Genomic DNA, 57,671 nt, shown 5'->3' with positions numbered 1-57,671 from the left:
ATACTTTGGTGTTACGGCACTGTCCCCCAGCTTCTTGCGCAAGCTCTTAATGTGAACGTCCACTACGTTGCTGCCGCCATAAAATTGCAGACCCCATATCGTATCGAGAAGGTTCTCGCGCGTAAGAACGGCGCCATCCGACGAAACAAAATGAAGGAGCAGGTCATATTCCGTCTTCGTCAGCTCGATTCGTCTCCCGCTCTGGGTGACGCTCATCTTGCGAAGATCAATCCGAATATCTTTAAAGTTACGAATATCCTCGTCAGGTACGACATTCGCACTTGGTGTTCCGCTGTCGTTAGCTGGAAGCCCTTGTCCGAGCTGGGCCAGCGGGGTTGCTGGGCGCTGTTCCAATATGCCATTAATCCGCACCAGTGCTTCACCCGGGTCGGACGGCCACACAAGCATCTCCGCTCCCGCTAGCTCATCTGCTTCACTTGCCGCATACGTCTCGCTGTTCAGCAGCACCAGCACTGGAACCCCATGTGCTCGTGCAGCCTGGAGAAGCTCTGCACCGCCTTGCAGCGTATGCGAGGCCGCGTTGACCGTTCTCTCGATTGGCAACGCATCATAGACAAGCAATTCCGGCTGCAAGGCCGGCAGCAGACCAACCGTGAACTCATGGAGGGAAAATACATCAAAACATTCACCAGACAACTTCACCAGCAGACTTCTTACTCGATCCGGGAGCGGGCTAATGAGCATGACACGTTTCGTGAGCGAACATAATACGCCTTCGGTGAAATCAGTGATCGTCAATTCTTCACGCATGTCTCGCACACTCCTTCCAGCACGACCTGCACGTGATCGATGACATATTTGGTTTCCTTGGCGACAGACTCCGCCCAGCTCGCCGGCAATTCCGTCAGCACCTCATCCACTTTGCCGCACTTCGTACAAACGATATGCTGATGATCTTCGGTTCTTGCATCATAGCGGCTAACGGCCTCTCCAAGCTTCAATTCTCGTATGAGTCCTGCGTCGGTCAAATACCGAAGAGAGTTATAGACGGTACCGTAAGCAAAATTGTAGCCGCCGCCCCGCAATCTCTCGATAACATCGGCTGCCGTTGGATGATCGACCGCTTCTTGGACGACATCGAAGACAGCTTTACGCTGTATCGTTAAGTTTATTTTCGCCATGGTGTATGTTTGCCGCCTTTATCATGATTTTAGACTAAGTATAAATTCAAATCATATTTAATGCAACGGCTTTGCAAATCTTGGCTCGTGGCGACCCTATAAAAATAAAATATTCTGAATATTTACAATATTAAAATAATAGGCTATAATGGAGCTATCTTATACGAGAGGGGATAGTCCATTGAAGCACGTTAGCGATGCATGCCCCAGTATTTGTGGAAGGAGCTAATCAGCTTTCGGGCATGCGGGTAGCAGAGTCCTACGGATGAGAATGAGACGGGATGAGAATGAGACGTCAGCCTTACCATTAGGAATTGGATCACAATACTTACCGAAAGGATGGCGTACAAGATAAACCATGGAATGGAGCGTTAGAATAAATTGAATAGTTGCTCGATCAGAAAGTAAAGGGATTCCGGTTACCACACTTGGCTAAGCGGAATCCCTTTTATGTTGTCTTCTTAACCTCACTCGTCCTCGCTCCTGCAAGCCGCGCTACAAGATCGGACTTAACAAACGAGAGATCGATTCTCTAAACCGGTTAAACAGCGGCCTATCGTTGTAAGCCTCCAGCGTCAGCTCTCGGGAATTTTCTACATCATCGCCAAAGATACCTGCCAGCTCTGCCGCCGTCTCCGCATCGTAGATAAACGCGTTCATCTCAAAGTTCAGCTTGAAGCTCCTGATATCCAAATTCGCCGTTCCGACAGAAGCAACCTTGCCGTCCACCACCAGCGTCTTGGCATGCAGGAAACCATGTTCGTACAGGTACACCTTCGTACCGCTGGCGAGCAGTTCGCCCAGGTAGGAGTGCGTCGCCCAATAAACAAAGAAGTGGTCAGGTTTGCTCGGCAGCATAATACTGACCTTGACGCCCGACAATGCCGCGATGCGCAGAGCAGTCATCAAACTTTCGTCCGGTACAAAATATGGCGTCTGCAAACAAATCGTTTCCTTTGCTGCATAGATCATCTTGATATAGGCGTTCTTGATTTCCTGATATTCGGTATCCGGACCGCTCGCCACGAGCTGCATCCCGATCATCCCCTTCAAGTTATGAGGAAACGGAAAGTATCCTGCGTCTAACGGGATCTTGGTGACCGCGGCCAGATTCCAATCCATCAGAAATTGTGCCTGCATCTGCAGCACCGCGCCCCCTTGCACCTTCAGATGGGTGTCCCTCCATGCGCCGAAATGTGCATTTAGCCCCAAGTATTCGTTCCCGATATTAAAACCACCGATATAGCCGACCTTACCGTCGATAATCGCCAGTTTTCGATGGTTGCGATAATTGATTTTGAGATTCAAGAATGGAATCCGGGAAGGGAAAAACGCCGCCTCCTTGCCGCCAGCTGCTCTCAGCTCACGGAAATATCGACTTGGCAGAGCAAGGCTGCCAATATGATCATAGAGGAAACGCACCTCCACGCCTGCTGTTGCTTTCTTGACCAACGCATCCATCAGGCGACGCCCCAGCTCGTCGTTCCGGACGATGTAATAGACGAGGTGGATATGATGCTCCGCTTGCTCAATGTCTGCAAGCAACTCATTAAATTTATGGTTGCCATCCGTAAAGATATCGATATGATTGTTGTTCGTATACAGCGCATAGCTCGTAGTCAGATTCATATACATCATGTCCTGATACATGGCCATCTCACTATCTGGCGGAAGCAGCTCGCGACGCCCCAGCATATCGCTTTGTTTCTCCAGCGCTTCTTCGATAATACGCCTATTCTCGCCTAAGAGCTTGTTCAGCTGCCGCTTGCGCATCTTCTGGCCAAGTATCAAATACATCACGAATCCGAGGATGGGAATGAAGAACAATACCATCAACCACGCCCAAGTCGAGCTGGCGTTGCGACGTTCCAGGAAGATGACCGTAATCGCGAGGAATATATTCAAAATAATGACAAGCAAAGACAAGTTCTGCAACAGGTTCATGCGTTCACCACCATTTCAGTCACGCCATCTTCTCCTCATGCAAGCCCCGGAACCTGCCACGTATAAAAAGAATGTGCCTTTGACCATCCTAATGATAGGCGGGAAACCCGCAGTGAAAAGCGATTGCGCTTCCGCCTACATCAACGTCAACCGGGAGGTGAAGTATCAGTGGCAAAGGATGTTCTATGCGAAGTCAATTCCTGCAGACATTGGGCCGCAGGCAACAACTGCTCCGCTTCTTCTATTTATGTAGTCAGCAACCGCGGCAAGCAGGCCAGTCAGTCTGAAGAAACCGATTGCAAGACGTTTGAAGCAAAGATATAATCGCAACACCTTACAGAAGGATGGCGCATCATCCGAATGGTTATTTGGCGTCAGGCAGAGCATGTATGACCCTGTCGCAGCCTTCGAGATGCGCCTACTCCTTATTGGATCTTATTTTGCAACAGGCACCGCATTATAATACTCCTCCAGCGTCAAGGCCGAAGAAGCAAGCTCCACTGCAAGCTCCGCGCCTACATAACGCAGATGCCACGGTTCGTATTGATAACCCGTAATCTTGTCCTTACCCTCCGGGTACCTGACAATAAAGCCGAATTCCGCCGCATTAGCCGCGAGCCATGCCGCCTCCTCCGTGTCACCGAAACAATCCGCTGCAGCACAGGATCCATCACTGCTTGTCACATCAATGGCAAGACCAGTCTCATGCTCGCTCGTACCTGGGAGAGCACTGTACGTTCTGGCTTTCTCGTAGCCATCCCGTTTCACGTACCGGTCAAACAGCTTAGTTTGCGTCGCATGGGATCGATATGCCGATACCCCTGCTAGATAGATGCGATCCGCCTCCGCCTGCTCAAACAGCTTCTCGAGCGCTTCAGCCGCTTCCTTCCTCATCATTCGTTTCTCAACCTTTTCGGAGAATATGAACAGTACATCCGGATAAATCAAATCATCCGGATTGTATGCGTCCGGCAACTGGTTGTACGGATTCACTAGCGCTGTAACAGACGATGGCTCCGCGATAACGGCAATCGCACCATCCTCGCCCCGAGATATGCCCTCTTGTTGCCCGTCTTCTCCCGATGCAGGATCCGGGCTTGGAGCAGGCTCGTCCGTCTCCGATGGCTTGTCCGTCGCACCTTCAGACGGTTCGCCGTCCGGATCGTCAGGGACGCTGATGGATCCGCCGGAATTACCAGAGCCCGGCACATCTCCTTCCAGCTCTCCACCGCCGTTTCCAGCTCCATCCTCGGCACCTTCTGCCAGCTTGGGCGGTTGCTCTAATTGACTTGAAGGATGGATAATGCCCGTTTCTCTTGCGATATAATAACCGCCTAATATCAGCACAGCTGTCAAAACAATAGCCAAAAATGGCTTTTTCTTCCTCATTTTCGTTCCTCCTGCAGTTTAAGGGCTGTTTTGCCTTTTGACTTTTGGTGTATGAAAGGAGCATAATGATAATGGCTTTACAATAAGTATACTATTATTCTGTTAACACACAGAAAAAAAGCAGAACGGCTTCCTCACCAAAGAGATAGAGATAAGCCTGTTTGTGCTGTGAAAGGTAGGGGTTCCATACTTATGTCCATTCTTACATCCAAACGACTTCTGAGCACTCGTCCGATACTGTTCTTCTCATTTATCCTGTTGTTAAAGAGTTACCTGGCCTGGACGGTAGTGTTTGAGGGCGGTCCATCATGGACAACCCTTCTGAAGGAAGTGCCATTCGTCCTCATTGTGTTCTGTCTCATCGAATGGTTCGCGAGCAAACGCAAGTTCATGTATTATTTGATTTCCAACCTTGCCATAACTTCTATTCTATTTGCTGTCATTATGTATTACAAGTATTACGGCGTTATCGTAGATTATTCAGCCCTGCAACAAGTCAATCAGGTTACAGCAGTAAGCAATAGCGTATTCTCCCTGATGGACCCGCAATACCTTCTGATCTATATCGATGTCGTGATGATGATCGGTCTGCTGTTCTTCCGCAAGAAAGCGAAGGAAGTCAAACAAGCGTTCACTCGCAAAGAGAATAAGAGAGTCGTGATCGCCGTTCTGTCCGTATCGGTTGCGCTGTGTTTGTTTAATGTGCTGCCGAACAGCGCCAGCATGAACGAAATCGTGAAGGCCGAGCAAATGGGCATTCTCAATTATGAAGCTTACCGCATTCTCGCAAGCAAAGAAATCGACTATGTGGATTCCGACCAAATTACACAAGATAAAATCCAGTCCGTCAAAAATATTCAGCAGCCTGCCAATGCCAAGCTATTCGGCTCTGCTGAAGGCAAAAATCTGATCGTGCTTCAGATGGAGTCCATGCAGAACTTCCTGGTGAACTTGTCGATCGAAGGGCAAGAGATTACACCAAACCTAAATAAATTAGTGAAAGAAAACAGCTACTTCAAGCACTTCTACCAACAAGTTGGTCAAGGCAATACGTCTGATGCCGAGTTCGTCATCAATACTTCCATGTACATTCCACCAAGAGGCGCGGCAACGCAAGTCTACGCAGGCAAAGAGCTTCCAAGCTTGCCTAAGCTTGTGAAATCGGCGGGTTACACGTCGGCGACGTTCCATACCAATGTAGTGGAGTTCTGGAACCGCGGCGAGCTTTATAAGGCGCTTGGATTCGACCAATACTACGATGCCAAGTTCTTTGGCGGAGAAGATACTGTATTCTTCGGCGCATCCGACGAAGTGTTATACAAAAGGTCGATCGAGGAATTGGCGCGTATGCACGAAAGCGGTACGCCGTTCTACACACAGATTATCTCGATGACCGCGCATCACCCTTACACGATTCCGCAAGACAAACGTTTAATCGATCTGCCTGAACGCTTTGATGACACGCTGGTAGGCGACTATATCGAATCCCAGAACTACGCCGATCATGCCTTAGGCGAGTTTATCGCAGACCTTAAGGCTCGCGGCATCTGGGACGACAGCTTGATCGTATTATACGGCGACCATCTCGGATTGCCGATTTATTCGCTCGACAGCCACGAGAAAGACCTGATGGCCGAAATTTACGGACGTGAATACACGTATACCGACATGATCAACATTCCGCTCGTTGTCGTTAATCCGGGCGATGATGCTCCAACTACGCACGAACAGCTTGGCGGACAGGTCGACGTATTGCCGACAGTCGCGAATTTGCTGGGATTGCCGCTGGATAACCAAATGCATTTCGGCCAAGACCTGTTTAATCAAACGTACAACATTCTGCCTCAACGTTATTATTTGCCGACAGGCTCGTTCTTAAGCAGCGAAGAGCTGTTTATGTCTGGCAGCGGCTTTAATGACGGCAAACATTTCCCGATCGCAGGCGATGGCGCCAGCGAGCAACAAACAACGGAAGCTGAGTATGACCGTGCGCTTGAGCTTCTGAATTTATCCGACAGCTACGTACAGTCGTTGCCTAGCTGGAAGAAGGAATAAACCAAACAGCCGTATCCCTCGTGGGATACGGCTGTTTGTTACCCTGACTATGTTTACTGAGCGTCCCCGCTTGCAGCTTGAAGCACTTCCTGCACATGTCCGTCCACGCTGACGCTGCGCCATTCGCGAACAAGCTTGCCAGACTCATCGATGAGGAAGGTCGAGCGTTCGACACCAATGTATGTTTTGCCGCCCCAGCTAAGTTCCTTCCACACGCCGAACATCTCCGCAACCGTATGCTCCGTATCCGACAACAACAAGAATGGCAGCTGATACTCCGAAACAAATTGTTGATGCGAAGTCAGATCATCCGGGCTAATGCCGATGACTTCTGCTTGATGGTCAGCGAACTGACCGCTGAAATCTCGGAAGTCGCAGGATTCTGCCGTACAGCCCGGTGTCATGTCTTTGGGATAAAAGTAGATGACCAACTTCTTGCCGCGATAATCCTCAAGCGACACTTCTTGCCCGTTTGATGCGAGCAGCTTAAAATTTGGAACTTGATCCCCTACTTGCACAACTGCGTTACTCATTTGCCTGCCTCCCAATGAATTCAATTTCAAAATCCTTTTCGATTACCAACCCCTGCTCGTCTTCCGTTAGACGCAACCCGCCGATTCCATCCACCACAACGGTAAAGGGATATATTTCGGCAGTGAGATTGGTGAAGTGCCATCTCCTGCCCGGCTGGACGACTATAAACATACCTTCCTCGTCTCCGACAGGATTAAAGCTGTCGCTTCGCCCCTGATAACTTCTGATACCGACCGCTTCCAGTTGATCCACCGCAGCCGGTACATCTTTCGTCGGAAGCCCGATCTCGCTCAGCCCCTCAATATCCCGCTCGGGATCAAATGGGCGATCAATGGCATTGTCCATCGTATGCCGCGCAATCAGCTCCAAGATATTGCCTCCAGGGTCCATGAAGTAGACGGAGTCTGAATTCCACGCATCACTATGGGAAATATCGTTCCCTGCCTCACGCCCAAGCTCCACAAAGGATTCGGCCCAACGCTTAGCCTCCGCGAGCTTATTCTCCGGAATATTGAAAGCAAAGTGATAATAAGGCTTGTCTGATTCACGCGCAGAATCCGATGAACCCGGCTCCCGACGTATGAAGCATATCCTCGTTGCGCCTGCGTCGACAACCAGTTTCTCGTCGCTTGCTGATACGACTGGGAATCGAAGACCGTCCCGGTAGAACGGCAAGAGTTCGAGCGGATCGATTGCTAAGAAAGTAACTTCTGTAATTTTCATTATGCGCCTCCTTTGGGGGATGCCGCAACCTGCTCATATGCGAACGTCACTTCCGTCATCCACGCCTTCGCCTGCTCCCGGTCGCTTGCAGCGCCATAGACGGCAATCAACTTGGTCAATGCCGCTTCCATTCCGATGCCCTCCAGGAAGACGCCCCCTGCCTCAATCAATGCATGCGAGGATGCATATAGAGCATCCGATGCATGGAGGAGTGGACTGAGGTAGACGTCTATCCCTTGGGACATGCAGCCGGCAATGAAGGCTGGCAGCGAATGAGGACCGCTTGTCAACGCACATGCTGTTCCAGAATGATGCAGATCATGCAGAATTGCGCTAGGTTTGTGATCGCCCCACTGATAGAACGAATAATTGAGGCCCGGATAAGGTCGTATATACAACACCGAATCGTCAAGCTTTAGCGTATTCGCCGTCCACTTCAGCTCGGCGCGCGCCTTCCTCTCATCCATCTCAGTGATAGGAGCTGCAGATGACCGCAAGGCATCCGGTCGTGGGTTTCTCGGGTCGTCCTTCCAAACAAACAAGGCCCCTATCATCTCGCCATACGGCAGCTCGTACGGACTTCCGAATTGATCCGTGAATGATTCGCATTGCGATATTCTCGTTCCCAGATACACGAGCCGCTCTCCGCGATTATTCTCGTATACGACGAACACCCCCGGCAGAGCGGAGTCCGTCACGAAGTCGATAGCTCCCGCTAAATTACGTAGTCCATTCGCCCTCTGGTCCAAGATGGGATAGTTGCTGGCTGTCAGCACGATCGGAACAGTGGTTCCTGCGAACAAATACCCGATTACCGACGCTGTATAAGCCAGCGTGTCGGAGCCATGCGTCACAATGACACCGTCGTACGAGGAGGGATCCGCCTCTCGAATGGCAACAGCGAGTGTTCTCCAATCATCCGTCGTCATGTTCTCGCTGAGCAGATTCAGCGGTTCCAGCGTATGCAGCTCGATATCCGTTCGAGCCTCGCCCATGCTGCGATATGCCTCCAGCAGCGCATAGGAGCCTGACTCGTGCACGTCGATGGACTTGCCCTCTGCCTTGCTCCCGATTGTGCCGCCCGTAAAAATAATCAATAGCCGCTTCATCAAGCAGCCCTCCTTCCGATGATTCCACTCTCATGAGCATACCCTGATCCTCTCGACCGATATACCCCTATTATTCTTTATGCTGATATACAAACACTTCGGGTTCACGGATCCTTGATCCGCTTGTTCCTTCGTTACGCATGAACGGCCAGTAGTTCGCCTCGCCGAAGACACGCACCATTACCGGAATAAAGAGCGGAAGCATAACAAGTGCATACAGGAACAATCCGCATAACACCATTGTCGCGATCTGCAGCAGCGACATGACGCCCGATGGCAGCATCGCGGCGAACGTGCCGCCGAGAATGACGGCAGCCGACATGATGACGGCCCCCATGTTTTTCATCGCTTTGAGGATCGCTTCCCTTGGATCCAGATGGCGATACTCGCGGAAACGGTCCATCAGGAAGATACTGTAGTCCACGCCCAGCGCAACCAGCAAGACGAAGCCGAAGAACGGCACCGACCAGCTCACGCCTGACAAGTCGAACACACGAACGAAAATCAGCTCCGTGATCGCAAGCGATGTGTAATACGTAACGATAAGCGAGATTACAATGTAAGCTGGAATAATAATCGACCGGAACAAGATGATCAAGATCAACGTGATGCCTACCAGCATGAGCACGACCGTCCGCGAATAATCCGCGCTCGAGATCGTATCCAGATCGTGATTCATACTCGTTACGCCTCCGATCGCGAACCCCGTATCCGCTTCGTAAGGCGTGCCTCGCAGCGCGCGCTCAACCGCTGATTCCAGCGAGGCGATCTCGGCCATCGTCTCTTCCGAGTATGGATTGCTATCAAAGATAACTTCAAACTTCGCAGTCTGTCGCTCCGGCGACATGTAGATGTCGAGCGACGTCTGGAACTGTTCGTCTTCGATCGCTTCCTGCGGAATGTGCCAGCCCGTCAATTCTTTGTCCGGCGCATCGGCCAAATTCTGCAGATAACCTCCCGCAGATGCCAGACCTTCCGTCACCTGAGCCAAGCCGTCGACGCTTTGATCCAGGCCGCTCGTCAGCTCTCCAAGCTGATCACTCAGCGATGCAAAGCCCGATTGCAATTCTTGCTGACCTGCAGCGAGCTCGCCAAGTCCACGCTCAACGCCAGGCAGCTTATCGACGATAACGCCTTGGCCGGCTGCCGCTTGAGCAATACCGCCTTGCAGTTCCTTGATGCCTGCCGCAAGCTTGCCAAGACCTGCTGACAGCGCAGACTGTCCATCTACGGCTTGTTTGTAGCCTGCATTGGCCTGGCCCATGCCTGCCGCCACGCCGGCCAGCTGCCCATTCAGCTCCGATAGCCCCGCACCGAGCTGCGCCGCGCCTTGCTGCAAGCCTGCAACGGCAAGCAACGTTTCTTGAAACTGCTCATCCTCCTGCAGCTCCGGATACTTCTCTCCAAGACCGCTAAGACTTGTCGATACGCCTGTTAGCCCTTCTGCGAGCTTGTCGCTCTCTTCAGAAACCTTCTCATACCCATCGTTCAAGCCCGTTAATCCGCTTCCCATGGTCTCATAACTTGCAAGCAACTGAGCATTTGCCGCAGCTAGCTGCTCGGCACTCGCTTGCGCTTGCTCCAGCCCCGCCGTCAATTCAACCGCGCCGGCCGAACCGTCAAGAAGTCCCTTCTCGATAGCCCGAAGACCTGCAGCCAACTGATCGACACCGGAACGAAGCCCCTGCGTTCCTTCAACCAGCTGTCCCGCTCCATCGGCTGCTTCGGCAAGCTTGGGCGCATTGTCGCTCAGTGCGCTGCTGGCTTCCGCCAGTCCGCTGCTGATTTCGCTCAAGCCATCGCCGCTTTTGCCAATGCCATCATCCAGCGTTAACAGCTGATCAGAGACAAGAAAATCCTCCAGCACCTGTCCCGTCGGTCTTGTCGCGCTTCGAACCGCCTGCACGCCCTCAACTTTGGACAGCTCGCGGCTGACCTGCTCCAGAGCGGCGAGCCCTTCCGGCGTATCCATCGGCTGCTTCGCCTTCACCACGATATTCGTCGGCAGCGTTTCACCTGGACTGAAACCGTCGGCGATGACATTAAACCCTTTGACCGAATCGTATTTGTCGCCGATTTCCTCTAATGAATTAAATGAAATCGAACCTTTATACGCCGCAAGGAACGGCACAATAACAACCATCAGAATAACCAAAGCCCAGATCGGCTTGCGCAGCGAGAAGCTGCCTACCGCCCCCCAAAGTCTGCTCGGCTTATGCTCAAGTCCGCCTTTGGATGGCCAGAACAATGCATGGCCAAGCGTCGAAAGGAAAAATGGCACGAGTGTGAACAATGCGAGCAGTAGAATGACGATACCTACTGCCACCGCTACAGCCGAACGATACAAGACAAAGGTCGAGAAGCCAATCGATGCGAAGCCGACTAAAACGGCAAGACCGGAGAATAATACCGTTTTGCCCGCCGTCTTGTACGTATGGACAATCGCCTCCGTCCTGTCGCCTCGATGAGCCAGCTCCTCCTTGTATCTGCTAATAAGCAGGATACAATAGTCCGTGCCGATACCGAATAAGACGGCCACTAAGAAGATCTGAGTGAAATTCGATAGTGGAAAATCCAGATATTCCACTAGATACGCGACGATCGACTGAGATGCCAAATAGCTGAAGCCGACTGCCAATAGGGGCACAAGAGGCGCCGCAGCAGAACGAAACACGATGAACAGAATGACAAGGATGAAGCCTACCGTAATAAATTCCGTTTTCTTAAGTCCTTCTTGCGAGCTCTGTATCACATCCTCATTAATGAGCCAGTTGCCTGTATAGTAATGGTCTAGCGAAACTTGGTCCAGTACCGCATATAACTCCTCGCGAACAGTCGATAGCTCACGCTCTCCCGAGCTCACATCGAGCAGCGCAAGTACGGTGCTCCCGTCCTCCGATACCATCTGTTCTTCTACTTCCGGTATATCGAAGTGGGTGGTTACTCCGGTGATTCCGAGCGCCTTTCCTTCTTCACCGCCGAGCTTCTCGATGACTGCTTTGGCTTCAGCCAGCCCGCTCTCGCCGAGTCCTCCTTCCTTATGCAGCACCAACACCGTCGACAAACTGCCGCCTTCACCAGCTTCTTCAGAGCCGCTTGCACCGATTTCCTTCACCAGCTCACTTGCAAGTGTCGACGAATAGCCGTCCGGTACAGATATTTGCCCTTTCGTCCGTACAAGCTCGGCCATATTGGGAGCCGTAACCATCAATCCAACCGTCCCCAGCAACCATAGCGCTAACACCAACCATTTGAATCTCAAAATGATACGCATGTACTCACTCCCTCTCCACTCTCTCTATTCCACCTCACGCAACATGCAGCCCGCACCCGCTTCATCTGTCGCGCCCGGCTGTTCATACTTACCTGACATGACGTCTGCAAGCTTCTCGAATGTACGGATGAACAACAACGCTTCTTGCTCTTCAAACCTGTTCATGAAGCCCGCCAGCATGGCCTCTACCTTCGCCTCCATCGTGTCGCATAACTGCTTCCCTTCCTCCGACAGCACGAGGATGACGATACGCCGATCATTCTCTTCGGCCAGGCGCTGGATGTATCCCTTCTCGGACAAACGAGAAATAATGGCCGTGATCGAGCTTTTGCCCACACAAAAAACTTCGGATAGCTCCGATGGCGTGCTTCGTTCGTTGCTTCGCAAGAAACGAAGCATCTTGAACTGATCGACGGTCAGCTTCTCTGGCATCATATCCTTTATAGCACCGTTCAGCCTGCGCTCTACCATGAAGTTGGCGCGTTCGTAACGTTGTATTAACTCTTTCAGTATGTCGCAGCCTACTTCCACTACATGACCCCCTGAGATATAGTTCTATTATCGAATAGTTCGACAATAGAACTATATCAAAAAAAGAGGTTGCTCTGCAACTCTCCCCCTTCTACTTTGCACTTATAGCAGGATTACCGTTAAAATTGTCGAATTATAGGTAAAAATAGCGAATTCCCATTTTATCCACCTGCATCGGAGGCCGTTAGTGAATAGTTCACCTTTTGCGAAAAAAAATCATTGGCTTGCCGCCCTTATACTCATCGTATTAACGGCAATCGCCATTCTATGCGAATCCACCTCACTGCAATTTTTATATGGCATTACGTTTTCATTGACCAGCTTGTTCACCCTGCTTGCATTGCGTATGTTAGGCTTCTGGCGAGGCATGCTCGTCTCCGTTATCGCTTATGGGCTCGGAACACTTATGTTCGGCCAACCGCTTATTCATCTACTAGGCGTGCTGGAGGCTGTTATCGTCGGTTTACTGCTCAGACGTTACAACGGGCGGTTATTTGCCATCGATACCTTCTATTGGCTGCTGGTCGGGATCCCATTAACTTATTTATTCTACTCTCAACATTATGTCGGCGGCTTGATCAATATCCGATTATTCGTTTGCATCCTTGCAATCAACGGCTTGTTCAACGCCTTGTTCGCTGAGATTATCCATCAATATTCACCGAAACGACTACAGCTAAGCTTGCCCGGAAGCGGACGTTTGCCTAGCACCTTTAGCCAAATCCTTTTTCACCTCGCACTTGGCATCGTCATGTTTTCGTTTCTATTGAACATGATTGTCAACAGCATCAGTTCCTTTAAGGAAGCCAGCCTATATGTACAGGATCGTGCCAAACAAACCGTCTATGCAATCTCGAAGGAATGGACCTATCCCTATGGCGTATCCGTCCTCCCCCCTAATCAAGTAGAAAAGCTCCAAAAGGTGGTGAGACGTTACGCTCCAGAATCGTATATTGTGAGTTTCGTCGACAATAACGGGATCATTACCGCATCGAGTTTTCATGATCTTATTCTTACAAAGGATTCGCCAAGGACGGATAAAACGTATAGCTCCGTCACCGATATGCTTAAAGTTTCAAAACAACGCAATGAATTCTATAGTTTGCTGGCTACGACTTGGCAGAACGAGCACTTCATCTACGAAGAAGAACTCCCGAACGGGTATGGACGGTTCATCATCCAAGTTCCGCTGAGCTTATACAAGAACTATCTGTACAACAAATACGAAGTTCATCTCATGTTCCTAGTTTTGTCGAGCATACTCGCTGCCCTATTCTCGCTTTATATCCATCGCTCGGTCTCAAGAACGCTGCATCGTCTGGCCGTCTCAACGACCAATCTGCCGCTTAAGCTTAAACATCATCATGAGCCGGATTGGCCTCGAAGCCATATGCTGGAGATTCATTCTCTGATCTCGAACTTTAAGCATATGGCCAACCATTTGAGCTTGTTATTCAATGAATCGCAGATGAGCAATGAGCGGCTTTCCGCTCAGGCGCAGCTGCTCCAGCAATCTGAGGAACGTCTGCATCAGCTAGCCTACTACGACAGCTTGACGGGACTGCCGAACAGGCTTCATTTCACCCGCCACTTCCAAGAGTTGATCGAGCTTGGCAAATCTGCGGGCAACGAACCGCGTATTGCGGTTTTCTTTGCGGACATCAACCGGTTCAAGCATATCAACGATACACTGGGCCACTCTGCCGGGGATCAGTTCCTGCGGCTTGTTGCGGAGCGTTTCCTCCATGACCCGGATAAAAGCTATGATGTTTTCCGCCTCGGCGGCGATGAATTCGTATTTTTGCACCAGTACCAGGAGGAACAAGACATTGTTCGCAGCGCTGCGGCGATAAACAATAGCTTCAAAGAGCCTTTCCTCATCGATGATATGCCGCTGTTTGTCTCGATTAGTATCGGAATCGCGCTATATCCTCAAGACGGATCGGATATAGACACCGTTATTCGTCATGCCGACATCGCCATGTATCATGCCAAAGAAGAAGGAACCGGATGTTACCGCTTCTTCAAGCCCAATCTTGCGCCGCTCGTTCAGGAGAAGATGCAGCTGGAAAACGGTTTGTACAAGGCGCTTCAGGAACGACAATTCGCGCTCCATTATCAGCCTAAGATTAATGCCCAGACTGGAGAGTTATGCGGGATCGAGGCGCTGATTCGCTGGACGCATCCTACGATCGGTCTAATCCCTCCGGACAAGTTCATTCCGCTTGCGGAGGAATCCGGCTTCATCTTGGAAATCGACAACTGGGTATTCCACGAGGCTTGCCGTCAGAACAAGGCATGGCAGGATGCCGGTCTTAAGAAAATCAGCGTATCCGTCAATATCTCGGCACGTCACTTCTATCAGGGCAACCTTAAGGAGATGGTGGTGAACGCACTTGCGGAGACAGGACTGGAAGCCAGATACGTCAGTCTAGAGATTACGGAAGGTGTCTTCATCCGAAATATGGATCAGGTCATCGAGACGATTCTGTACTTGCGTGGTCTAGGCATTCAGATCTCCATCGACGACTTCGGTACGGGCTACTCTTCTCTAAACCAGCTTCAGCGCCTGCCAATCTCGGACGTTAAGCTGGATAGGTCCTTTATCCAGGGAATTACGCACGATGAGAAGAAGTCATCGATCGTCAAAGCGATCATCGACCTCGTTCATAGCATGAACATGAAGGTTGTAGCCGAAGGCGTCGAAACCGTCGATGAGTCGCAATTCTGCAAGGATCTGCGCTGCGACGAGCTCCAGGGCTACTTATTCAGCCGTCCGCTGCCGCCGGATCAATTGGAGAACATGCTGAAGTAGATTATGGCACAAAAAAGCGATCTTATCAGTCCATTACCGACTGGTATGATCGCTTCTTTTGTATATGGACAACCACTCTCTACACTATGCAGGCTGGACAGAGCCACCCTGCTGCAGCTGGTACATCGCATAATATTTGCCGCGATGCAGCATGAGTGTATCGTGGTTGCCGCGCTCCACGATAACGCCGCGATCGAGCACCAGAATTTGATCCGCTTGGCGGATTGTCGATAGGCGATGCGCGATTACGAATGTCGTACGCCCCTTCTTAAGGACATCAAGCGCCGCTTGTATAATCGCTTCCGTCTCCGTATCGATGCTGGCTGTCGCTTCGTCAAGGATGAGGATAGCCGGATCGTAAGCAAGCGCCCTTGCGAAGGAGATCAGCTGCCGCTGACCTGCGGAGAGCGTAGCGCCTTTCTCGATAACCGGCGCATCGATCCCGCCGGGCAGATTCATAAACATATCGTACGCTCCGACATCCTTAAGCGCCTGCTCGACTCGTTCCCTGCTGATCTCGGGATTATCTAGGCTGACATTGGAAGCAATCGTCCCCGTGAACAGGAACGGATCCTGCAGCACGATCCCCATATGCTGGCGAAGCAGCTGCTTTGGAATGTCGCGAACGTCTTTGCCGTCGACGGCTATCGTTCCCTTGTTGGTGTCGTAGAACCGGAAGAGCAGATTCAAGATTGAGCTTTTGCCCGAGCCCGTATGACCGACAAGCGCTACTGTTTCTCCTTGGCGAGCATGGAAGGAGACACCCTTCAGCACATACTCTTCTTTCTTGTAGGCGAAGGTTACGTTATTGAACTCCACATCGCCCTTGTATCTCTCCATCTTGCCCGGTACAACATCTACGCCATCCTCGTCCATCAGCTTGAATACGCGCTCTGCGGATACGCGGGCCGTCTCCAGATTGGATAGCTGGTTAACGATGCCGACGATTGGCGCGAACATCCGGTTCATATAATCGACGTAGGCATACAGCACGCCAACCGTCACTAGCGCGCCCAATGTTCCACCCCAGAACATCCAGATGACCACCAGGAATAACACGTTACGCATGACGTTAACCAGGTTGTGGGAGGTGATGGAATTGAGGCTTAACAGCTTATTCTGGTATTTGAAATAATAATCGTTCAGCTCGTTGAATTCCTTGGTCGTCTCTTTCTGGCGGCGGAACGCTTGAATGATCGTCATCCCTTGGATCGACTCGTTAATCATCGCGTTGATTTCACTCAGCTTGGTCCGGATAATCCGATTATAGTTGGCCGCGAACTTGCGGTATATGATAATCCAGACGATCAGAATCGGAACGAGCGGCAGCGTGATGAACGCAAGTCGCGTATCTAGCAAGAATAAAGCGCCAAAGATCCCGACAATATAGATCGTACCCGTGAAGAAGTTCGCTAATACGCCTACGTACAGCTCCCTTATCGCTTCGGTATCATTGGTCACTCTGGATACAACCTGGCCGGCAGCCAGATTATCGTAATATTGTACCGGCAGCCTCTGCGTATGAGCGAACACGTCGCCGCGCATCTTCTGTACGATGCGGTTCGCCGAGGTTTGAAGCAGCAGCCTCTGCCCATAAGCAAATGCCGCTACCAGCAGGAGCAAGCCAAAATACATCGCCGCAAGACGGAGCAAGCCCGGAATCTCCGGCTTATAGAACGCATATAGCTCGCCCTTCGTGAGCTTGTTAACAGGATACGTAGAAACGGCTCCTGAGTCTTTGTCTGATACAGTCATGACATCTCCGCTTACGGTCTTCGCCCCATTGTGGCTCAGGGTTCCATCCAGGAAGTAGTAGTCGCGGCCAACCTGCAGCACGCGTACTTCCTTGCCGATTGCACCTTCCGACACCGAGTCTCCCTCTTGTAATCGATCTTCCCGTTTGTACCACTTATCTTGATACGGCACCGCATAAGACTGCTCACCTTGCACTTCATACCAAGGCTTCTCGATGCCTAGAATGTTCTGGTCAATCATCCGCTTCGCGATAAGCGGACCTGTCAGCTCCGCGCAGACCGCCAGCACTAGCAGAAGCATGGCCAGTAGAATGGGTTTCTTATATAACATGGCGTATTGAAACAACCGTTTGCCCGTTGGTGTGCTCACTGTTCTTCACGCCTCCTATCTCTTCGCTTAATTTAGTTCTCGATCGTCGCTTCAAGCTGCTGACGATCATATTGCTCGCGATACCAGCCGCCTCGCTCCAGCAGCGTTTCGTGCGTGCCTTCCTCCACGATGCGGCCTTCGTCCATAACTACGATCCAGTCTGCATGTTGAACGGCCGACAGCCTGTGCGTTGTAATCAAAGTCGTCTTGCCCGCTCGCTCTGTCCGGATTCCGTCAATAATCTCTGCTTCCGTCTTGGCATCCACCGCGGATAATGCGTCGTCGAGCATTAGAATCTCGGGATCCGCTATTAACGCGCGCGCAATGCTGACCCGCTGCTTCTGTCCGCCGGAGAGCGCGACGCCCTTCTCGCCAACCATCGTATCGAGGCCATCAGGCAAGAACGCGATATCCTTCGCGAACGAAGCGCGCTCCAGCGCCCGCTGCAGCTCCGCTTCGCTTCCGTCTATGCGCCCGAAGAAGATATTGTCGCGGATCGTCTTCGAGAAGAGAATTGGCTGCTGCGGCACATAACCGATCCATCCGAGCACCTTATCGGTCGCCAACCGTTCGATCGGCTCACCCGACAATCGGATGGCGCCGCGTCCGACCGGATATTCGCGGAGAAGCTGCTTCAGCAGTGTCGTCTTGCCGCTGCCGGTACGTCCAACGATACCAAGTGTTTCGCCTTGGCGCAGCTTGAGCGTCACATCCGACAGATTATCAGTGTTCGAGGACGGATATTTGAAGGTTACGCGGTCGAATTCGATCATCGTCGGTACGTGTACGGATGCCGGTTCAGCCGCTTCCTTAATATCCGGCTTGTAGCCCAGTGTTTCGTTAACGCGGTCGAGCGAAGCATTGCCACGCTGCATAATGTTGATCAGCTCGCCGATTGCGAACATCGGCCAGATCAGCATCCCGAGGAAGATATTGAAGGAAACCAGCTCGCCGAGCGTAATCTCGTTCTGGAATACGAGGAAGCCGCCGTAGCAGAGGCCAATCAGGTAACTCGTGCCGACCAGTACCTTCATCGTAGGCTCAAAGAGCGCATCGATGCGGGCTACCGCGATATTCTTGCCGAGCACTTCCTTCGTCTTGGCTGCGAAGCTGGCTTCGCTCGCCTCCTCTTGTACAAACGCTCTAATCACGCGAACGCCAGAGACTGATTCCAGCACGCTGTCGTTGAGCTCGCCGAACGCATCCTGTGCGTCCGTGAACCGCTGATGGATCTTCTTGCCATAGTAGGACATCGCAATCGCCATGAGCGGCAACGGCAATAATGCGGCCAGCGTCAGCTTGAAGCTGATGCCTACAGCCATCACGATTAATATCGTGATCATAAATAATGTAGAGTCGACAAGGGTTAGAATACCGAACCCCGCCGTCATTGCTACCGCTCCAAGATCGTTAGTCGCGCGAGCCATCAAGTCACCCGTCCGGTTGCGCTCATAGAACGACGGCTTCATCTTGAGGAAATGCCCGATCAGACTGGATCGCAGCAGCCGCTCCAGTACGAACGCTCCGCCGAATAGCTTGTAATGCCACACATACGTGATGCCGTATCCGACGACCGTAAGCCCGATCCACAGATACATAATTCGGTTAAACTCCGCTGTCCCTAACGTGCTCTGATTAATACCATCCACCAAATAGCCGAGCATCCATGGCGGGATAATGTCGATGATACCGGTAAGCACAAGCAAGGTGATGGCAAGCGTGTACCGCTTCCAGCTCTGCTTGAAAAACCAGCTTAGTTTCTTTAATACGCTGAACATCGTGTCCTTCACACCTTTCGTTCGAACCCACACGTTCTTGTAGAACACGCGCAAGGATCCTGTTGCAAACTCTGGCAAGGCGAAACAGCTGCGCCGTCCTTGGGCGGCGGGGCGCGTTTCGTCCCGGAAATGAAAAAAAGCATGCCGCCATTAGCGACACGCTTCCTTGGCCCCCGAAGAAATGCGCCCCTAAGCAGGTCGCAAAGCTCCTAACGGCATAAAGAAGGCGCATGGCTACGGCTACGTAACCATGCGCCTTCGATCAAAGGGTTTCCCCTATGTATCAAATGAATAACTCGCGCAACAGGATTACGTTTCTGAGATTTGGTTGATGCAATGACCCGTGATGGATCGAAGTAACGTGTCCTTGTTTATCCATATCCCGTAATCCCCTTCCCAATATCATTTTCATTTCGTCTCTGCTTGAATCTACTTTGTCACTTTAACACCGCATGAAAAAGCTGTCAATTGTAATCTTCATTAAACTTATTCTTTCCCACCGAGACTCGCAAGCCAGTCTTCGGGCAACAATCTGCGGTACGAACCCTGCAAATACCGGTCATCCACAAGCGTGATGGTTCCGCTGTCCGTCTCCGTGCGGATGAGTCGACCGCCTGCTTGCAGCACCTTATTCATGCCCGGAATAACGTAGGCGTAATCATAACCGCTCTTTCCTTCACGCTGGAAGAAGTCCCGGAGCAGATTACGCTCTAAGCCAAGCTGCGGCAATCCTACACCAACGACGATAACGCCGATCAGCCGATCTCCAGGCAAGTCAACGCCTTCGGAGAACACACCGCCTAGCACGGCAAACCCCACAAGCGTCCGCTCGCCGCCCGGCTGGAAGTCTGCGAGGAACGTATCCCGTTCCTCTTCACTCATGTCATTGCGCTGAAGTTTGACGACGGACCCGGACACTGTCCCCTCTTGCTTGATATATGCGTCGTAGACGTCTTTCATGTAGGCGTAGGAGGGGAAGAACACAAAATAATTGCCCGTTCGCTTGGCGATCGTATCCGCGATAAGCCTTGCAATCGGTCCATATGACTCGCCCCGATCCTGATAACGCGTCGAGATCGGACGGATATTCACCTGGAGACGCTCGCTATCGAAGGGTGAAGGGAGTCCGAGCGTATAATCCCGCTCGGAGGCGCCCAGCATGTCCATGTAATAGCGGACCGGCGTTAATGTCGCAGAGAAATATATAAACGAGCGATACCCCTTCGCCTGTTCCTTAAGCAGCTCCGATGGATCCATGCAGAACAGCTTGACGCGCATGTCGAGCCTGGTCACTTCAGCGAAGGTGGCGAATCGCTCATCATACAACTTGGCCGTTCGAAGAAACTGCGATACGGCAAAGTACGCATCCAGCAGTGTGTTGTCGCCATCTCCGCCCGCGCTGCCTCCAGCACCGGACGAAGCGCCTGGATCTAGCGAGCCGGCTGCCTGTGCATAAAATCCGCCGTCCAGCACCTGTTCCGCCGCTTGGGCGAACCGCTCTGCATGCTTCACCAATTCATCCGGCAGCATGTCCGACACGACGGGCTTGTCCTTGTTATCCTCTATCGTCCCTCGCAGCGCCACGAAATAGTCGTTGATCGCCTTCGATGCCTCATATAATCCGCGATGCTTGCCCTTCTGTTCCCGCTGCAGCGTCTGAAACGGCCATCTTGTCAACTCGGCTGAGAAGATCTCCCGCGCCCGGTCCACCAGATTATGCGCCTCGTCGACAAGCAGCGCCGTCGCCTTTTTCCCTTCCGCATATTGTCGCTTGAACGAAATTCTCGGGTCGAAGACGTAATTATAGTCGCAGATGACCGCATCCGAAGCGTAAGCGGCATCCAGCGACATCTCGAACGGACAGACGGTGTGCTTGCGGGCATATTGCTCGATAATAGCGCGCGACATGATCGTCTCATGTTCCAGCATGTCTTGGATCGCGCCATTGATGCGATCATAATAACCGTCCGCGAACGGGCAATGATCCTTATCGCAGCGCACCTCATCTTGAAAGCAGATCTTATCCTTGGCCGTGATCGTCACCGAATGGATGTGCAGACCTCTGTTCTGCATGTGCTTCAGTGCATCTTCGGCAGCAGCCCGCGTCGTCGTCCTTGCCGTCAGGTAGTAGAGCCGCTTCAGCATCCCGCTCCCCATTGCCTTAATCGCGGGATACGTCGTAGAGATCGTCTTGCCGATGCCCGTCGGCGCTTTGGCATACAGCGAGACGCCCTCCTGGATCGTCTTATATACTGCGCCCGCCAGCTTGCGCTGTCCCGCCCGGTAGTTGTCGAAAGGGAACGCGAGCGCAGCAATGCTGGCATTGCGCTCTTCTTCGTGACGTTGTTTCAGCTTGGCGTAGGGAGCATATTGCCTGATGATATGCAGGATTTGCTCCTTCAGCTCGGAGAAGCTCGCTTCGCGGACGAAACGCCGCGTTGCGCCCGTATCCTTATGCACGTAAGTCAGCTGAATGCTCATGGCGGGGAGCCCCTCGTCCTTGGCGTACATATAAGCATAGAACAAGGCCTGCGCCCAGTGGACGGGTCGATCCTCGAGCAAGGCAAGATCCGCCCGCGTCGACTTGATCTCGTCGATCGTCGGCATCGGCTCCGTCCCGAGCAAGCCGTCGCAGCGCCCATCCACAACAAATAACAAGCCTTCATACTCAATCTCCGCGCTCAGGTATACTTCCTTCCGATCACCTTCACCGTACGTTTCCTGTATGCGCTGATGCGCCTTCGTTCCCTCCTGCAGCGAATCCATCGATTGCATGCGCGAATCTATGCTGCCGCTCAAGAACACATACTCTACTAGCTGCCTAACCGGCAAGGTAACCGTATACGGCTGCGTGCCAGCTGTCTCTTCCGAAGGTTCCCGCCGCAACTGCAATTCCGCCATATGCCCCTTCTTTTCCTCCACTCGCCGCCCCTCCTCTCTTCGAACGTTTGTTCCGCAATTGTACCACATTATAGTAGGTTGATTGCTAGCGGATCGGTTATAATAATCGCGGAGGACGCTGCGGCGGACCTCCAGTATCGTGATAGGGATGAGGAGGAAACAACATGCCATCGACAGACAAACACGAACAAGGCTATCCTGTCACGGCTGTCATCGAACCAATCGAACAAACTGATTTTCTGCTCATGACAGAGCTCAATATATGGTTTGTATTATCCGGTTTCTTGGAGATCATCCGAGGAGGAGCGGATATCCTGATTCGAACCGGCGATATATTCGTCCTGAACAAAGGCGATATCGTACGTATTGTCAGCCAATCCACCAATGCGACCCTTAAGGTTCAAATTCATACCCATACCTATCTTGACGAGCTCCCCTCTTTCAGGCTCAATATCCCTTTATCCATGGTGTACAAAAAAGACGGATACGAGTTCATGAAGCAAAGCCTGGCCTCTCTCTATATCGAAAAACTTTATCCTGCGGCTGGCTCCGAGCATATGATCAGAAGCTACGTCCAACGGTTGATTGGGTTGTTGTACCGATACCTGCAAGTGGCGGATGAACAAGAGTTGCCGAACCCGGCGACCGACAAGATCAAAGAAATCGTATCCTTTATTAATATTCATTACGCCGAGAAGCTCAGCTTGGACGAAATTGCCGCCAAATTTTATATCAGCAAATATTATCTGGCGCATACTTTCAAAAATCTGCTTGGCTTATCCGTCGGAAACTATATTAAGGAGGTCCGGTTATTCCACAGCTCCCGCTTCATTGAACAAACGAATGAAAAGATGGTCACGATTGCGCTTGCTAATGGTTTCCCCAATATCCGCTCATTCAACGAAGCTTTCCTGTCCAGATTTGGCATGACCCCGGCAGAATACCGGGAGAATAGCCGCGAGGACAAAACCGGCGACCTTGCTGATTCGGATATTGCTCAGGATGTCTTCGCATTGTTCGCGCCTTACGTGCCTTTAAGCGATTATGCTCCCGAATTACCTCCGTCGCCAAGCGGCATCGATGTTCAGTTGGACGTCCGTCAAACAATCGGCAGCTGCGAGAAAGTGAATTACGTGCTTAAAGTAAAGGGAGAGCTTGCAGAAGCCACATTGCAACAAACACGACAACGCCTAGGCATACAGCTGGTAGCCGTGTCTCGTATCCTCGAAGATGTAGGAATCGATATTCGCGGCGGGAAGCCCGTATACTCCTTTATCGAACTTGACCGAAAGCTGCAACGCATCTTGTCTGCCGGCATGCTGCCTTATTTTCAATTCCATTCGTTCGATTATGAGGACTGGAAGGCTCGCGGTTTGTCTAACAACGAATGGTTCAGATCGCTGTTCGAGGCGCTAAATCGGCATCTCAGGCAAAATTACAGAACCAGCCCGGACTGGTATTATGAGTTCCGCTGCTTTTATGAATTCGATCATAATGCGGAATTATGCCAACCGCTTGCTGATATCATTGATCAATTCCACTCGTACAAGAAACTCGTTATCCACTTCCCTATTGCGCCGGCTGATGCGATCACGCTCGATCAAGATAGCGAGAAAACGGTCTATTGTATCGATGATCTGACTTGTATGCGCAGAATTCCGCTCGTATCCGCCATGAATCATCTACTGGATCAGGCTTATCCTCACTATATCAACCAAGAGGACAACCGTACGATGCAGCAATTGATTCTAGATCAGTTGCAGAAGTATGAGCAAGATGATGATTTGTCCCCCTATTCGGATTTGGTTCAAGCTAATTCGAGCATATGGCATGGCATCAACTTCGCGCAGGCAAACATTGCCGCTAACCATTACTATCAACCCGTATCTCTTGATACGGCCAAACACTTCGAATATTTTCCGGATGAGCTGGCTAGCAAGCTGTCCTTGTGCACGGTAGATGGTCGTTATAAGGATAATTGGTACGCTTATGAATTTGTTTATCGCTTATTTGACGAGGTGGTGTTTCGCAACGAAGCTTGTATCGTGACCAAACGACAAGAGGACCTGCGGATACTGGCAACCTATCCCGAGCAAGAATTGTTGGTTTACTTAAACAAGAACAATAAAGATCAGTTGACATCGATCTGGCAAAAAGTGAAAACTCCCCACCTCTCGATCAAGCTCGCGCTTTCACACTTGGAAGGCACTTATCGGATTGTAAAGCAACAATTGACACCAGAGCTGTCCAACACGCGGACTGAGCTTGCCATTATAAGGAACAGCGAAAAGTTGTCATTCGATGATATCGCTTATTGGAATGGCCTGAATCGTCCCTCCAGAACCTCTGAAATCCTGAAAATACGGGGAGATCATACATTAGACCTTGAAGTTCCTCTATTCGGAATCGTCATGATCGATCTCGAATTCATAGAGTAATCTTGCTAAATGTTGCGATCATCGACAGTCACCCTCCGTCGATGATCGCAACATTTAGCTTTTTTTTCGGCAAGATCTCCGTCGATTTGGTGAAAGCGCTGTTATAGAATGAGTGTGATCAACAAGTCATGTACTGGAGGGTGTCAAAATGCTGAATCATTTAAAGAGAAAAAGAACCATGAAAAAACAATTGGTACTCCAAGTGAAAGAAGATAAAGCCAAACTGCGCGAGCGCAAAAATGAGATCGCCGCTCTGCCTGCAGAGAAGCGCAAAGCTGTCATTCAACAGGATCAAGCATTGCGGAAGGAGCAAAAGCAACAATATAAATTAGAGCTGCGCGCCCTTGGACGCAAAGAACGCAGAGCGGCCAAAAAACAGGCGAAACGTTATAAAAAGATTAAAAACAGACCGAGACGCGCAGTTGGCTGGTCCATTGCTGCAGCCGCAGTCGTTCTGCTCGTTGTGCAATTCGGACCGACAGCCTCCAATCTCTTCGATATGCTGTCCAGCAAACATATTACAGCCGTGACCGATACGCCAGAAGGTATCGCCGCTCGCGAGAACGGCGGCATTATTGCCGAAGAAATCGCGAACGAAGGCATTGTGTTGCTCAAGAACGAAGAGAATCAACTTCCTTTGCAAGACAAAAAAGTGAATGTGTTCGGGATGGCTTCCTTGAACCTCCGTTATGGCGGAGGCGGCTCTGGTGCTGGAGATACTTCGCGTGCGGTGAATCTGTTCCAAGGCTTGGAGCAGGCAGGCATCACTTACAATACAGAGCTTAAAGCATTGTATGATGAAGTTGCCAAGAGAGAGGGCAATAGCGGATCTGGAAGCTCTGGCATCCTTCAAGTGGTTAAAGGGATGCTCCTCGGAACATCGTCCGATGAACCGGGTATCGACTATCTGACTGACGAGGCGATCAAGCAAGCCCAATCTTATTCGGACAATGCGGTCATCGTCATCTCCAGCGAAAGCGTAGAAGCAAGCGACGCGAGTATCGAACAGCTGAAATTGACCGCTAACAAGCGGGCACTCGTCGAGAAGGTCGCACAGAACTTCAAGAACGTTACGATTGTCGTTAATGCGGGCAATGCACTCGAGCTTGGTTTCGTGAATGAATACGAATCCATCAAATCCGTGCTGTGGATAGGAACGCCAGGTCCTTACGGAGCTAGTGCGTTAGGCAATATTATGGCAGGCAATGTGAATCCGTCTGGCCGCCTCACAGATACGTATGTTTTCGATAATGCATCAGCTCCATCCACCGAGAATTTCGGGGATTACGGGTATGATAATATGAAATATTCATTCCTCAATTATCAAGAGGGCATTTATGTCGGATATCGTTTCTACGAAACCTATTATCATAATAATGAAGCCGGATATAAGGAAGCAGTCCTTTATCCATACGGCTACGGTTTAAGTTATACCGATTTCGAGTGGACGGTTGTGGACCAGACGCTTTCTCATGAGAAGATCGAGCTGCAAGTCGAAGTTAAGAACGTCGGCAAGATGGCCGGCAAGGATGTCGTGCAAGTGTACTACTCCTCTCCGTATATCAACGGCGGCATTGAAAAGTCGGCTATCGAAATGGGTGCGTTCGCGAAGACTTCCCTGCTGGGGCCTGGTCAATCCGAGACTCTTACACTCTCCTTCGACACCGAAGAGATGGCGTCTTATGACATGAACGAAGAACAAGCGTATGTCCTTGACCCTGGTACGTATACCATCAAGGTGGCGCGTAATGTTCATGACATCGTAGCGAGCTACGATCTTGAGCTGGCGGATCGGATCGTCTACGAGCAAGACAAAGACACAGGCACAGCATACGAAAATCATTTTGACCTCGCAAAGGGTGAAATCACGTATCTGTCGCGCAATGACTGGGAGGGCACGTACCCGTCTGATGAGAATATCAGCCATGATGCGCCGCAATATGTATTGGACGCTTTCTCCAAGAAACGCGAGGACTCCAAGCAGTCACTGCCGACGTTTGGCGCTGACAATGAGCTGAAGCTTGAAGATTTGCAAGGACTGGCGTTTGATGATCCGAAATGGGAGCTGTTTCTTGACCAGCTGACGCTTGACGAAATGTTTGATTATGTAACCAATGGTGCCTATCACACACAAGCCATCGAACGTCTAGGCGTGCCGAAGACGCTTCTGATGGATGGTCCAGCCGGATTCAGTTACTTCTTCAAACCGATTACAGCAGCGTCGTATCCGTCCGAGATTGTCATTGCTGCGACATGGAACAAGGACTTGGCCTACCGGATGGGCGAAGCGGTTGGTCAGGAGGCTCGCGCCTACGGTATTCAGGGCTGGTATGCGCCAGGGATGAACATCCATCGTACCGCGCTTGGCGGTCGTAACTTCGAATATTTCTCCGAGGATCCCGTGTTATCCGGCAAGATGGCCGCGGCGATGATCAATGGAGCGCAGGATCAAGGCATTATCGCCTTTATGAAACACTTTGCATTAAACGATCAGGAAACCAACGCTCGTTCGGGTAATATGATCTGGGCCAACGAGCAAGCGATCCGCGAAATTTATTTGAAGCCTTTTGAAATAACGGTGAAGGAAAGTCAGCCTCTCGCTGCAATGTCCAGCTTCTCGATTATCGGGACAAAGTGGGCCGGCGCGAATTCTATCTTATTGAACGATGTTCTGCGCGAAGAATGGGGTTTCGACGGATTCGTGTCCAGCGACGCGGTCTTCGGTTTCATGAAAGCACCTGACGCAGTTGTTGCAGGTAATGATGTCATGCTCGACATTATGTCCTCTTCGAAAAATAAGAAGCTGCTGGAAGCCGCCTATGACAAGGATCCTTCGGGAATCGCCAATGGCGTGCGCACAAGTGTCCATCATGTGTTCTATACGATCCTTAAAACCTATCTGTTCGAAAAGTAACGAAGTAACGGGGTGAAATCATTGAAACATAAAAAAATATTGATCAAGATGACATTGGAAGAAAAAGCGTCACTCATGTCCGGCGCTAACTTCTGGAATACAAAGGCGATCGAACGACTCGGTATCCCGAGTATCATGCTAACGGATGGTCCTCATGGACTGAGGAAACAAGGCGGCAAAGCCGACCATCTGGGACTCAACAAAAGCCTGCCAGCGACCTGCTTCCCAACCGCAGCCACATTGGCAAACAGCTGGGATCGGAATTTGATCCATGAGGTTGGCGCAACCATTGGCAAAGAAGCAGCTGGTGAGAAGGTTAGTGTGCTTCTGGGACCCGGCCTGAATATTAAACGCAACCCGTTATGCGGCAGGAACTTTGAGTATTTCTCCGAGGACCCCTACCTGACGGGTGAGATGGCAAGCGAGATGGTCAACGGCATTCAGTCTAATGGAATTGCCGCTTGTCCCAAACACTTTGCTGTAAACAGCCAAGAGCATATGCGTATGACGATCGACGAAATTGTGGATGAGCGCTCGCTTCGCGAGCTATATCTGGAAGGCTTCAGACGAGTAGTAGAGAAAAGCCAGCCCAAGACGATCATGACCTCATACAACAGGGTTAATGGGACGTTTGCCAATGAAAACACATATTTGTTGAAGGATATTTTGTATGGTGAGTGGGGCTTTGACGGTGTTGTGGTTACGGATTGGGGCGGCAATAACGACCGTGTCTCGGGGCTTAAAGCGGGCAACCAGCTGGAGATGCCTTCGTCAAACGGCATTACGGACAAAGAGATCGTAGAAGCCGTACGGAATAACGTACTCCCCGAGTATATGCTTGACGAGGCCGTCGATCAGCTGCTGGAGCTAGTATTCGCGACAAGACTTGACGAACGAGACACGCCAAGCGTTGATTTCGAGGAGCACCATCGCAAAGCGATTGATGCAGCCAGACGGTCGATCGTATTGTTGAAGAATGATGCGCACATTCTGCCGCTCGGGCGAGACAAGAAGGTTGCGATCATCGGCGACTTCGCCCGAAACCCGCGTTATCAAGGCGCCGGCAGCTCGCTCATCAATCCAGCCAAGCTGTCTAATGCATTGGAGAAGCTTGAGCAATCCGGCCTCTCTATTGCGGGATACGCGCAAGGCTTCAAACGAATGGGCGGCGAAAGCCATTCGTTGCAGCAAGAGGCAATCGCGTTAGCGAAGCAAGCGGAGATCGTCCTGTTGTTCCTTGGACTCGACGAAGGAAGCGAAGCAGAAGGCATCGACCGCGCGCACTTAGGATTGCGAGAGAACCAATTGGAGCTAGTGAACGCCTTGACTAAGGTGAATGCCAATATCGTCGTCATTCTTGCAGGAGGCGGCGCTATCGAAATGCCGTTTGTCGGGCAAGCAAAGGCGATTGTCCACACTTACTTGTCAGGACAAGGCGGCGCAGAGGCGTTGACCGACATCTTGCTCGGCGCGTATAACCCAAGCGGCAAGCTCAGCGAAACGTTCCCTATCGCGTATGGGGATGTTTCCTCCGCTCCCTACTATCCTGGCAAAGAAGCGACCGCCGAGCATGTCGAAGGTATCTTTATCGGTTACCGTTATTTCGATACGGTAGATAAGCCTGTATTGTTCCCATTCGGATATGGACTTTCCTACACCACCTTCGCTTACAGCGACTTAAGCGTAGAGCAGGGGCGCGTATCCTTTACGATCACCAACACAGGACCTGTCGCGGGCGAAGAAATCGCCCAATTGTATGTGCAGAAGCTGGGCTCCTCGATCTTCCGTGCTAAGCGGGAGCTCAAAGGTTTCGACAAGGTTAGCTTGGCGCCCGGCGAGAGCAAACGAGTGACGATGACGCTGGAGGAGCGCGACTTCGGCTATTATAATCCGGCCATTAATGGCTGGACGATTGAGCCTGGCGAATACGGGATTGGGATCGGCAGCTCGCTGCAATCCATTCATTTGAGCGGCAGCCTGACGATGGATGGTCCCAACGTGCCGCTTGTGCATGCCAAGGACAAGTTTGCCCACTATTCCAGCGGCGACGTCCATGCGGTGACGGCGGACGAATACCGGCAGTTGCTCGGCTATCAACCTCCGGCGCCGAAGTGGGATCCTAAGAAGGACTTGGGTCTCAACGACACGATTGCTCAAGCGAGATACAAGAATTGGCTTGGCAAATCCATTTATTCGATCGTCATCTTCGTTAATAAATTTCTGAACGCGGTCAACAAGCCGCTGCTCGCAAATAATGTGTACTTCGTGCTCAATATGCCCTTCCGGCAAATTGACCGCTTCACAGGCGGCAAAATTAGCCGCAAGCAGGTTCTAACGGTGCTGAAATGGATTAATCGTTAGCGAAAAACAAATAGCCCGCGTATCCGGTCATGTCGACCAGATACGCGGGCTATTGATGCGGGTATCTCCTGCAGCCTCGGCAAGCAGATAGTGTCCCTCTCGTCAGCGCTTCCGTTTCTTAGCGATTCTAGTATAGACAATAAGCGCAGCAATGATCATTGCCATAAAACCTACGCTCTCCGCCGATTCCGGTCCCATCCCGAACATCAAACATATACTGGTGACCAGGTTCTTCACGAGAAATGCAATCGCTATCAACATAATCGGACGAATAAAATTATATTTCATGAGAAACAAACCTCCTGCAGGGCAAGTATAGTTGTTTGATGAGCTTCTGATATTTGGCGGGCTTAGTCTAGTACAACTGCGGCAAGTATACCAGTATCTCCGCATATAGTTCAATAGACTTTTAAAATATCCTTAATCCATTCACAAATAGCCCGCGTATCCGGTCATGGCGACCTGATGCGCGGGCTATTTGATCTAACTTGACCTGCTATTCTCGGTATTCTGGAGGCACTCGTCTTGCCGTCCCTGTCCGAATCGCCGCTCTGATAACCCCGTCGCGAACGCGACTGGCTACAAGCTCGTTGAACACGGAAGGGATAATATAGTGTTCGTTAATCTCCTCGGGCTGGACGACGGAAGCGATGGCATACGCGGCCGCCAGCTTCATGTCTTCATTAATGATCGTCGCACGACAATCCAGTACACCGCGGAACAGGCCCGGGAAGCAGAGCACATTATTCACTTGGTTGGGATAGTCGCTGCGACCGGTAGCCAAAATTTTGACATGGGGCTCCGCCACCTCCGGCGATACTTCGGGGTCAGGATTAGCCATCGCAAACACAATCGGGTCGCTCGCCATTCGCTTTAGATGCTCGGCGGTTAGCAGATTGGCTTGGGAGACGCCTATAAAGACATCGGCACCGGACAACAGTTCCCCCAGATTTCCTTCCCTGCTCTCCAATTGCGGCTGCTGCGCAAGCCAGTTCCATACGGGATGCTCGTACTCCGCGCCCGGTCTCAGCGGGCCCTCTCGATCGACTGCCGTCAGTCGTGTGACTCCCGCCTTTAACAACATCCGGCAAATCGCCGAGCCGGCAGCGCCGATGCCATTCACGACAACTCGCATGTCCTCCAGCCGTTTGCCCGTTAATTGACAAGCGTTAATCAATCCCGCCAGCACGACGACAGCCGTCCCGTGTTGATCGTCATGAAATACCGGAATGTCCAGCTCTTTGGATAGTCGCGCTTCAATCTCGAAGCAACGCGGTGAGGAGATGTCTTCCAAATTAATCCCGCCGAATACAGGAGAAATCGCTTTAACGGCGGCTATAATTTCTTCCGTATCCTGCGTGTTCAGACAGATCGGGAACGCGTCGACATTACCAAGCTGCTTGAACAGCATGGCTTTGCCTTCCATGACGGGTATCGCCGCCTCCGGTCCGATATTACCCAGCCCCAGAACGGCAGATCCGTCGGAAACAACGGCTACCGCATTACGTTTGACCGTGAGCGAATAAGCTTTGTTCGGATTCTCGGCAATCGCTTGGCAAACACGCGCCACGCCGGGAGTATACACACGGGACAAGTCCTCTCTGTTCTTGATGGACAGCTTGGGCTGCACCTCTATTTTCCCGCCCAGATGGACCAGGAAGGTGCGATCGGAAACGTTGACAACCTCAACCCCGGGCAAATAACTGACCGCATTGACGATATCCCGATAAGTCGGCTCCGTGTAGTTAATCGTCACATCGCGAATGGTGGCATGTTTGGAGGATTTAATCATGTCGATTGCGACAACATCCCCCCCTGCCCTGCCGATCGCGGCGGCCACCTCTCCAAACGATGTCCGATTTTCTAATTCCAATCTCATTATCATGCTGCTGGCAGCCATAAGAAGAACTCCTTTTACATCAAATCTTATTCGCTATAAATAGCCATACCCATCAATATCGGCTCTCGTGTTCCTTTCACGAGATCCATCGTGAGCGCACCGTCGCTGACCGTTGCGGTATAAGGTCCGTACTTGGTCCAGCCCCCCACTGCAACCGGTGAAATGGTGCCCTTCACTGTCCCCTCAAGCTGCACGTCAAAGCTTCGATAATTGTTCTGATAGTCTTCCATAACCCATAAGTATACCGAATAAGTGCCATTCGGAAGTGTCTGCGCAATGGTTATGTTGGTGCCCCTCCAGATATGCGAGTTCAGCATAGACGCTGTATCCGTGTCGACTGCTGGACTTGGTGTTACCGTGTTCGCAGCCTGATAGTTTGAACTGATCGTCATGCCCGAGGTCAGGGCCGAGCTTTGGGAGTGCCAGCTATTTCCTTCGATAGTAACCGCACTTCCGCCAAAGTTGACGCCTTTAACGAACACTTCCGTTGGTTCAAGCTTAATGTAATCCACCCTTACTTTGCCTGTCACGGTACCCACCATCGTTAGTCTGAATATACGATCCCCTGGCCCCTCGAAGGTGTGCACCCCCATATCCTTATCGTAATAGTTGGCTGCCGTTGAATACGTATCAAATGGAGCGCCGTGATTCACATCGCCGATTTTGAGTTGATAGAGCGCATGGTTGTACTCCCTGTACAGCCTGAACGTAATCTTGTATGTCCCTGCCTTAGGCACATTCACCTTGTAATCGATATAATCGTTGATCTGATTGCCGTTGAACATACTATCCTTGCCGCCGCTGGCAATTGTAACGTTATTAATCGTACGGCTATCGGAAGTGGCGACTACGGCGAGATTCTCTGCTTCAATGATGAATGGATTAGCGATTGTTGGTGCTGGCAAAGGAACAACCGTTCCTGTCGTCGCGAACTTCGCTTTGAATGTCTTGCCATGCGCACCTACGACGCTTACCGACATTTTGATAGTCGGCGACAGCTGCGTGACGACAACGCCGCTATCCGCGGAGATCACGCTCGTCGCGCTTTTGTTGATCTCGATGTTGATCGTATCTCTGCCCGCTTGCGTCGGATCCGATACGGACACCTCGAAGTCATTTGCCGTCTCCTTCGTCATCACGGAAGCTTTCCGATTCGATGTCACGAGATCAACCGTCTTGACGCTATCGTTCCAGAAATTAATCCCTACCATGTTCAGCCCGTTTTCCTTCACGGCTTGCGCATCTGAGGAATTCTCTAGAATCGTAATATTCGGGTTGCTTGCGTACGCGCTAACCTGCGAACTCGTCTTATTGGGCAAGGTTACGTAAGAATAGCTGGCATTGGTTGGATTGACGCCATGGTCCATGACCAAGCTCAGGTAATTGCGAGTATGAGGGGTCGTTGGCGTGCCAGAATTCTGATTAAGTTGCTTCCAATTACCTGTTCTGGCTTCTCGCAGTCCCGTAATATTTGCAGATCCAGGGAAGTAGTACCCAATATCCGAACCTGCAACGTTGCCGGCCAGATGAATGGTATTGACGCCTGTCATATTCTCCGTCCAGCCGAGTGTCGTTGATTTGGCGGAACCGTTTACCGTCAGCGCATTATCGCCGCCGCTATTGATCTTCCGATTCTCCGCAATCGTCTCTACGGCAATATTATCGGCGCTCGTAATCCCCGCACCCAGAGCCACGATCTCGTCGTCGAACATGAACCAGGACTTCTTGGCGGCAAGCGATTTGCCTGACGGATGCAATTCCATCCCTGTAACACCGTACAGCCCCGAGATCTCCGTTCCGCCAACCCAATTCTTATCGGAAAAAGCACCGCTTGTAGCTGTTGTATTGTGCAGAACGGTAGTCCCAGGCAATTGATATCTATTAACCGTTGGCCAGTAATTATCGGTAAACTGCGACAGATCGTTATTGTACAGATACGTCATTCCGTCTGCAGTATGCCAGGCTTGGCCATTCTCCGCGTTAATCGATTCATAGTTGGCCACGCGGTTCGAGTGCATGCTTATGCCATACCCATAGCCGGGCCGCAGCTGCACTGCACGATCCATGCCGGCATACTGTCTATACGCGAGCAGCTCATCTCTTGGCGCAATCGTATTATTATTTAATAACGCTGTTGCCTTCTCAATGACATGAATAGATGAAGTCGTTAACAGACTGCTGAATGTATCGTTCTGCATCCAGTACTTCACCATACGTTTGAAGGCTGTTGCATCTGTAGGCGAAGCAATATCGGATAACTGAAGGATGGAACGAATCGCAACATGACCCTCCGTATGATCCTGTGCATAATGTCTTGATATCTCTCTGCCCCTAACCATATCCATCATGGCGCCTTTATAAATCAGCGGTTCATAGGCATTATAGATCCATTGATATACATTCTGCTTATCGGGATCCGTAACAGCGAATGAAGAGCCTTCGACGAGATACATAAGATTGCTTACGGATTCAAGAAGAGATAAGCCATAACCGCCAGTGTATGGGAAGTGACTATGTTGGATAAAGGAGCCATCCACGTAGAAGCCGTCTCCATCCGTGACATAATCGAATATTTGACTTAAACCTGCTGTAGCATGGGCAATCTTGGCACTATCCTTGACAATCACGCCTCTGAGCGCAATGATTCCAGCTTTCCAAGACCGATTAGCTCCTGTCAGCTCAATCTCTGGCGAGACCCAGTTGACAGCATCCATGTAATTCGTAACCTGTGTCGATGTCAGATCGTCATACATCAGTACCGTGACCGCATTGAGCTGCTGCGGCGCACCGATCTCCATATGCCACCAGTTCCCCGAATATATAGCACCATAATAGAATTTGTTTGCATGCATCCAATCTAAACCGCTAATAATATCATCTCTTAACGTAGTATTTCCTTCTAAGCTCGAGCCTCTCGTCGAATAGGCAAGAGCCATATATTTGAGATTCGCGTAAATCGGCGTTAGATTATCCCCCTTGCTGCCCGTATTGGGCGCACCAATCGCATATTCCGCCCACAACTGTGTCCGACCAGGCGTTTTGATCATCGAGTCCCAAACTTCCTGAGCTTTGTCGGTTATTTCCGTAATTCTCGCGGCAATATTGGGGTCTGACGTGTTGTAGGACGCGCTTCCCGTTAACGTTTCCTTCCATCTCTCTCTGAGCGTGTCATATTCATCTGCTGCTGCTGCCGGAGAGGGACCAACAACCATAAGACTAATAGCCATCACACAAGACATCATGATGCACATCGTGTTGAAAAACGTTTTTTTCAACTGATTCGCGTTGGAGATTTTTGAAATTTTCATAATCAACTTCCTCCTTTGTTTTCATGACAAAATGATAGCGCTTTCATTAACACTCGGTTCTCTATTCTATCGCCTCACCTCCCTTTTAGGAGCTTGCTCTATACTATTGAACCGTCTTTCTATATTGAGTAGGCGTTACGCCGTATGTCTTCTTGAATAGTGCAGTGAAATAAGCCGCATTGTTGTAGCCGACACTTTCATAAATGTGCTTCACGCCCATATCAGGCTGAGAAATCAGCAGTTCCCGCGCTTTGGTTAGCCTTAAATTATTTATATAATCCGGGAAGCTCATCCCGAGTGCCTCTTTCATGATTTTGCTAAAATATTGGGGAGTAATTTGAAGCTCATCGGCCATCCCATTCGCGGAAATCCCCGAGTTAGTATAGTTGTTTGCCGCCAGCTCTACTATTTTTCGCACAATATCCGAAGAGTTCGAGGTATGAATCGCAATAATCTCTCGGCTGATCCATTCATACACTTCCTCATAACACGCACGAAGCTCGGACAGAGACTCCATGGTCAGAACACGATTATAGATCGATTGGTAGTCATATTCAGGCTTTTCGGATTGCGCGAAAATGACATCCTCCAGAATAAGGAACAACGAATGGATCATCTGCGCGTTCAGCTTCACCGTAGTCCGATAAGGAAGCGCGCGAAGGTAATCCAGATATTCGTTGACATGCTCGTCAAATTCAAGCTTCGCTAGCTGCTTGATATCCTTCATCAAGAGCCTCTCTACTTTTCGAACGTCCTCTCCGATCGTCTCCGACTCGATGATTTCAGCAGAAGTGTACAGCACAGGCTCAGGACCTTCATACAGACGATAATTTGTCGCTTCATACGCCTGCTTATAGCTGCTGGATATGCGCTGGTAATGCTCCTCAACATCGCTAATACCGGCTGTAAATTCGATTTCCCAAATACTTTTCGAGGTTTCTCTTAGTTGCAGCAGAACATGGTTTAATACAGCAGGTTCGAACTTCCCGGCCTGCCCACCCATTTGAAGCAAGAAAACGAGATGCTCATCTTCAACGACCACGTAAGTGCTATTCGTCTCAAAGCCTAACATCTCAAGCGTCAGATTCGCTAATGAATTCAGCTTGAGAGAAGCAGCGGCGTTCGTATTCTGTTCCTTAAATCGGGTATACGAATTAATCCGAACAACTAGAATCCGATAGGAATCATACGTATTACTCACAACTCTCAAATCCTTGAGCTGCTCTCGGATCTCTTGTTCATTCAACTCATGACTTTGCTGCATTAATACCTGTATGTACTGCGACTGCATCGCAAATATACTTCGTTCTTCCTGGGACTCCAATACGTTCATCCGTTCAAACAGCGATTTGGTCGCATTGACAATCACCTTCAGATTAAGCGCTTCTGCCTCTTCAGCCACTTCTGTTTTTCTTGCGGAACGAACGATTTGACTGAAAATAACCGTCATCGGCAAATAATATCGTTTGGACACGATAATCGAAATGAATACCAGCATGATGCAAATAACGGATATGATCGTCACAATTGATTTCATGACCTGGGATTGCTCCCGTATAATATCGTTGTTCCGAATGAGCGATAACACGATCCAATCTGACTGCTCATTCACGATATAGTTGGCGATGAGGCCCTGCTCACCCTTCACATGTTTGGACCCGCTGCCGGACGGTTGCCCTTGATCGGTCAGAAGCTCATACGCCTCATGATACAACTCGAGATAATCAGTATTCTCGTGACTGCTTAACAAAATTTGACCATTGGCATCCAATATGGCCGCAGCCGTGGTATCCCTTTCATCGGGATTGAACACCTCTTGCTTGACCTGATCCGCATCCAAAGTGACCAGTACGGCTCCCATTTCCTCTTCTTTGAACATGACAGAGATCACATTAGCAGAGCCGCCTGTAATGTAGGATACCATTCGTACTACAGGCGTAAGGTTGTCAACGGATTCGGCTAATTCAATGATTGCAGACTCCTTCTCCACAACGCCTCTGCCTGTTTTCTCCATCATGATTTTATTGTTTTTGACAATGTAGACCGAAGCGACTTCCTCATTCGTTAGCAGGATGGTATCAATAAATTTAGACGTATTGAGCAAATCAGGCACACTCGGCCTCTCATCTCTCAATAGTCCCTGGAATTCACTGTGTTTGAAGATTTGATAAGCAATTTGTTCGGCATTGGATATCGCGCTGTCACCTTTGGCATGCACATTGTGCAACATTACTCGGTTCATCGCGAGTATATCCTCGGTACTCTTATTGCCGAACCAATAGTACATGATACTAGCCAGAACAAGTACGGACATCACAGCCGTTCCCAAATAAATAAGCAATAATTTAATGAAAAAGGTTTTTGCGATGAATTTCTCCTTACTTGTTCTGGTTGTGGCCATGAAAGTCAACTCATTCCATCGGTAATTTATTTTGAATCGATATATGCTTGCAACTGCCGACTATATTCCTCTACAATCTTCTCAACCCCAGCATTCGTAAGCGCCTTCCTTGCTTCCGGGAAGTTCTCATCAAAGTCCAGGAAGCCCCACAGAATTGGATTGATTTTTTCAACTATGATTTGTTTGACCTTCGCTTCTTCGGTTTTTACGCTAGCATTGTCGAATACAAACCCTGCCGTTTTGGATTGGATCGAACCCTCATCCCAATTTTTATAGCTAGTTGCGGTCTTATCTGGGATGATCGTGCTAAATTTAGCGTAGGCCTTGTTATATAGCATCCAGGCTGGCCACAGCTCATCATTGTTGATCTTTTCGATTTTGTCGCCAACTTCTTTAAAGTCCTTATCTTTTACGCCATTGATCATAAAGTCATAGTTTTCTTGGTTCTCATAGACCCAGTTCAAGAATTGTACGACACGGTCCGGATGCTTGGATTGCGCCGCTACATAGAACACATCTGTCACAACCATTTGTTTATATTTGGGCTTATCCGGATTCAACAAATATTCGTTGAGTTCGCCTGTAGGCACATTCTTCGTCAAGGAACCAATGAAATTGACCGCACGGTCACCGGCTGCGCCAGTCGTCATCGCATAGTTGCCTGAATTAAATTCACTTAACCCGTTGCCTGCATTCGTCAATTGATTATCCTTGATATAACCTTTGCTCCGCCAATCGGCGCGCATTGCACTGATTTGTTTGACGATGTCTACATTATCGAACAAGGAGTAGACCTTCCCACCAGCTTCATCTTCATTCACATAATAATGAGGGGCATTGCCCATAGGCGTAAGAGAGACATCTTGCGGCGAGAACGCTCTGTAGTAAGGCGTTATCGGATCGACTTCGAATATCGGCGTCATCTCTGGATGGTTCTCCAACACTTTGGCCGCAAAGTCGTTAATATCTTGAATGGATGTGATAGCATCCATGCCCGCCTCTTTCAACAAATCCTCGCGCACTAACAAGGAATGGAATTTAACAGCCGTAGGCGCCTTAGCAACTGGAAGCGCGTACATTTGACCGTTTAATTTAACTGCTTCAAAGTTTTCTTCTGGGAAATGTTTAAGAATATTAGGACCGTTGTCCGGCAGTATCTCATCAACAGCCATCACGTTTTTCTTATTAGCAAATTCCGCCAGCTTACTTGGGCTTCCCCAGAACAGATCCAAAGCCTCTCCGGAAGAAAACATTAGGTTCAATTTATCGTAATATTGCGCCCAAGGGATATAGTTAATGTTGAATTCCAGGTTTAGATCCTCTTTCATCTTCTGAGCAAACTCGGTTTCCAGAAAAGCTTTCATGCGAGAACTCTGATCCCCAGGCATAACCATATTGATGGTTGCCAATTTCTGCTCACTGACTTTAACCTCTTCTTTTGTGCTAGTGTTCTCCTCTACCGGCTTGCTTGTCGGACTTGCCGCTGGTGTATTGTTGCCTGAACATGCAGTAATCGCTAACATTGCCGCCATCGAAGTTAATAATACGGGCAATCTTTTTTTTCCATTCGTTTTCATATACATTGTATCCCCTTCTCAAGTTATTTACGATCACGACTTATTGCATGTTACGTTTCATGTTAAGCAAAAAACGCCTATATATCTATCACCTCCTTATAGAATATAGGCTTGATCAGCCTTTTACTGCGCCAATCATTAATCCTTTTACAAAGAAACGCTGAATGAAAGGAAATACTAGAAGGATCGGCGCTATCGTGATCATTGTAATTGCCGCTTTGACCGTTACGGTCGGTACAGCAATTTTATCTGCCGCGCTCTCCGACATGTTGCTAGCGAGCGCTTGTGTGTTCGATAACAGATTGTATAACCGATATTGCAGCGGAAATAGTTCATCGTCTCGAATAAACAACAAGGACAACCACCAGTCGTTCCAGTATTGAATCGCATAGAATAAAGAAATCGTCGCAATGCCAGGCATAGCTATCGGAATCATAATGCGGGCGAATATATAGATCTCGCTAGCGCCATCGATTCTAGCTGATTCCAGCAAAGGTTCGGGAATCGTATCAAAGTAGCTCCGCATGACGAACAGAAAGAACACATTTAACAAATAGGGGACAATCAACGCAGCCATCGTATTGGTTAACTGATAATAATTGACGATGAGGATATACCAAGGGACAAGCCCTCCATTAAACAGCATCGTAAAGTAACAATACATCGAGATGGAATTTCTATATTTCAACTTCTTCGAAGACAATGTATACGCTAACATTGCTGTGATGAGCATGCTGCATATTGTGCCGGCGACCGTCACGAATATGCTGACCAGATAGGAAGAGACAATCCACTCTCCGCCGCTCTGAAACAGATAGGAATACGTAGCAAAGGTAAAATCTCTAGGCCATAACGAGTACCCTAATTTAATGATTTCCTTCTCCGCCGAGAAGGAGCTAGAGATCATAAGAACTAAGGGATACAAACAAATCAGCATAAAGACGGTGACTGTCCCGTACACAATCCAATTAAAGGTTCGATCAACCAGAGATAGTTTCATTGTTTTCACCCTCCTTAGTACAGCGATGTGCCATCTCCGATTTTTCTTGCAAGACGATTACTTGCGAATACAAGGATAAAGCCCATAATCGATTGAACAAAACCTACCGCAGTCGACATCCCTATATCATTGTAGACGCGCAAGGAACGATAGACATACGTATCCAGAATGTCCGTTGTCGGCATTAGAATGCCATTTTCCTTCACAATACCGAATATCATGCCGAAATCCCCATAACAGATTCTCCCTATAGCCAGCAGAGTCAGGATGATTGTTGTTGGCATTAGCAATGGCAAAGTAATATGTTTCACTTGCTGCCAGCGGTTTGCGCCGTCCACCGTTGCTGCTTCGTAATAGGTGGTATCGATGCTCGTCAAAGCAGCTATATAAATAATGGCTCCATATCCTGTCCATTTCCATATATACACGAATACCAAAATCGCTCGCCAATACTGTGGTTCTGTATACCATTCAATCTGCGGCAAACCCAATTGAGCCAGTATTTTGTCAAGCGAACCAAAATCCTTGGATAGTACACTATAAACGAGCTCACCTACAACAACCCAGGATACAAAGTAGGGAAAGAACAGCAACGACTGCGCTACTTTTTTGAACCATTTTTTGGCAGCTTCATGCAACAGGATGGCAATGACAATTTGCACGAGCGTACCAAAAACGATAAATAAAGCGTTTAAATATAAGGTGTTGAAACCAACTCTCAAGACGTCCGGTGATGTAACAAACGATTCGAAATTACGCAAACCGTTCCAGGGGCTCCCGAATATGCCGTCTACACGGTTGTAATCCTTGAAAGCGAGAACAAGACCGCTCATAGGCAAATAGGAAAACATAAGGAGAAAAACAATACCAGGCAGCGCCATCAGATAGCCCCATCTGTTTTTATTGAGCTCTCTCCACACCCCTTGTTTCTTAACCGACTTTACCTCCACATAACTTCTCCTTTCGATCGAGATGAGGTTAACTTCTAAGCAGGATCCTGCCACATCAAGTTAGCACGCCTCCTGAATAATTCAAATATCAAAGAATGAAACTACTATTGAATTATGAAGCCGCATCCAAAATCCCCAGTAATGACGCGGAAAAATTAACATGTAAGCGTTTATCATTAAACAAAAACAACCCCGATAGCAGCGGCTTGACCGCTGTTATCGGGGTTGTTGTTTGTTGCACTCTATCCATCTCATCGCCGTTCTTATGCGTGCTAGCCTTTGATTTCAGAAGCTGCTGCGGTCGAATTGACGAGAGCGGGCAGCATTCTTTCGCTGCTCACCATCGGTGCATTGCAAACCAAGCAATTCGGTGTTTTGTCGAACGAAAAGTTATCTCTCATCCAGCTATTGCACCCTTCCGTCTCGCACGCCCATATCTTCGTGTTCTCCTGCGGAATTTCCTCTAGCGGCTTTTTACGATTATACATGGCCAGCCTCCTTCGCTCTTTCGCAATGACTCATGTCCCCATCCGTACGAGCAACGCGCGCCGAAAAACGGAAAACTGCCCCCACTCGCGGGTTGGGCAGTTTTCGTCTATAAGGCCGACATCGTCTTGATCGAGGTCATGCCTAGCATCTTCAAATATCGCCCATTATACCACGTTAACCCAGAAAAGGCAAGCACTGTTGCGTGTTTGGCGCATGCTGGGCTAGAGGCGGGCGATATCCGAACTGTTTTCCCCGGACAAGTTATTTATACGCATCTATACGAAGAATTATGTAGAATCCAGATCATTTTTTTCCAGTAAGCGCCCGTGGCGGGCGGATTGCGGGCTGTATCCCCACTTTTTCGGGCTGCAGCGCCCGTGGCGGGCCGCCTTATAAAAGCTGTTCGAAAGCAACTTTCTTCTATAGCTTACGTCTGAAGTAATGAGCACGACCTGCACTTTTCGTGCAACGCCCTCATCGCGTTTCAAATCGCTAACAATCTCACATCATGGAGTGGATGGCTATGCGCGCTGGATTCAGCATATTAAAGGAAATACATGATAAACGAACAACCATTAACGAACATGTATATGGATTAAAGGACTATGAATTCGATCGAATGATCAAGCTCCTCGAAAAAAAAGGGATTCTTAGAACGGGTTCTGCGAGTCGGTGACCATTTATCCTTGCGACCAGCCAGGCTTACGGTGAAGGGTCAGGCGTTTTTGATCGAACATGCAGCTCTTGCAAGCGAATATCCATTGCGGATTGACGAGTTAAGGGATTGGATCTGGATGAATACTCCCACCACTTACCGGTGCTATCGCTTCGGTTGAAGTGGGGGTTTCGAATGTCTCAAACTGACTGATTGCAGGATGCTTAACACCCGGGGAGTTGACACGTTGACGGACTGGTTACCATCCAACCCCTCTATCCCATCCGAGCTCTTGGCAGATACGTTTGGGAATACTTTGCGCATAATGTTGGCTGCCCCGTTCACATCGGCATGAATCAAGCCCTCTGTGCTTCTATACAGCCCACGATGAATCCGCTTGCCTAAGAACTTCCATGTCCCTTCATCGCCATAACGCGGCAAGGGGTCGTGATCCAGAAAGCTCGCTTTCGACGTATATGCTTCTTCCGTCAGAACAACCGCTATCCCATGCTCCACCGCCTTATACTGGATCATTCGGATTAGCATCTTGTGGGGGATGTGGCAGAACGACTGATTGTTACGTTTCCCCAGCGCTGACACTTGCTTCCATCCGTCGTTATGTCCGATGACGATCGTACCGATGCGTTGTTCCACAGCCAGCTTGACGATGTGGTGGCTGGCTTTGTGGAACAAATCTTTGATCCGGAGATGGCGCTTCCGATGCAAGCGTTGCAGCCGTTTGGATGTATGGACTCCTTCTCGCTGCTTCTTGCCTTGACAAAGAATCCCGGTGTAGTGCGCTTTCATCTTATTGTAATACTGATTGATCGCTTTGACGATCTTGCCCTTCACGATCAGCGGCTGCGAACCCGTTGTCGTGACGATGGTTGCAAGATTGTCCACGCCTAAATCAATGGCCATTAGTAAATCGGAACGATTTACGTCCATTAGTAAATCGGAACGATTTACGTCCATTAGTAAGTGTGGAGCATTTACGTCCATAAGGGACTCGGCACATGTTTCCCCTTGCACATGTTCTTGCGTTGTTTCCTTTTCCTTCTCTTTCACAGGAAAAGCGAAAATCAACTCGACAACATAGTGTCCATGGCTCGGCACCACGCGTACTTGCTTCAGTTGTCCGTCGATACAGCCCAGCTTGCCGATGTTAAGCTGCAGCTTGGTCTTGGGCAGCTTAAGAAACTTCCGTTCTTTGATCACGCAATCCTGATTGGAGAACACAATTTCTTTCACCGGACGGCGAGCGTAACCCGGTATATTCGGTTTGCCGCTGTACTTCTCTGGATGTTTGCGATAATCCTTCATGCTCGCAAAGAAGCCGTTCCAATTTTGAAATACCACCTTCATAATACCTTGACTGCTTTGCGCAGGGAGCGCGCGATAATCGGGTTGTTCCATCACTTTGATCAACGCGTCCAGAAAGGAGTAGGACACAAAGGGCTTCTCCTGTGAAGGTCGTTCAAACGGACGGGAACGATTATGAGCGCACCGTCTTTCGTTCATCGCTTCAAGCTGTGATTCGAGAGTGTCCATCACGTGTTGTTGCAAAGGATGCAGGGGTTCATTTCGTCTAAAAGCAGTAAACACTTGCCGGATGAAAAAGTTGGTTGTGTTGTACAGATTTTTAGCGTTCTGACACGCTTCATCCAGGTACGCAAACAAACGATGGCCTGGTTTGATCCATACCTGATAAGTTTTGTACATCACCGATGAATCCGACATGACTTCACCTCCACCCGAACACAATATACGAATGTGTGTTCTCATTCAATTGTACTGTGAATTCAGGTCGAAGAAAAGGGCATCTTTTGAGCATGTTCAGGAAGTCGCCGATTCAACTCACCGCTTGCAGAAGCGGGAGTCCTCTCGGCGAGTGATGATAGATGAAGCTAGCAATAGCTCGCTATGATATCCAGCGACCGCCTCCCAAGATCATATCGGACCCTAAATAACTTATATCGAGACGAAAGGTAGACTTCAACATGACCAGGGTCAGCATATTTCTTCAACAAACTAGTTATGGATTCGAAAGCTCGGATAAAGCATCTACGGAAATATCCAAAATCGCCAACGGAACTACCATTAAAGTGCGTCCGGGACATCATAAAAACATCGCCGATCTCGCCATTTCCTGCCCTCACCTTGATTTGGCGCTAACGTTCAGCCTATGTGATCTAAAACAAATACATTCAATCATGCTCGACTCCATCGAACAGAGTATCGTGAAAGACTACAACGACGCTTCGTTTGATTATTGTGATGTGCTTCCTCCGTTTGGGATCGTGCATGTATATGACTTAAACCTGGTACTTCAGTGTGAAACCACAGAGGTTGAACTGACAGCTTTCTTTCATTTATTAGATTGTTTCTTATTGGAGCATTTCTTGATGTACACATTCTACGAAAAAGAAATGGTCTCTAAACAGATGGTTTCCCAAGCTTGTGACTTGAAACCATTTACTCATGAGGGTTTACCTTGCTTTAGAGTCAAACGTGTAGGATAGCACAAAAACTATATTCGCTCCTTATAGTGCGTGTTCAAAAAGTTCGGTTTTCAGCACCGAGAAGATTGGATGAAAGTAGAAACTGAGGCGCGGAGCGTAGTGGAAGCTACGTGAGCACCGGAAGTTTCACTTGAGTTCAAGATTCGATGTCGAATTTACTACTTGGATTACTTCGTGATGGGAAGCGGACTTTTTGAACAACCTCTTACACGATCGGGTAGGAGGCTACTCATTATTTGAGTAGCCGACCTCCCACACCACCGTACGTACCGTTCGGTATACGGCGGTTCCATTAGGACTGCGCAGTAACTTGTCGATAATAATCAGAAAAGAAGAGGAAACCTAGAGCATTTATAGTGGAGTTGTTAAGGGATTTGGAAAGGATAGGGCTGTTGGAGGTTCTCCAATAGCTCTTTCTTGTGTTTGCGTATTCCCATGCCTTCTGTTCGAGGATGCCGAATGATTTCAGTCGATCGAATTTTGTCCTGATTCGCTTCCATTGTTTCCAGTAGATCATGCGAATCCGTCTTCTCATCCATTCATCCGTCGTTTTGAGTAGCGACTTCATATCCGCTATCTTGAAGTAGTTGATCCACCCCATAATATAGCGTTTAAGCTTCATCGCACGGACCTCATTCCCCATTCCGTTGCTTCTCGACGTCAGCTCTTTAATTTTCACTTTCATCTTGGCAATGGCTTTCGGATGTATTCTGACCCTCGCTTGACCTTTATACCGATAGAACGAGAAGCCAAGGAATTTAACCTTTCCCACCTCATCCACGACCGTTTTCTCCCGATTTACTCTAAGGAATAGCTTCCCTTCGATGAAGGGAAGTATGTTCGTTAGAGAGCGCTCGGCGCTTTTCCTGCTTTTGCAGAAGATCAGCAGATCGTCTGCATAGCGCACGAATCGGTGTCCTCTGTTCTCCAGTTCCTTATCCAGTTCGTTCAGCATGATGTTGCTAAGTATTGGACTCAGGTTGCCACCCTGGGGCACGCCGATTTCTGTTTCCTCGAATTTGTGTTTGACTACGACTCCTGCTTTTAAGTATTTGTGGATGAGCGAGATGACTCGTCCGTCTTTGATCGTTCTGGACAATACTTCAATTAACTTACTTTGATTTACCGTGTCGAAGTATTTCTCCAAATCCATATCTACTACATACTTGTAGCCCTCGTCGATGTTGGCTTGACTCTTCCGAATGGCATGGTGTGCACTTCGCTTTGGTCGAAATCCATAACTGTTATCCGAGAATTGCTTTTCGTAGATCGGCGTTAGCACCTGGGCAATCGCTTGCTGGATGACTCGGTCCACTACGGTCGGTATGCCTAAATTTCTCTTCTTTCCGTTCTCCTTCGGTATCTCTACCCTGCGAACGGGATTCGGACGATGCGTTCCGTCCAGAATAGACTGCTTGATTTTCTCTCCATTTTCTTTGAGATATTGTAGAAGTGCATCTACTGTCATCCCATCGATTCCATGGGAGCCTTTGTTTGCCTTTACTCGTTTGAACGCTTCGTTCAGGTTTTCGCGGCTCACGATCTTCTCAAGAAGTCTCTTCTCCGACTCGATTGCGTTGGTGTCATCCGTTTCGGCTATCCTCTCAGGAATGTGCACTCCCGCATATCCTTCGTGTTCCGCACTATTCTTCTGCGGCGAGCCTTCCATTGGAAGTTGGCTGCCCTTGGCTCCTGTATTGGTAGCTTTCATTGACGATCACCTCCTAAGGTTCAGCCCTTCCCCCCTGCTGTCGACGGCAGGAGGTACTATGGCGTCTGCTGACTTCTCATGATAAATCTTGTTTCAACCGTGATTCGAAGCTAATATCTCTTCACGTCCATGAGACCTCCCACGGTAAGACGATTCACTTTCCTTCCATGCACCCGCACCATCTACACTGGCATGTCCGTGTAGTTCATTGGATTTCGCTTTGTTTGGCAAGCTCATCCCATATCCTGTGCCTTATGATGTTCGTGTTCCTCGGGTCGGAATTTTGCCTCCAGCTTCCTTCAGATTCCACCTCACGGTGGACACCCTTGCTCTTGGCTAGTGGTTGGTGACTACAAACCCCCACAGCGGACTTTCACCGCCTAGTTAATCGCCATGCGTGGCACACCAAAAAAGGGCCGCTCCTCCGAGCGGTCCTTCGTCTTTGTATGGTTCGGCCTAACGCTGCCACATTCCATGTCGGTTTACTCACCTTGGAGCCTCGATCACTTACCCGTGCTTGTGGCAATCTCCACCGTTCCGTTACTCGCGGCTGGAGGCTGCTTATACAGCTTGTTCAGCAAGTAGGATTGAGCAATCATAAACAGCCCGCCCGTCACCCAATATAACGAAATCGCTGCTGGCGCGAACAACGCGAATGCCCCCATCATGATTGGAGAAAGATAACCTAGAAACGCCATTTGCTTCGCTTGCTCGTTTTGGTTTGCGCTCTGCGATATTTTGAACTGCAGGAAGTACACAACCGCGGCAATAACCGGCAACAACATATCAGGCTCGCCGAGCTTAAACCACAAGAATGAATGCGTGGATAGCTCGGGCGTCATGCGAATCGCCGAATATAATCCCATCAGAATCGGCATCTGAATCAGCATGGGCAGACAGCCAATCGCGAGTGGATTAACGTTATGTTTCTGATACAGCGCCATCGTCTCCTGTTGTTTCTTGGAGAGACTATCCGCATCCTTTTTGTCCTTGAACTTAGCTTCCAACGCCTTCAGCTCGGGCTGCAGTGCCGCCATCTTGCCTTTCATCGTCATCTGCGACTTGAACTGGCGAAGCATAAGAGGGAATAAAGCGAGTCTAATGATAAGTGTAATCGCCATAATGGCGATGCCGTAATTGTCCTGGAATAGTCCCGCGATCCATACGATAAACGCTGACAACGGATAGATCACATAATGGTTGAATACGCCGGGAGTGTCCCCGTCTATTGTCCCGGTTGCGTTGCCGCAGCCTGTAATGGCGAAAAGTCCAATGATGAGTACGGTCAGGCAAATAATCCGAAGTGTCGTGGAACGGGACAGGAATGCAAACGTTGATGTTGTTGTATTAGGCATATATAGCCTCCTCGTTGGTTTAGTTGTTGCTTCTCCAACGAGGACCTGCACGCTGAATCGTCATCATCCGGCGCAGATTTGCGCTTCACATAGCGGATCAGCCACAGACCGACCGCCATAACGAAGGACGTCAATTGTGGCAAAACCATCAACCACAACTGCGTCCGCGACACACGGCTTGCATACTCGGCGTTCGATTCGCGCAGATGGATCGTGTATGAATAGGCGATCGTACATAACAAGCTGATCGAGAACAAATATGGCAACCAATCGTGTAACTCCAGCTCCAACATCATCGCATTCCCTCCCTTCCCGCATTCATTAGTTCCATTCTAAATCATATCGATAGAAATTCATACGTCACGAAAATGGTTCGGGTAACAATTATTCACATCGGCACCGGCTCCGAAACCTGCATAACACAAAAAACGCCCTGATGGCGTCCCGCATCCCGCAACTACAAATTACGAATCAGCCTTATATGATTCAGTCTTGGAATTTAAAAATCCTGTATTTCATACATCAATCTAGTCTCCAATCCTCAAACATTACAGATAATCCTGTACTTTGTACATCAATTCTGAGCTACTTCCATTCTTCATCATCCCTCCCCCTCTTTATTCCTGCACAAATACATCAATATTACTCAATTGGATGCAAATTCAACAATATTACTGTACGAAATACATCATTCATAGGATGCCAGTCCAGTCCAGCGCATGCCAGACCATTCCAGTCCATGCCACGCCAATCTAGTCCATGCCACTCCACGCCATTCCAGTCTAGTCCAGCGCCACTCCAGTCTAGTCCAGCGCCAGACCAGCGCCAGTCCACGCCTGGGATAATCTTATCTCATACCAGTCCACGCATGGAGAATCTTATCTCATACCAATAAGCCAGACATAAAGCCTCTTAGCTCGTACCCAAACAAGCCGGCGTCTGCATCCACATCACTCACTCCGCGGACGCTCTGACGCCGGCCCCACCTCGCATCACCTTACAACATAACCGTGCGAATACTGACTTCCTAAACAACCAAGCTCTCCATCTCTACACAAGCCATCACGAATGTAGACTCCCTAAACCCTAAACCAAACTCTCCATCTCCACGCAAGCCATCACAAATGCGCCCACGCCATGCAGGTCGTTGCTGCTGGTCGGTCTTGTGACATAGTTCTCATAATCGCCTGCAGATGTTCCGATGCAGATGTTCGGCATCACGAAACGACCAAGCTCATCCGTTTCCATCACGGCAGTCAATCCCGCGAATCCACGACGCGCCGCCAATCGTCCTTCCTCACCGATCAACCCGCGTTTATACGCTTTGGCTATTGCATAGACGAACAAGCTGGAACAAGAGGTTTCGAGCCAGTTGTCTGCCAAGTGTCCCTTGTCGACAACCTGATACCACAGCCCGCTGACTGCGTCCTGATAACGAACAAGTGATGAAACAACACGGGCTAGCTCGCCCGCGAGCGTCTCCCAGCCCGCATCGCTCTCCGGCAGCTCATCCAGAAATTGCGCGAGTGCCAGTACGTACCAACCAAGCGAGCGTCCCCAGAACTCGGGCGACCGGCCTGTTGAAGGATCTGCCCATGGCATCGCCCTGCTTTCGTCCCACGCGTGATAAAGTAAATCCGTTTCTTCGTCGTGCATGTACCTGCGCATCAGCGATTCCTGCTGCAATACAAGCTGCCGAAGGTCAATGTCGCCATAAGCATTGGCGTATTTCAACGCGAATACTCCGCCCATGTAGAGCCCGTCCAGCCACATGTTGTAAGCGTATTTGTCCTTATGCCAGAAGCCGCCTTCGGATGTGCGGTTCAGCGTATGAAAGAGCGAACGCAACTTTTGAGCCGCTACACGGTAACGCTTGTCGTCTCCTCCATTGCGTGCATCCAGCTTGAACAGCAGCAGCCCAGGTTGTATAGCATCCAGCTCGTCGCGGGCGAATGCGAAGTTTCCTTCGGCATCCACCAGCTTGTCGACGTAACGTTTGATGTACGCTTCGTACTGCTGCCCCCCGTCATGCTCCCACACCATCTCCATCCCGCACAGGAACACACCTTGATGATAATGCCAACGCCCTGCGGGCGGCAGCTCCTCCGGCGCATATCGATCCATTAACGAATCGCAAGCCGCTTTGGCCCAGCTAATCGGCGATGTCACCGTCTGTTCTGCCATAACACTACATCCTCTCTCTCCTAGTTGTCTATACGCAACCGCCCAACCTCTATTCATTCCTACCCTTTTATCGATCCCAGCATAGCGCCTTTAGCAAAATGTTTCTGCAAGAACGGATATACCATCAAGATCGGCAGCGTCGCAACGACGATAACCGCCATCTTAATCGTTTGATCCGGCGGCGGCACCGCAGAATCTAGGTCAGAGCTGTAGTCCATACCGCTTGCAAGCACGACGATCTGACGAAGCAATACTTGAATCGGCCACTTCAAGCTGTCGTTGAGGTACAAGATTGCGCTTAAGTACGTGTTCCAGTACGTCACCGCATAGAACAGCGATAATGTGGCGATCGCCGGCATGGACAGCGGAAGCACGATCCGGAACAAAATACCAAAGTCGTTGCAGCCGTCGATCTTGGCCGACTCTTCCAACCCTTCGGGGATGTTCTGGAAGAAGTTCCGCATAATAATGAGGTTAAATGCGCTAATCGATGTAGGCACGACAAGCGCCAGATAGCTGTCGATCATACCAAGCTCCCGCACAACCAAGAAGGTCGGAATCAGTCCGCCGCTGAACAGCATCGTGAACACAACAAGGAACATAATGCCCCTGCGTCCATCAAGGTCGCGCCTGGATAGACCGTATGCCATCAATGCTGTAAGCAGCATACTGAACAACGTTCCGAATAACGTAATGCCTACAGAAACACTCATCGCACGGAAGATTGTATCCGTCGAGAAAATAAACTTGTATGCGTCGAAGCTCCATACGGTCGGGAACAAAATAAACTTCTTAACCGCCATCTCGGCACTAGTCGTGAAGGAGCCAGCGACAACATGCAGGAACGGAAGCACCGTAACCAGCGCGATAATCGCGAGCAGCGTATAGTTGACGGCGGCGAACACGCGCCCGCCGACCGTTCTGTCTTCCACCATGGGGATTGCCTCCTCGTGAGAAATAAAGAATTATGGCTTTATGCTATTGCTTAGTACACGCCCTCTTCGCCCATCTTCTTCGCCAGCTTATTGGCCAACACGACAAGTACGAGACCGATGAATGACTTAAAGAATCCAATAGCTGTGCTGTAGCTGAATTGTCCTTGCTGCAGCGCTGCCGTATACACGTAAGTATCGATGATTTCCGCCACATCGCGGTTCATGGAATTCAGAAGCAAGTAGACATGCTCGAAGCCAAGCTCGAGGACATCCCCGATTTTCAGAATGAGCAGAATGATGATGACGCTCCTGATCGCCGGAAGCGTAATATGCCAGACTTGCCGCAGACGGCCCGCGCCGTCCATCCGTGCAGCTTCGTACAGCTGCGGGTCGACCGAAGCGATTGCGGCCAAATATATGATCGTTCCCCAGCCCGCCTCGCGCCATATCACTTGAATGATATAGGTTGGTCGGAACCACTCGGTGCTGAGCAGGAAATTGATTTTTTCGAAGCCGAAGTATGCCAACATTTCATTGATGATGCCGCCGTCCATGGTTAACATAACAAAGCCGATCGACACGATAATCACCCATGACATGAAATGGGGCAAATAAACGAGCGTCTGGAAAAAACGTTTGAAAAACGTAATTCTTACTTCATTCAGCATCAATGCGATAATAATCGGAATCGGAAAATAGAAGAGCAGATTCATGCCGAACAGCAATAACGTATTGCCAAGAATCATCATGAAATCGGGTTCAGTAAACAGTCTCTCGAAATGTTTGAAGCCCACCCACTCACTGCCGGTAAAGCCCCAATGCGGCTTGTAGTCCTGGAACGCGATGGCGAGTCCGAACATGGGAATGTACTTGAAGGCGATAAAATAGAGAATGCCCGGCAAAATCATGACATACAGCCATTTGTTCCGCCAAATGCGTCTCTTGAGCTCACTGCTGCTGCGAAGCTTCATCTCCGCGCCTTTCATCTCTGTTGCTGCGTGTTGCATGCTGGTTCTTCCTTTCTTCTCGGGAGTGAATGCACCGGCGCCGATAGACGGTGGTGGAAGCGGAAGGCCGCAAGCGACCTTCCACTTCCAATCGCACCCGATTTCCCTATCCCGCGCTGCGACTACTGCTTGAATGCCGCCGAATACTCTTCGATGATTTGCGCGCCGCCGCGGCTCTTCCAATCATCTACCGCTTTGTCAAAGCCAGCTTTGTCGAGATCGCCGTAGATGTACTTGTACGTAGCATCCTTGATCAGCTCTTGCAGCTGCGTGCCTTTCTCCGTGAACGTAGCCGAATCAAGCGCAGCCGTCGGATCGTGAATCGCGATCTTCTCGCTCTCCGGAATGAGCTGCTCCGCATGAATCCGTACCGCTAGATCGTGGAAGCCTTCCAGCATGCCGTTTGTTTCCGGTTCGCCGATCACGCTGTCCTTGTAGCCTTTTACTTCGCGCTCAGTCAGCTCAGCGTTGTCAGAGGCCTTGGCTTTGCCGTCCTGGATATTGTAGTGAGTGCCTTCGATGCCCCAATACATGAGGTTGGATACTTCCGGCGTCATCATCTTGTCAAAGAACGCAAGCACCTTCTTGAGCTGCTCCTCATCCTTGATTGCGCCTTTCGGGAACAATACAACGTTGTTGTAGCCAGGAATTGCCCATGATGCTTTTTCGCCATTTGGTCCTGTGACGACATTCTGTACATCAATGACCGCAGACGGTACGTTTTTCACAAGATCCTTGTTAAGCGAGTTCACGTCTTGCAAGGAACCGATGTAAACGCCAGCCTTGCCGCTCGTGAACAGGTTGATTTGATCCGTCTTGGACGTTGCCGCGAAGTCGACGTTCATCAGCTTGTTATCGCGGATCTTCTTCATAAAGTCCATCGTCGCTGCATATGAGTCGAATGTGAATTCCGGCTGCAATCCGCCGTCCTTCTCGCCCCAGTTGTTCGGTGTGCCGAAGTAAGCGGCCAATGTCTTGAAAGCGCCATAGATGAGATCGTTACGGTCCGTCAGACCCATTGTGTCGTTCTGACCGTTTTTGTCCGGATCGCCATTCGTGAATTTCTCGATCATCGTGTACAGCTCGTCGATTGTCGTCGGTGCGCTCAGTCCGAGGTTATCCGCCCAATCCTTACGATAGATGATGCCCTGACGAGCCAGCGGACGACCGATATATACCGAATACAGCTTGCCATCTACCTTGGTATTGTTTAGAATTTCCGGCTTCAGCTTGTTCAGGTTCGGGAATTCCGCCAAGTAAGGACCGATTTCCCAGAACTGACCATCACGGATTGCGCCTTTCATCTGAATGAATGTCGCCTGGTTCTTCAGATAAGTGACTTGCGGCAGTGAGCCGGTCGCGAAGGAAGCGTTCAGCTTCTCTTCGTACGTGTCCGCCGGGAAGAATTGATACGTCAGCTTGGTGTTCGTAAGCTTCTCGACTTCCTTCTTAATGGTGTCTGGCGGTGTCTCGGACGTGTTAAGAGGAAGCATAATCGTAATTTCAGTCGGTTTCTCCGGTTCAGCAGGTTTCTCTGTTGCTGGCGCCGCACCTTCATTGGTTTGTGTAGGGTCTGGGGTGCTCGTGTTATTGCCGTTGCCACCCGAACATGCACCTAGTAACATGCTGAGCGTGAGGATACTGCTGATTGCAATGGCTTTTTTGTTCATTCGCCTTGACCTCCGATTTGTTTGGTGGATGCTGTCATCCCTGCTTGGGACGACTCAAATGTAACACCGCTCCAATCGGTGCCGAAACAATCATCTGCTCATATCGAACGGCTTCTCTCGTCCCTCTGAGGTAATGATTATCATGAGGAAAAATGACACTGGACGCCCGTGCGCTGCCATTCCGGACAAGAAAAAGGGATGAAAACGTCGTTTAGACGCCTTCATCCCTCGTTACACTTTGTATGCTTCTTACTTCATCTCGTATGCCTCCGTATACTCCGCAATGATCTGCGAGCCGCCTTGGCGCTTCCACCGCTCGACTTCCTTGTAGAAACCTTCCGCGTTCAGCTTGCCTAACATATAGTTGTAGGTGGCGTCCGAGATAATCTTGGACAGCTCCACACCGATTTCGTCGTAGGTCTTGGACTCCAGACCGTTGGTCGGATCCGGTACGACGAACTTCTCGTTATCCTCGGTGTACCGTTCGGCCTCCTCCTGAAGCGGATCTTGATCGCCGACCTCCAGTACATTCGGATTACCGAGATCCGCCACCATGAGCACATACAAGGCTCCTGCTTCGGTCGTGCGATCCTGTGTCTTTTCCTCCGGCAGCAGCACTTTGCCGTCCTTCACATCGTAATGCTTACCCTCGATCCCGAATTTCAGCATGTTGGCAACCTCCTCATCCATCGTTCGGTCGAAGAAAGCGAGAATTGTAAGCAGCTCCTCCTCCGTCCGGATCGCCTTCTTGGAGAACAGATACAGGCCAAAATAGTTCGGAATCGACCACACTTTGTAGCCTTCTGGCCCATTGATACGGTTAACGAGAGTGAACCTGGCATTCGGATTGAACTGCTTCGCTTCATCTGACAAACGCTGCACGTCCAGCATGCTGCCGATATAGGCCCCGGCCACGCCGCGAATGACGAAATCCCGCTGCATTTCTTTGCTCGTAACGGCAAAGTCCTTATTAATCAGCCCTTCATCATAAAGCTTCTTCATATAATTCATTGTGTCCAGATAAGCCTTCGATTCAAATTCGGGGATCAGCGATTCCCCATCCTCGCTTACTTCCCAATTGTTGGGTGTGCCGAGATAGGAGCTGAGTGTCTTGAATGCTCCGAACACCAGGTCATTGCGGTCCGCAATCCCGATGGTGTCGCTCTGCCCATTGCGGTCCGGATCATTCAAAGTGAATTGGCGGATGACCTCATAGAGCTCATCCAACGTCTCTGGTTTCTTAAGTCCTAGCGCATCCAACCAATCCTCGCGCAGAATAATGCCCTGTCGTGACGATGGACGCTCCGTGTACAAGCCGTAAATTTTGCCGTCAACCGCCGTCTGATCCATAATGTCCGCATTCAAATGTTTAAGATTAGGGAATCGGTTCAGGTACGGCCCGATTTCCCAGAAGGCTCCGGAACGGACGGCATTCTTCATAAACATATAATCCGTATGCTTGGCGAACGTAACCTTCTTAAGCGAATTCGTAGTCAACGTCGTGTTCATCTTGTCGGTGTAGATGCCATCCGGCACCCACGTAATCTCCAAGTCTGTAGCCGTCAGTTCCTCCAGCTTAGACAATACCTCCTCACTCGGAGCATGAGGAAAGTGAAGTGGTGTCATAATGGAAATGACGGGTTTGTCCCCGTCTGCTCCCGTCCCCGATTTGTTGGCATCGGAGCTGCAAGCGACACATAACAGCACGATAGAAAGCAGGGCGAGAACCGACTTGCGAAGTGCGGCGGCTGACGCGCCTCGTTGCTCTGACATGGTAATCCCCCTTGTAATCACGGCCTTTTGCCGACATAATCAAAGCTAATGATCATCCACAGAGAAGATGATTATTGTCCTTCATGAATGCGTTTACTAAAATGACAGTACGCAACTACATAGAAGAGAGAGAAGGTGGGTAGTCTGTGCGTTCGTTATCGTTCTTAAGCAAATTGACTTTATTCGGATTGTTGCTCAGTACCCTGCCCGTGATCTTCATCGGGACATTCGCCTACTGGACTTCCTCCAGCGAGATCAAGGAGAACGTCGCCAGCGGCAACCGCCAATTGCTCATGCAAATTAACTCCAATGTAGAGCAGAAGCTGACGACTGTCAACCATACGCTAAATCAGGTGATTCATTCCACCATACTCAAGAAAGCCATCAATGGGCCGATAAGCGCTGACGATTTCATGACCTATAACGATATTCGCAACGAAATTCGGTACATGCAGTCATTCGATACGAAGCTCGAAGACGTCATCATCATCAACGAGCGATACAACTGGATGGTCAAAAATTCCGGTTTGTACACGTTTGACCACTATTCGTTCCACGAAGAGCTTGCCAGTCTTCGCGATATTCCGGACGGCGTGTCCTGGACACTCACGCCGTCCGAATGGTATTACTCCGAAGAAAATGCGCGCAGCGTCACGACATGTCCGTTCAGCATCAGCCTTGTCAAGAAGCTCCCTACCTCGGGGCTTGAGAAATATGGGCTAGCTATCGCTAATATCCCGGCATGCAGTCTGCAGGATCTCGTCGAGACAGAGGCAGGCAATCATTATTTGGCGAATATGATCATCCTCGATGAGGAAAACCGTATTCTGCTGCATCATAATTCTGCCTTGATCGGCAAACCCTCTTCTGCTGCCGGCATTCCGGAAGACAAACTGACAGCCCCGGCCGGCGCAAGCTCCGGACAATTCGAGATTGACGGCGCAGGCGGCAAACAATCCGTTGCTTATTATCGATCGGACCTGAACGGCTGGCATTATCTGTCCGTATCCTCTATCGCCGCCTTGACCAAGGAGTCCGTGAAGATCGGCACCTATACGCTCTACGTCTGCTTATTCATGCTGCTGCTGTCCTTGCTTCTCGCATGGTTCGGCTCTCGCCGCATGTATTCGCCGATTCAGACGCTCCTTACTCAGGTTGGCGAACGACTGGCCGATGCGCGGGGACGCAATCGCAACGAATTCCAAGTCATTAGTGAACGCGTGCATCTGTTGTTCCAGTCTAAGTCGCGTCTGGAGAAGGAGGTGCAGCAGCATGTGCAGCAAGCCCGTGCCTTCTTCCTCATGCGGGCATTGCAGGGCAACGTTCGTATAAGCGAGCTGCCGGAGCGGCTAAGCAGCTTCGGCTACGAAGAGCAGCTAGGAAAGTGGAAGCAGATGGCCATAATGGCGATTCAGATCGACTTCAAAGAGGATAGCCGTTATGCCAAGAGCGACCTAGAGCTCCTCCTGTTCGCCGTGCAGAACATCATCGAGGAGCTTATGCCGTCGATGGATCGGCTGGCCCCAGTCGTCATGGACGGAACAATCGTTGTTGTCGTCGGAACCCTCTCTGAGGATACCGATACATGCCGCAACGAAATGTACGCTATTACCGAGCTCGTACAAAGCCGTGTCGCCGAATACTTGAGCCTGCAAATCAGTATTGGGCTCAGCTTGCCTTTCGTATCCTTCTCCCAGCTTGCCGGCGCTTGCCGGGAAGGGATTGAGGCGCTCCGCCAGCGTATGAAGCTTGGCTCGGGGATCATCATTCAATATGAGAACGGAGAACGCATCGCGGCACAAAGCTTGAATCTCAGCTACCCTTCCTTCATCGAGAACGAGCTTCTTGATGCCATTAAGCTGGCTGAGAAGGACGCTGCGAAGGAGCAGCTCAAGCAGCTTCTTCAGGCTGTATTCGCCGAAGAGCTGAGCCCGCAGGAATATCAAATTCCACTGGCACGTCTGCTCAACAGTCTGATCGTCGTCATGCAGGAATCCGGGATAAGCCTTGGTCAGGTACATCCGATGAAGAGCTCGCTGCTAGAGGAGCTGCTGGAGCTGCATACCCATGCCGAGATCGAGGATTGGTTCTGGACAGGGGTCGTGTACCCGATGGTCAAGATTTTCCGCGATCGACGCGAAGCACAGTACCACAATATCTCAGAGAAAATCATCGATCTCGTCCAGCACCATTACGACTCGG

The 57,671-nt window shown here is 49.9% G+C and carries 38 protein-coding genes (2 of these 38 cut by a window edge); 8 read left to right on the top strand and 30 right to left on the bottom strand.

The genetic code is table 11. The annotated features are described in order from the left end of the window. The 3 genes from ACX1C1_RS08925 to cls all read right to left on the bottom strand — a co-directional run. Nucleotides 1–771 carry the 5' portion of a winged helix-turn-helix transcriptional regulator gene (locus tag ACX1C1_RS08925; protein WP_458956738.1) on the bottom strand. It extends 54 nt beyond the left edge of the window, so 771 of the gene's 825 nt are visible here — the first part of the coding sequence; it begins with the start codon at nt 769–771; its stop codon lies beyond the left edge, outside the window. Continuing rightward, entirely contained in the window at nt 756–1,142 is a 387-nt protein-coding gene (locus ACX1C1_RS08920; RefSeq protein WP_458956737.1) for a Fur family transcriptional regulator, read from the bottom strand. The genes ACX1C1_RS08925 and ACX1C1_RS08920 overlap by 16 nt, the downstream gene beginning before the upstream one ends. 495 nt (nt 1,143–1,637) lie before the next feature. Beyond that, on the bottom strand, nt 1,638–3,086 hold the full coding sequence (gene cls, locus ACX1C1_RS08915) for a cardiolipin synthase (RefSeq protein ID WP_458956736.1): 1,449 nt from the start codon (nt 3,084–3,086) through the stop codon (nt 1,638–1,640). 168 nt (nt 3,087–3,254) lie between these two features. On the opposite strand from cls, the gene ACX1C1_RS08910 reads away from it, so the two are divergent. Then, the gene (locus tag ACX1C1_RS08910) at nt 3,255–3,410 is read left to right on the top strand and encodes a DUF1540 domain-containing protein (RefSeq protein ID WP_458956735.1); all 156 of its coding nucleotides are present in this window, start codon (nt 3,255–3,257) and stop codon (nt 3,408–3,410) included. Between the two features lie 111 nt (nt 3,411–3,521). Here the strand turns inward: ACX1C1_RS08910 and ACX1C1_RS08905 are convergent, their stop codons facing one another. Next, entirely contained in the window at nt 3,522–4,475 is a 954-nt protein-coding gene (locus ACX1C1_RS08905) for a M15 family metallopeptidase (protein WP_458956734.1), read from the bottom strand. A gap of 192 nt (nt 4,476–4,667) precedes the next feature. Here ACX1C1_RS08905 and ACX1C1_RS08900 point away from each other — a divergent pair, with 192 nt between their 5' ends. Next, nucleotides 4,668–6,530, top strand: coding sequence for an LTA synthase family protein (locus ACX1C1_RS08900; protein ID WP_458956733.1), 1,863 nt, complete (start codon nt 4,668–4,670; stop codon nt 6,528–6,530). A gap of 53 nt (nt 6,531–6,583) precedes the next feature. Here ACX1C1_RS08900 and bcp read toward each other — a convergent pair whose 3' ends face one another. The 5 genes from bcp to ACX1C1_RS08875 all read right to left on the bottom strand — a co-directional run bounded on the left by bcp (nt 6,584) and on the right by ACX1C1_RS08875 (nt 12,701). Continuing rightward, nucleotides 6,584–7,063 (bottom strand): thioredoxin-dependent thiol peroxidase, encoded by a 480-nt coding sequence (gene bcp, locus ACX1C1_RS08895; protein WP_458956732.1) that lies wholly within the window; start codon nt 7,061–7,063, stop codon nt 6,584–6,586. After that, complete coding sequence (locus ACX1C1_RS08890) at nt 7,056–7,787, bottom strand: VOC family protein (protein ID WP_458956731.1); 732 nt, start codon at nt 7,785–7,787, stop codon at nt 7,056–7,058. The genes bcp and ACX1C1_RS08890 overlap by 8 nt, the downstream gene beginning before the upstream one ends. Beyond that, nucleotides 7,787–8,896, bottom strand: coding sequence for an asparaginase (locus ACX1C1_RS08885; protein WP_458956730.1), 1,110 nt, complete (start codon nt 8,894–8,896; stop codon nt 7,787–7,789). Before ACX1C1_RS08885 ends, ACX1C1_RS08890 begins: the two co-directional genes overlap by 1 nt. Before the next feature lie 70 nt (nt 8,897–8,966). After that, nucleotides 8,967–12,170 (bottom strand): efflux RND transporter permease subunit, encoded by a 3,204-nt coding sequence (locus ACX1C1_RS08880; protein ID WP_458956729.1) that lies wholly within the window; start codon nt 12,168–12,170, stop codon nt 8,967–8,969. Between the two features lie 24 nt (nt 12,171–12,194). Continuing rightward, nucleotides 12,195–12,701, bottom strand: coding sequence for a MarR family winged helix-turn-helix transcriptional regulator (locus ACX1C1_RS08875; protein WP_458956728.1), 507 nt, complete (start codon nt 12,699–12,701; stop codon nt 12,195–12,197). A 187-nt stretch (nt 12,702–12,888) separates the two neighbouring features. Here ACX1C1_RS08875 and ACX1C1_RS08870 point away from each other — a divergent pair, with 187 nt between their 5' ends. After that, nucleotides 12,889–15,516 carry a putative bifunctional diguanylate cyclase/phosphodiesterase gene (locus ACX1C1_RS08870; RefSeq protein WP_458956727.1) on the top strand — a complete coding sequence of 876 codons (2,628 nt, stop codon included), beginning with the start codon at nt 12,889–12,891 and terminating at the stop codon, nt 15,514–15,516. 84 nt (nt 15,517–15,600) lie between these two features. On the opposite strand, the gene ACX1C1_RS08865 is transcribed toward ACX1C1_RS08870, so the two are convergent. From ACX1C1_RS08865 to ACX1C1_RS08855, 3 genes are all read right to left on the bottom strand, one after another. Further along, nucleotides 15,601–17,601 carry an ABC transporter ATP-binding protein gene (locus tag ACX1C1_RS08865; RefSeq protein WP_458957642.1) on the bottom strand — a complete coding sequence of 667 codons (2,001 nt, stop codon included), beginning with the start codon at nt 17,599–17,601 and terminating at the stop codon, nt 15,601–15,603. A 71-nt stretch (nt 17,602–17,672) separates the two neighbouring features. Then, on the bottom strand, nt 17,673–19,418 hold the full coding sequence (locus ACX1C1_RS08860) for an ABC transporter ATP-binding protein (protein ID WP_458957641.1): 1,746 nt from the start codon (nt 19,416–19,418) through the stop codon (nt 17,673–17,675). 486 nt (nt 19,419–19,904) lie between these two features. Then, nucleotides 19,905–22,340, bottom strand: a complete 2,436-nt coding sequence (locus ACX1C1_RS08855) for an ATP-dependent DNA helicase (RefSeq protein ID WP_458956726.1) — start codon at nt 22,338–22,340, stop codon at nt 19,905–19,907. A 143-nt stretch (nt 22,341–22,483) separates the two neighbouring features. Here ACX1C1_RS08855 and ACX1C1_RS08850 point away from each other — a divergent pair, with 143 nt between their 5' ends. The 3 genes from ACX1C1_RS08850 (at nt 22,484) to ACX1C1_RS08840 (ending at nt 30,032) form a co-directional block, all read left to right on the top strand. After that, nucleotides 22,484–24,757, top strand: a complete 2,274-nt coding sequence (locus ACX1C1_RS08850) for a helix-turn-helix transcriptional regulator (protein WP_458956725.1) — start codon at nt 22,484–22,486, stop codon at nt 24,755–24,757. Nucleotides 24,758–24,935: 178 nt separating this feature from the next. Continuing rightward, on the top strand, nt 24,936–27,671 hold the full coding sequence (locus ACX1C1_RS08845; RefSeq protein WP_458956724.1) for a glycoside hydrolase family 3 N-terminal domain-containing protein: 2,736 nt from the start codon (nt 24,936–24,938) through the stop codon (nt 27,669–27,671). Nucleotides 27,672–27,719: 48 nt separating this feature from the next. Next, a complete protein-coding gene (locus ACX1C1_RS08840) occupies nt 27,720–30,032 on the top strand; it encodes a glycoside hydrolase family 3 C-terminal domain-containing protein (RefSeq protein ID WP_458957640.1) in 2,313 nt (770 codons plus the stop codon). 102 nt (nt 30,033–30,134) lie between these two features. Here ACX1C1_RS08840 and ACX1C1_RS08835 read toward each other — a convergent pair whose 3' ends face one another. The 9 genes from ACX1C1_RS08835 to ACX1C1_RS08795 form a co-directional block, all read right to left on the bottom strand. Further along, on the bottom strand, nt 30,135–30,320 hold the full coding sequence (locus ACX1C1_RS08835; RefSeq protein WP_458956723.1) for a hypothetical protein: 186 nt from the start codon (nt 30,318–30,320) through the stop codon (nt 30,135–30,137). A gap of 208 nt (nt 30,321–30,528) precedes the next feature. Further along, on the bottom strand, nt 30,529–31,932 hold the full coding sequence (locus tag ACX1C1_RS08830) for a malic enzyme-like NAD(P)-binding protein (protein ID WP_458956722.1): 1,404 nt from the start codon (nt 31,930–31,932) through the stop codon (nt 30,529–30,531). Between the two features lie 26 nt (nt 31,933–31,958). Then, on the bottom strand, nt 31,959–35,240 hold the full coding sequence (locus ACX1C1_RS08825) for a polysaccharide lyase family 8 super-sandwich domain-containing protein (RefSeq protein ID WP_458956721.1): 3,282 nt from the start codon (nt 35,238–35,240) through the stop codon (nt 31,959–31,961). A 103-nt stretch (nt 35,241–35,343) separates the two neighbouring features. Next, the gene (locus ACX1C1_RS08820) at nt 35,344–37,641 is read right to left on the bottom strand and encodes a helix-turn-helix domain-containing protein (protein WP_458956720.1); all 2,298 of its coding nucleotides are present in this window, start codon (nt 37,639–37,641) and stop codon (nt 35,344–35,346) included. Nucleotides 37,642–37,667: 26 nt separating this feature from the next. Then, nucleotides 37,668–39,218 (bottom strand): ABC transporter substrate-binding protein, encoded by a 1,551-nt coding sequence (locus ACX1C1_RS08815; RefSeq protein ID WP_458956719.1) that lies wholly within the window; start codon nt 39,216–39,218, stop codon nt 37,668–37,670. A 115-nt stretch (nt 39,219–39,333) separates the two neighbouring features. After that, the gene (locus ACX1C1_RS08810) at nt 39,334–40,218 is read right to left on the bottom strand and encodes a carbohydrate ABC transporter permease (RefSeq protein ID WP_458956718.1); all 885 of its coding nucleotides are present in this window, start codon (nt 40,216–40,218) and stop codon (nt 39,334–39,336) included. 14 nt (nt 40,219–40,232) lie between these two features. Continuing rightward, complete coding sequence (locus ACX1C1_RS08805; RefSeq protein WP_458956717.1) at nt 40,233–41,168, bottom strand: ABC transporter permease; 936 nt, start codon at nt 41,166–41,168, stop codon at nt 40,233–40,235. A gap of 272 nt (nt 41,169–41,440) precedes the next feature. Next, nucleotides 41,441–41,656: a cold-shock protein gene (locus tag ACX1C1_RS08800; protein ID WP_458956716.1), complete on the bottom strand. Its 216-nt coding sequence runs from the start codon at nt 41,654–41,656 to the stop codon at nt 41,441–41,443. Between the two features lie 821 nt (nt 41,657–42,477). After that, a complete protein-coding gene (locus ACX1C1_RS08795) occupies nt 42,478–44,052 on the bottom strand; it encodes an RNA-guided endonuclease InsQ/TnpB family protein (RefSeq protein ID WP_458956715.1) in 1,575 nt (524 codons plus the stop codon). A gap of 260 nt (nt 44,053–44,312) precedes the next feature. Between ACX1C1_RS08795 and ACX1C1_RS08790 the strand changes: the two genes are divergently transcribed. Further along, nucleotides 44,313–44,834, top strand: a complete 522-nt coding sequence (locus ACX1C1_RS08790) for a hypothetical protein (RefSeq protein WP_458956714.1) — start codon at nt 44,313–44,315, stop codon at nt 44,832–44,834. Nucleotides 44,835–45,126: 292 nt separating this feature from the next. Here ACX1C1_RS08790 and ltrA read toward each other — a convergent pair whose 3' ends face one another. The 9 genes from ltrA to ACX1C1_RS08745 all read right to left on the bottom strand — a co-directional run bounded on the left by ltrA (nt 45,127) and on the right by ACX1C1_RS08745 (nt 55,469). Beyond that, entirely contained in the window at nt 45,127–46,545 is a 1,419-nt protein-coding gene (gene ltrA / locus ACX1C1_RS08785; RefSeq protein ID WP_458955974.1) for a group II intron reverse transcriptase/maturase, read from the bottom strand. 503 nt (nt 46,546–47,048) lie between these two features. After that, nucleotides 47,049–47,900 carry a membrane protein insertase YidC gene (gene yidC, locus ACX1C1_RS08780; protein WP_458956713.1) on the bottom strand — a complete coding sequence of 284 codons (852 nt, stop codon included), beginning with the start codon at nt 47,898–47,900 and terminating at the stop codon, nt 47,049–47,051. Continuing rightward, the gene (locus ACX1C1_RS08775) at nt 47,831–48,196 is read right to left on the bottom strand and encodes a hypothetical protein (protein ID WP_458956712.1); all 366 of its coding nucleotides are present in this window, start codon (nt 48,194–48,196) and stop codon (nt 47,831–47,833) included. The genes yidC and ACX1C1_RS08775 overlap by 70 nt, the downstream gene beginning before the upstream one ends. A 346-nt stretch (nt 48,197–48,542) precedes the next feature. After that, a complete protein-coding gene (locus ACX1C1_RS08770; RefSeq protein ID WP_458956711.1) occupies nt 48,543–48,734 on the bottom strand; it encodes a hypothetical protein in 192 nt (63 codons plus the stop codon). Nucleotides 48,735–48,986: 252 nt separating this feature from the next. Next, nucleotides 48,987–50,084 carry a glycoside hydrolase family 88/105 protein gene (locus ACX1C1_RS08765; protein WP_458956710.1) on the bottom strand — a complete coding sequence of 366 codons (1,098 nt, stop codon included), beginning with the start codon at nt 50,082–50,084 and terminating at the stop codon, nt 48,987–48,989. 59 nt (nt 50,085–50,143) lie between these two features. Continuing rightward, nucleotides 50,144–51,019: a carbohydrate ABC transporter permease gene (locus tag ACX1C1_RS08760; RefSeq protein ID WP_458956709.1), complete on the bottom strand. Its 876-nt coding sequence runs from the start codon at nt 51,017–51,019 to the stop codon at nt 50,144–50,146. 50 nt (nt 51,020–51,069) lie between these two features. Beyond that, nucleotides 51,070–52,005 carry an ABC transporter permease gene (locus tag ACX1C1_RS08755; protein ID WP_458957639.1) on the bottom strand — a complete coding sequence of 312 codons (936 nt, stop codon included), beginning with the start codon at nt 52,003–52,005 and terminating at the stop codon, nt 51,070–51,072. A gap of 143 nt (nt 52,006–52,148) precedes the next feature. Beyond that, nucleotides 52,149–53,696, bottom strand: a complete 1,548-nt coding sequence (locus ACX1C1_RS08750; RefSeq protein ID WP_458956708.1) for an extracellular solute-binding protein — start codon at nt 53,694–53,696, stop codon at nt 52,149–52,151. A gap of 249 nt (nt 53,697–53,945) precedes the next feature. Further along, entirely contained in the window at nt 53,946–55,469 is a 1,524-nt protein-coding gene (locus ACX1C1_RS08745; protein WP_458956707.1) for an extracellular solute-binding protein, read from the bottom strand. A 146-nt stretch (nt 55,470–55,615) separates the two neighbouring features. On the opposite strand from ACX1C1_RS08745, the gene ACX1C1_RS08740 reads away from it, so the two are divergent. Beyond that, on the top strand, nt 55,616–57,671 hold the 5' portion of the coding sequence (locus tag ACX1C1_RS08740; RefSeq protein ID WP_458956706.1) for an AraC family transcriptional regulator. Its footprint extends 272 nt past the window's final position; 2,056 of the gene's 2,328 nt are visible here — the first part of the coding sequence; the start codon lies at nt 55,616–55,618; its stop codon lies off the right edge, out of view.

This window comes from Paenibacillus sp. strain BS8-2 (assembly GCF_054483835.1).
The sequence above is the reverse complement of the archived record's forward strand: the minus strand, read 5'-3'. Positions and strand labels throughout refer to the sequence as shown.

Excerpts from the sequence above, each read along its gene's own strand:
- ACX1C1_RS08840 (WP_458957640.1), top strand. The coding sequence starts at position 27,720 with ATGACATTGGAAGAAAAAGCGTCACTCATGTCCGGCGCTAACTTCTGG.
- ACX1C1_RS08905 (WP_458956734.1), bottom strand. The coding sequence starts at position 4,475 with ATGAGGAAGAAAAAGCCATTTTTGGCTATTGTTTTGACAGCTGTGCTG.
- ACX1C1_RS08800 (WP_458956716.1), bottom strand. The coding sequence starts at position 41,656 with ATGTATAATCGTAAAAAGCCGCTAGAGGAAATTCCGCAGGAGAACACG.
- ACX1C1_RS08750 (WP_458956708.1), bottom strand. The coding sequence starts at position 53,696 with ATGAACAAAAAAGCCATTGCAATCAGCAGTATCCTCACGCTCAGCATG.
- ACX1C1_RS08755 (WP_458957639.1), bottom strand. The coding sequence starts at position 52,005 with ATGAAAGGCGCGGAGATGAAGCTTCGCAGCAGCAGTGAGCTCAAGAGA.
- ACX1C1_RS08920 (WP_458956737.1), bottom strand. The coding sequence starts at position 1,142 with ATGGCGAAAATAAACTTAACGATACAGCGTAAAGCTGTCTTCGATGTC.
- ACX1C1_RS08880 (WP_458956729.1), bottom strand. The coding sequence starts at position 12,170 with ATGCGTATCATTTTGAGATTCAAATGGTTGGTGTTAGCGCTATGGTTG.
- ACX1C1_RS08760 (WP_458956709.1), bottom strand. The coding sequence starts at position 51,019 with ATGGTGGAAGACAGAACGGTCGGCGGGCGCGTGTTCGCCGCCGTCAAC.
- ACX1C1_RS08775 (WP_458956712.1), bottom strand. The coding sequence starts at position 48,196 with ATGATGTTGGAGCTGGAGTTACACGATTGGTTGCCATATTTGTTCTCG.
- ACX1C1_RS08810 (WP_458956718.1), bottom strand. The coding sequence starts at position 40,218 with ATGAAACTATCTCTGGTTGATCGAACCTTTAATTGGATTGTGTACGGG.
- ACX1C1_RS08825 (WP_458956721.1), bottom strand. The coding sequence starts at position 35,240 with ATGAAAATTTCAAAAATCTCCAACGCGAATCAGTTGAAAAAAACGTTT.
- ACX1C1_RS08850 (WP_458956725.1), top strand. The coding sequence starts at position 22,484 with ATGCCATCGACAGACAAACACGAACAAGGCTATCCTGTCACGGCTGTC.
- ACX1C1_RS08765 (WP_458956710.1), bottom strand. The coding sequence starts at position 50,084 with ATGGCAGAACAGACGGTGACATCGCCGATTAGCTGGGCCAAAGCGGCT.
- yidC (WP_458956713.1), bottom strand. The coding sequence starts at position 47,900 with ATGCCTAATACAACAACATCAACGTTTGCATTCCTGTCCCGTTCCACG.
- bcp (WP_458956732.1), bottom strand. The coding sequence starts at position 7,063 with ATGAGTAACGCAGTTGTGCAAGTAGGGGATCAAGTTCCAAATTTTAAG.
- ACX1C1_RS08890 (WP_458956731.1), bottom strand. The coding sequence starts at position 7,787 with ATGAAAATTACAGAAGTTACTTTCTTAGCAATCGATCCGCTCGAACTC.
- ACX1C1_RS08860 (WP_458957641.1), bottom strand. The coding sequence starts at position 19,418 with ATGTTCAGCGTATTAAAGAAACTAAGCTGGTTTTTCAAGCAGAGCTGG.
- ACX1C1_RS08820 (WP_458956720.1), bottom strand. The coding sequence starts at position 37,641 with ATGGCCACAACCAGAACAAGTAAGGAGAAATTCATCGCAAAAACCTTT.
- ltrA (WP_458955974.1), bottom strand. The coding sequence starts at position 46,545 with ATGAAAGCTACCAATACAGGAGCCAAGGGCAGCCAACTTCCAATGGAA.
- ACX1C1_RS08795 (WP_458956715.1), bottom strand. The coding sequence starts at position 44,052 with ATGTCGGATTCATCGGTGATGTACAAAACTTATCAGGTATGGATCAAA.
- ACX1C1_RS08830 (WP_458956722.1), bottom strand. The coding sequence starts at position 31,932 with ATGGCTGCCAGCAGCATGATAATGAGATTGGAATTAGAAAATCGGACA.
- ACX1C1_RS08815 (WP_458956719.1), bottom strand. The coding sequence starts at position 39,218 with ATGAAAACGAATGGAAAAAAAAGATTGCCCGTATTATTAACTTCGATG.
- ACX1C1_RS08845 (WP_458956724.1), top strand. The coding sequence starts at position 24,936 with ATGAAAAAACAATTGGTACTCCAAGTGAAAGAAGATAAAGCCAAACTG.
- cls (WP_458956736.1), bottom strand. The coding sequence starts at position 3,086 with ATGAACCTGTTGCAGAACTTGTCTTTGCTTGTCATTATTTTGAATATA.
- ACX1C1_RS08790 (WP_458956714.1), top strand. The coding sequence starts at position 44,313 with ATGACCAGGGTCAGCATATTTCTTCAACAAACTAGTTATGGATTCGAA.
- ACX1C1_RS08885 (WP_458956730.1), bottom strand. The coding sequence starts at position 8,896 with ATGAAGCGGCTATTGATTATTTTTACGGGCGGCACAATCGGGAGCAAG.
- ACX1C1_RS08745 (WP_458956707.1), bottom strand. The coding sequence starts at position 55,469 with ATGTCAGAGCAACGAGGCGCGTCAGCCGCCGCACTTCGCAAGTCGGTT.
- ACX1C1_RS08835 (WP_458956723.1), bottom strand. The coding sequence starts at position 30,320 with ATGAAATATAATTTTATTCGTCCGATTATGTTGATAGCGATTGCATTT.
- ACX1C1_RS08865 (WP_458957642.1), bottom strand. The coding sequence starts at position 17,601 with ATGTTATATAAGAAACCCATTCTACTGGCCATGCTTCTGCTAGTGCTG.
- ACX1C1_RS08900 (WP_458956733.1), top strand. The coding sequence starts at position 4,668 with ATGTCCATTCTTACATCCAAACGACTTCTGAGCACTCGTCCGATACTG.